This window comes from Ilumatobacter sp., assembly GCF_965215205.1.
Classification (GTDB): domain Bacteria; phylum Actinomycetota; class Acidimicrobiia; order Acidimicrobiales; family Ilumatobacteraceae; genus Ilumatobacter_A.
This window is the reverse complement of the sequence record NZ_OZ244049.1, coordinates 1663507-1719014: the sequence shown is the minus strand read 5'-3', so window position 1 is coordinate 1719014 and position 55508 is coordinate 1663507. Positions and strand designations below refer to the sequence as shown.

Annotated in this window: 56 protein-coding genes and 4 tRNA genes (2 of these 60 only partly in view); 22 read left to right on the top strand and 38 right to left on the bottom strand. The window is 72.1% G+C overall.

Annotation, left to right across the window (positions count from 1 at the left end; genetic code table 11):
* Positions 1-170 carry the beginning of a sigma-70 family RNA polymerase sigma factor gene (locus ACOOHC_RS08060; RefSeq protein WP_420453473.1) on the bottom strand. 307 nt of this gene lie to the left of the window's left edge, so 170 of the gene's 477 nt are visible here — the first part of the coding sequence; the start codon lies at positions 168-170; its stop codon lies off the left edge, out of view.
* Positions 171-301: 131 nt separating this feature from the next.
* A complete protein-coding gene (locus tag ACOOHC_RS08055) occupies positions 302-460 on the bottom strand; it encodes a hypothetical protein (protein WP_420453472.1) in 159 nt (52 codons plus the stop codon).
* Positions 461-615: 155 nt separating this feature from the next.
* On the opposite strand from ACOOHC_RS08055, the gene ACOOHC_RS08050 reads away from it, so the two are divergent.
* Complete coding sequence (locus ACOOHC_RS08050) at positions 616-930, top strand: hypothetical protein (protein ID WP_420453471.1); 315 nt, start codon at positions 616-618, stop codon at positions 928-930.
* 79 nt (positions 931-1009) lie between these two features.
* On the opposite strand, the gene ACOOHC_RS08045 is transcribed toward ACOOHC_RS08050, so the two are convergent.
* Positions 1010-1083, bottom strand: a tRNA-Val gene (locus ACOOHC_RS08045).
* 91 nt (positions 1084-1174) lie between these two features.
* Here ACOOHC_RS08045 and ACOOHC_RS08040 point away from each other — a divergent pair.
* On the top strand, positions 1175-2401 hold the full coding sequence (locus tag ACOOHC_RS08040) for an HNH endonuclease (RefSeq protein WP_420453470.1): 1227 nt from the start codon (positions 1175-1177) through the stop codon (positions 2399-2401).
* A 14-nt stretch (positions 2402-2415) separates the two neighbouring features.
* Here ACOOHC_RS08040 and ACOOHC_RS08035 read toward each other — a convergent pair whose 3' ends face one another.
* Complete coding sequence (locus ACOOHC_RS08035) at positions 2416-3342, bottom strand: inositol monophosphatase family protein (RefSeq protein ID WP_420453469.1); 927 nt, start codon at positions 3340-3342, stop codon at positions 2416-2418.
* A 27-nt stretch (positions 3343-3369) separates the two neighbouring features.
* Between ACOOHC_RS08035 and ACOOHC_RS08030 the strand changes: the two genes are divergently transcribed.
* Positions 3370-3939, top strand: coding sequence for a hypothetical protein (locus ACOOHC_RS08030; protein WP_420453468.1), 570 nt, complete (start codon positions 3370-3372; stop codon positions 3937-3939).
* Between the two features lie 32 nt (positions 3940-3971).
* Positions 3972-4232 carry a hypothetical protein gene (locus ACOOHC_RS08025; RefSeq protein ID WP_420453467.1) on the top strand — a complete coding sequence of 87 codons (261 nt, stop codon included), beginning with the start codon at positions 3972-3974 and terminating at the stop codon, positions 4230-4232.
* A 309-nt stretch (positions 4233-4541) separates the two neighbouring features.
* Here ACOOHC_RS08025 and ACOOHC_RS08020 read toward each other — a convergent pair whose 3' ends face one another.
* From ACOOHC_RS08020 to ACOOHC_RS08005, 4 genes are all read right to left on the bottom strand, one after another.
* Positions 4542-5705, bottom strand: coding sequence for a YeiH family protein (locus tag ACOOHC_RS08020; protein WP_420453466.1), 1164 nt, complete (start codon positions 5703-5705; stop codon positions 4542-4544).
* A gap of 200 nt (positions 5706-5905) precedes the next feature.
* Positions 5906-6985, bottom strand: coding sequence for an LLM class flavin-dependent oxidoreductase (locus ACOOHC_RS08015; RefSeq protein WP_420453465.1), 1080 nt, complete (start codon positions 6983-6985; stop codon positions 5906-5908).
* Positions 6982-7263 carry a hypothetical protein gene (locus ACOOHC_RS08010; RefSeq protein ID WP_420453464.1) on the bottom strand — a complete coding sequence of 94 codons (282 nt, stop codon included), beginning with the start codon at positions 7261-7263 and terminating at the stop codon, positions 6982-6984. The genes ACOOHC_RS08015 and ACOOHC_RS08010 overlap by 4 nt, the downstream gene beginning before the upstream one ends.
* Positions 7263-8441: a Gfo/Idh/MocA family protein gene (locus tag ACOOHC_RS08005; protein ID WP_420453463.1), complete on the bottom strand. Its 1179-nt coding sequence runs from the start codon at positions 8439-8441 to the stop codon at positions 7263-7265. Before ACOOHC_RS08005 ends, ACOOHC_RS08010 begins: the two co-directional genes overlap by 1 nt.
* A gap of 70 nt (positions 8442-8511) precedes the next feature.
* Between ACOOHC_RS08005 and ACOOHC_RS08000 the strand changes: the two genes are divergently transcribed.
* The gene (locus ACOOHC_RS08000; RefSeq protein WP_420453462.1) at positions 8512-9411 is read left to right on the top strand and encodes a LysR family transcriptional regulator; all 900 of its coding nucleotides are present in this window, start codon (positions 8512-8514) and stop codon (positions 9409-9411) included.
* Positions 9412-9482: 71 nt separating this feature from the next.
* Here the strand turns inward: ACOOHC_RS08000 and ACOOHC_RS07995 are convergent.
* From ACOOHC_RS07995 to dnaG, 4 genes are all read right to left on the bottom strand, one after another.
* A tRNA-Ile gene (locus ACOOHC_RS07995) sits at positions 9483-9556 on the bottom strand.
* A gap of 42 nt (positions 9557-9598) precedes the next feature.
* Positions 9599-9671 (bottom strand) — tRNA-Asn (locus tag ACOOHC_RS07990).
* An 86-nt stretch (positions 9672-9757) separates the two neighbouring features.
* On the bottom strand, positions 9758-11002 hold the full coding sequence (gene rpoD, locus ACOOHC_RS07985; RefSeq protein ID WP_420453461.1) for an RNA polymerase sigma factor RpoD: 1245 nt from the start codon (positions 11000-11002) through the stop codon (positions 9758-9760).
* Between the two features lie 64 nt (positions 11003-11066).
* Complete coding sequence (dnaG, locus tag ACOOHC_RS07980) at positions 11067-12845, bottom strand: DNA primase (RefSeq protein WP_420453460.1); 1779 nt, start codon at positions 12843-12845, stop codon at positions 11067-11069.
* A 322-nt stretch (positions 12846-13167) separates the two neighbouring features.
* Between dnaG and ACOOHC_RS07975 the strand changes: the two genes are divergently transcribed.
* Entirely contained in the window at positions 13168-14967 is a 1800-nt protein-coding gene (locus ACOOHC_RS07975) for a S8 family serine peptidase (protein ID WP_420453459.1), read from the top strand.
* 254 nt (positions 14968-15221) lie between these two features.
* Positions 15222-17753 carry an EAL domain-containing protein gene (locus ACOOHC_RS07970; RefSeq protein WP_420453458.1) on the top strand — a complete coding sequence of 844 codons (2532 nt, stop codon included), beginning with the start codon at positions 15222-15224 and terminating at the stop codon, positions 17751-17753.
* A 160-nt stretch (positions 17754-17913) separates the two neighbouring features.
* Here the strand turns inward: ACOOHC_RS07970 and ACOOHC_RS07965 are convergent, their stop codons facing one another.
* Together ACOOHC_RS07965 and ppdK are read right to left on the bottom strand one after the other, a co-directional pair.
* A complete protein-coding gene (locus ACOOHC_RS07965; RefSeq protein ID WP_420453457.1) occupies positions 17914-18981 on the bottom strand; it encodes a TerC family protein in 1068 nt (355 codons plus the stop codon).
* Between the two features lie 183 nt (positions 18982-19164).
* Positions 19165-21804, bottom strand: coding sequence for a pyruvate, phosphate dikinase (gene ppdK / locus ACOOHC_RS07960; RefSeq protein WP_420453456.1), 2640 nt, complete (start codon positions 21802-21804; stop codon positions 19165-19167).
* 72 nt (positions 21805-21876) lie between these two features.
* Between ppdK and ACOOHC_RS07955 the strand changes: the two genes are divergently transcribed.
* Positions 21877-22998: a site-2 protease family protein gene (locus ACOOHC_RS07955; RefSeq protein WP_420453455.1), complete on the top strand. Its 1122-nt coding sequence runs from the start codon at positions 21877-21879 to the stop codon at positions 22996-22998.
* A gap of 139 nt (positions 22999-23137) precedes the next feature.
* Here ACOOHC_RS07955 and ACOOHC_RS07950 read toward each other — a convergent pair whose 3' ends face one another.
* Positions 23138-23842: a YgfZ/GcvT domain-containing protein gene (locus ACOOHC_RS07950; protein ID WP_420453454.1), complete on the bottom strand. Its 705-nt coding sequence runs from the start codon at positions 23840-23842 to the stop codon at positions 23138-23140.
* A 33-nt stretch (positions 23843-23875) separates the two neighbouring features.
* Here ACOOHC_RS07950 and ACOOHC_RS07945 point away from each other — a divergent pair, with 33 nt between their 5' ends.
* Positions 23876-24592 (top strand): hypothetical protein, encoded by a 717-nt coding sequence (locus ACOOHC_RS07945; protein ID WP_420453453.1) that lies wholly within the window; start codon positions 23876-23878, stop codon positions 24590-24592.
* Position 24593: 1 nt separating this feature from the next.
* Here the strand turns inward: ACOOHC_RS07945 and trpE are convergent, their stop codons facing one another.
* The 5 genes from trpE to ACOOHC_RS07920 form a co-directional block, all read right to left on the bottom strand.
* A complete protein-coding gene (trpE, locus tag ACOOHC_RS07940) occupies positions 24594-26120 on the bottom strand; it encodes an anthranilate synthase component I (protein ID WP_420453452.1) in 1527 nt (508 codons plus the stop codon).
* A complete protein-coding gene (gene hisI, locus ACOOHC_RS07935) occupies positions 26117-26473 on the bottom strand; it encodes a phosphoribosyl-AMP cyclohydrolase (protein WP_420453451.1) in 357 nt (118 codons plus the stop codon). Before hisI ends, trpE begins: the two co-directional genes overlap by 4 nt.
* A 53-nt stretch (positions 26474-26526) precedes the next feature.
* The gene (locus ACOOHC_RS07930; RefSeq protein WP_420453450.1) at positions 26527-26811 is read right to left on the bottom strand and encodes an EthD family reductase; all 285 of its coding nucleotides are present in this window, start codon (positions 26809-26811) and stop codon (positions 26527-26529) included.
* 152 nt (positions 26812-26963) lie between these two features.
* Complete coding sequence (locus ACOOHC_RS07925; protein ID WP_420453449.1) at positions 26964-29330, bottom strand: beta-propeller domain-containing protein; 2367 nt, start codon at positions 29328-29330, stop codon at positions 26964-26966.
* A gap of 133 nt (positions 29331-29463) precedes the next feature.
* Positions 29464-29787 (bottom strand): GroES family chaperonin, encoded by a 324-nt coding sequence (locus ACOOHC_RS07920; protein ID WP_420453448.1) that lies wholly within the window; start codon positions 29785-29787, stop codon positions 29464-29466.
* A gap of 26 nt (positions 29788-29813) precedes the next feature.
* On the opposite strand from ACOOHC_RS07920, the gene ACOOHC_RS07915 reads away from it, so the two are divergent.
* Entirely contained in the window at positions 29814-30488 is a 675-nt protein-coding gene (locus tag ACOOHC_RS07915; protein ID WP_420453447.1) for an alpha/beta hydrolase, read from the top strand.
* Here the strand turns inward: ACOOHC_RS07915 and ACOOHC_RS07910 are convergent.
* The 7 genes from ACOOHC_RS07910 to hisC all read right to left on the bottom strand — a co-directional run bounded on the left by ACOOHC_RS07910 (position 30430) and on the right by hisC (position 36243).
* Entirely contained in the window at positions 30430-31395 is a 966-nt protein-coding gene (locus ACOOHC_RS07910) for a potassium channel beta subunit family protein (RefSeq protein WP_420453776.1), read from the bottom strand. The genes ACOOHC_RS07915 and ACOOHC_RS07910 overlap by 59 nt on opposite strands.
* An 84-nt stretch (positions 31396-31479) precedes the next feature.
* Complete coding sequence (locus ACOOHC_RS07905; RefSeq protein ID WP_420453446.1) at positions 31480-32196, bottom strand: crotonase/enoyl-CoA hydratase family protein; 717 nt, start codon at positions 32194-32196, stop codon at positions 31480-31482.
* An 85-nt stretch (positions 32197-32281) separates the two neighbouring features.
* Entirely contained in the window at positions 32282-33073 is a 792-nt protein-coding gene (gene hisF / locus ACOOHC_RS07900; RefSeq protein ID WP_420453445.1) for an imidazole glycerol phosphate synthase subunit HisF, read from the bottom strand.
* Positions 33070-33828, bottom strand: coding sequence for a HisA/HisF-related TIM barrel protein (locus tag ACOOHC_RS07895; RefSeq protein WP_420453444.1), 759 nt, complete (start codon positions 33826-33828; stop codon positions 33070-33072). Before ACOOHC_RS07895 ends, hisF begins: the two co-directional genes overlap by 4 nt.
* Complete coding sequence (gene hisH, locus ACOOHC_RS07890) at positions 33825-34487, bottom strand: imidazole glycerol phosphate synthase subunit HisH (RefSeq protein WP_420453443.1); 663 nt, start codon at positions 34485-34487, stop codon at positions 33825-33827. Before hisH ends, ACOOHC_RS07895 begins: the two co-directional genes overlap by 4 nt.
* Positions 34484-35077 (bottom strand): imidazoleglycerol-phosphate dehydratase HisB, encoded by a 594-nt coding sequence (gene hisB / locus ACOOHC_RS07885; RefSeq protein WP_420453442.1) that lies wholly within the window; start codon positions 35075-35077, stop codon positions 34484-34486. The genes hisH and hisB overlap by 4 nt, the downstream gene beginning before the upstream one ends.
* Positions 35074-36243 (bottom strand): histidinol-phosphate transaminase, encoded by a 1170-nt coding sequence (gene hisC / locus ACOOHC_RS07880; protein WP_420453441.1) that lies wholly within the window; start codon positions 36241-36243, stop codon positions 35074-35076. The genes hisB and hisC overlap by 4 nt, the downstream gene beginning before the upstream one ends.
* Positions 36244-36339: 96 nt before the next feature.
* Between hisC and ACOOHC_RS07875 the strand changes: the two genes are divergently transcribed.
* Together ACOOHC_RS07875 and mshD are read left to right on the top strand one after the other, a co-directional pair.
* Positions 36340-36543, top strand: coding sequence for a hypothetical protein (locus tag ACOOHC_RS07875; protein WP_420453440.1), 204 nt, complete (start codon positions 36340-36342; stop codon positions 36541-36543).
* Positions 36544-36798: 255 nt separating this feature from the next.
* Positions 36799-37815, top strand: coding sequence for a mycothiol synthase (gene mshD, locus ACOOHC_RS07870; protein ID WP_420453439.1), 1017 nt, complete (start codon positions 36799-36801; stop codon positions 37813-37815).
* A 157-nt stretch (positions 37816-37972) separates the two neighbouring features.
* On the opposite strand, the gene ACOOHC_RS07865 is transcribed toward mshD, so the two are convergent.
* Positions 37973-38401 (bottom strand): hypothetical protein, encoded by a 429-nt coding sequence (locus tag ACOOHC_RS07865; protein WP_420453438.1) that lies wholly within the window; start codon positions 38399-38401, stop codon positions 37973-37975.
* 475 nt (positions 38402-38876) lie between these two features.
* On the opposite strand from ACOOHC_RS07865, the gene ACOOHC_RS07860 reads away from it, so the two are divergent.
* Together ACOOHC_RS07860 and rlmN are read left to right on the top strand one after the other, a co-directional pair.
* Positions 38877-39746 carry a M3 family metallopeptidase gene (locus ACOOHC_RS07860; protein WP_420453437.1) on the top strand — a complete coding sequence of 290 codons (870 nt, stop codon included), beginning with the start codon at positions 38877-38879 and terminating at the stop codon, positions 39744-39746.
* A gap of 92 nt (positions 39747-39838) precedes the next feature.
* Complete coding sequence (rlmN, locus tag ACOOHC_RS07855) at positions 39839-40915, top strand: 23S rRNA (adenine(2503)-C(2))-methyltransferase RlmN (protein WP_420453436.1); 1077 nt, start codon at positions 39839-39841, stop codon at positions 40913-40915.
* A 90-nt stretch (positions 40916-41005) separates the two neighbouring features.
* On the opposite strand, the gene ACOOHC_RS07850 is transcribed toward rlmN, so the two are convergent.
* The 4 genes from ACOOHC_RS07850 to ACOOHC_RS07835 all read right to left on the bottom strand — a co-directional run bounded on the left by ACOOHC_RS07850 (position 41006) and on the right by ACOOHC_RS07835 (position 44331).
* Positions 41006-41350, bottom strand: a complete 345-nt coding sequence (locus ACOOHC_RS07850) for a DUF6285 domain-containing protein (RefSeq protein ID WP_420453435.1) — start codon at positions 41348-41350, stop codon at positions 41006-41008.
* The gene (locus ACOOHC_RS07845) at positions 41347-42288 is read right to left on the bottom strand and encodes a phosphotransferase family protein (RefSeq protein ID WP_420453434.1); all 942 of its coding nucleotides are present in this window, start codon (positions 42286-42288) and stop codon (positions 41347-41349) included. Before ACOOHC_RS07845 ends, ACOOHC_RS07850 begins: the two co-directional genes overlap by 4 nt.
* 117 nt (positions 42289-42405) lie before the next feature.
* On the bottom strand, positions 42406-43851 hold the full coding sequence (locus tag ACOOHC_RS07840; RefSeq protein ID WP_420453433.1) for a peptidoglycan DD-metalloendopeptidase family protein: 1446 nt from the start codon (positions 43849-43851) through the stop codon (positions 42406-42408).
* 189 nt (positions 43852-44040) lie between these two features.
* Positions 44041-44331, bottom strand: a complete 291-nt coding sequence (locus ACOOHC_RS07835; protein WP_420453432.1) for a hypothetical protein — start codon at positions 44329-44331, stop codon at positions 44041-44043.
* 274 nt (positions 44332-44605) lie between these two features.
* On the opposite strand from ACOOHC_RS07835, the gene ACOOHC_RS07830 reads away from it, so the two are divergent.
* Positions 44606-45436, top strand: coding sequence for an ABC transporter ATP-binding protein (locus ACOOHC_RS07830; RefSeq protein ID WP_420453431.1), 831 nt, complete (start codon positions 44606-44608; stop codon positions 45434-45436).
* A gap of 4 nt (positions 45437-45440) precedes the next feature.
* On the opposite strand, the gene ACOOHC_RS07825 is transcribed toward ACOOHC_RS07830, so the two are convergent.
* Positions 45441-45893: an SRPBCC family protein gene (locus ACOOHC_RS07825; RefSeq protein ID WP_420453430.1), complete on the bottom strand. Its 453-nt coding sequence runs from the start codon at positions 45891-45893 to the stop codon at positions 45441-45443.
* A gap of 7 nt (positions 45894-45900) precedes the next feature.
* Positions 45901-46581, bottom strand: coding sequence for a hypothetical protein (locus ACOOHC_RS07820; protein ID WP_420453429.1), 681 nt, complete (start codon positions 46579-46581; stop codon positions 45901-45903).
* A gap of 124 nt (positions 46582-46705) precedes the next feature.
* On the opposite strand from ACOOHC_RS07820, the gene ACOOHC_RS07815 reads away from it, so the two are divergent.
* Positions 46706-46779, top strand: a tRNA-Val gene (locus ACOOHC_RS07815).
* Between the two features lie 49 nt (positions 46780-46828).
* Positions 46829-47188 (top strand): bleomycin resistance protein, encoded by a 360-nt coding sequence (locus tag ACOOHC_RS07810; protein ID WP_420453428.1) that lies wholly within the window; start codon positions 46829-46831, stop codon positions 47186-47188.
* A gap of 31 nt (positions 47189-47219) precedes the next feature.
* On the opposite strand, the gene ACOOHC_RS07805 is transcribed toward ACOOHC_RS07810, so the two are convergent.
* Positions 47220-47858, bottom strand: coding sequence for a J domain-containing protein (locus ACOOHC_RS07805; RefSeq protein ID WP_420453427.1), 639 nt, complete (start codon positions 47856-47858; stop codon positions 47220-47222).
* A 155-nt stretch (positions 47859-48013) separates the two neighbouring features.
* Here ACOOHC_RS07805 and ald point away from each other — a divergent pair, with 155 nt between their 5' ends.
* Together ald and ACOOHC_RS07795 are read left to right on the top strand one after the other, a co-directional pair.
* Positions 48014-49147 carry an alanine dehydrogenase gene (ald, locus tag ACOOHC_RS07800; RefSeq protein ID WP_420453426.1) on the top strand — a complete coding sequence of 378 codons (1134 nt, stop codon included), beginning with the start codon at positions 48014-48016 and terminating at the stop codon, positions 49145-49147.
* 149 nt (positions 49148-49296) lie between these two features.
* The gene (locus ACOOHC_RS07795) at positions 49297-50550 is read left to right on the top strand and encodes a cytochrome P450 (protein WP_420453425.1); all 1254 of its coding nucleotides are present in this window, start codon (positions 49297-49299) and stop codon (positions 50548-50550) included.
* Between the two features lie 33 nt (positions 50551-50583).
* Here the strand turns inward: ACOOHC_RS07795 and arfB are convergent, their stop codons facing one another.
* Complete coding sequence (gene arfB, locus ACOOHC_RS07790; RefSeq protein WP_420453424.1) at positions 50584-51027, bottom strand: alternative ribosome rescue aminoacyl-tRNA hydrolase ArfB; 444 nt, start codon at positions 51025-51027, stop codon at positions 50584-50586.
* A 185-nt stretch (positions 51028-51212) separates the two neighbouring features.
* Here arfB and ACOOHC_RS07785 point away from each other — a divergent pair, with 185 nt between their 5' ends.
* On the top strand, positions 51213-52241 hold the full coding sequence (locus ACOOHC_RS07785; protein ID WP_420453775.1) for an LLM class F420-dependent oxidoreductase: 1029 nt from the start codon (positions 51213-51215) through the stop codon (positions 52239-52241).
* Between the two features lie 31 nt (positions 52242-52272).
* Here the strand turns inward: ACOOHC_RS07785 and ACOOHC_RS07780 are convergent, their stop codons facing one another.
* Complete coding sequence (locus ACOOHC_RS07780; protein WP_420453423.1) at positions 52273-52692, bottom strand: DUF971 domain-containing protein; 420 nt, start codon at positions 52690-52692, stop codon at positions 52273-52275.
* 78 nt (positions 52693-52770) lie between these two features.
* Here ACOOHC_RS07780 and ACOOHC_RS07775 point away from each other — a divergent pair, with 78 nt between their 5' ends.
* Both ACOOHC_RS07775 and ACOOHC_RS07770 read left to right on the top strand, forming a co-directional pair.
* Positions 52771-53604, top strand: coding sequence for a YqjF family protein (locus ACOOHC_RS07775; protein ID WP_420453422.1), 834 nt, complete (start codon positions 52771-52773; stop codon positions 53602-53604).
* Positions 53605-53879: 275 nt separating this feature from the next.
* Positions 53880-54689, top strand: a complete 810-nt coding sequence (locus ACOOHC_RS07770) for an SDR family NAD(P)-dependent oxidoreductase (protein ID WP_420453421.1) — start codon at positions 53880-53882, stop codon at positions 54687-54689.
* 62 nt (positions 54690-54751) lie between these two features.
* On the opposite strand, the gene ACOOHC_RS07765 is transcribed toward ACOOHC_RS07770, so the two are convergent.
* On the bottom strand, positions 54752-55508 hold the final stretch of the coding sequence (locus tag ACOOHC_RS07765; protein WP_420453420.1) for an acyclic terpene utilization AtuA family protein. 1046 nt of this gene lie beyond the right edge of the window; only the last 757 of its 1803 coding nucleotides appear in the window; the start codon falls outside the window, past its right edge; it ends in the stop codon at positions 54752-54754.

Below are 55508 nucleotides of genomic sequence, written 5' to 3'. Positions count from 1 at the left end.
GCCTCAGTGTTGCGCGCCGTCGACCATGCACCGTCGGGGTCGCTGAGGAGATCGGCGAACATGTCGGCCACGACGTCAGCGGCGGCCGATCTCGGGACGAGCAGGGTCGCGTAGTGGACGAGTTCGTCGGCGTACTTCGCATACGCCTCCTCGAGCGACACCTCGTTCACACCCTCACGTTGTCACCCGCCCGGAATCCGGGTGACAGAAGCCGAAGAAGCGTGACCGAGACCGTGCACTCGGGCGCCCGACCCACGTGCACGACCCCATCCCTCACGTTCTCACAGCGTTGCGTCCGTGGTCACGGACAGACGACGTCGGGGTTCCAGTTCCCGAACATCCCGGCCGGATTCGTCTTCCACACCCGGGCGCGCAGGATGTACCAGCCGAGCGCCGGATTGAGGATCCCCAACTCGTGTCCGAGAAGCGTGGGCGGTTCCACGATGCCGGCGGCTTCCATGCGCCCTTCGGAACGATCCATTCGACCGCGACCAGGTGCAGCTTCCCGTCGGGCATTGATTGGTAGACGAGTCCCTCTGGCCGTAGGGGGTCAAGCGTGATGTCCTTGATGGCGGCGTGGTCGAACCGGTGGTACCCCATCGCACCCTCCCGCAGATGCGCGATGCAGCCCGAGATCGGGAAAAGCTCCTTTCAGCCGAGCTGATGTCCGGCCCGTTCACCGATCCGAGCGACGAGCTCGACAGCTGCATCATCCGTCGCCAGGTCACCGCCCGGCGCCCGGAGAGCGTCGGCGAGACGGTCCAGTCGTTCGGACTCCTCTTCGAGAAACGGACGGGCGTTTCGCACGTCGCCGGCCCTCACGCTGTCGATCAGCTCGAGCGCACGGTCGCGAATCGGCAGGAAGTTGCCCAGGTCGAGCGCCAGGGCGCCGAAGGGGTGTTCGTGGTGTGTTCCTCTCGGTCGAGTTGACACGAACCGAAGTGGTACCGAACTGATACCGACCACACCGCCTGATCGCCCGCAGCCAGGAGAACTCCTGCCAGATCGGTGGGCGCAGAGGGACTCGAACCCCCGACATCTTCCTTGTAAGGGAAGCGCTCTGGCCAACTGAGCTATGCGCCCGGGATCGGCGAGTGTACCGGTCGGCTCGAACCCGGTCGGCCGAGACGGCGCCCACCGAACCCTGTCACACCCCCGTGCGCACCATGGGCACGTGGACGAAGCGACGGTGACCGAGCGGTTGGCACGCATCCGCGACGCGGTCGACGCCGCTAATCCGGCACGGGCGTCGATCGCAGATGCGCTCGTCGCCGCGCGCGAGGTGGAGGGGTGGCTCCAGGCCCAGGTCGCGGAGCTCGTGCGATCGCTGTCGAGCATCGACACCTTCCCCGAGGCGACCATCGCCGACGCCGCACGGTGCTCGGTCCACCGTGCCCACGCCACGAAGGAGCGATCCGACACCCTCGCCGGCGCTCCCCGTCTGGCCGCCGCCCTCGCCGACGGGTCGATCACGACCGCTCACGTCGACTCGGTCACCCGATCCACCAAGAAGGTCGACCCCGATCGACGTGACGAGCTGCTCGTGCGGGCCGATGGGCTCACCGCGGTCGCGGAGGCAGGCACGGTGGAGCAGTTCGGTCGGCGTGTCGAGATGGAGGTCCGGCGCATGCGGGCCGACGACGGCGAGAGCCGCCTCGAACGGCAGCGCCGCGACGTCCGGCTCTCGACGTGGACCGACGCCGACGGGATGTGGAACCTGCGCGGTCGGTTCGATCCCGTGATCGCGATCACCCTGTCGTCGCGGATCGACGCCGCGGTGGAGACGTCGTTCGCCGAGCGGGTGCCCGAGCACTGCCCGTCCGACCCCATCGAGAAGCAGCGATTCCTGGCCGCCCACGCGCTCGCCCGACTGATCGGGAGCGATGCGCGCGACGGCGGGCGTACCGGTCGACCTGAGTTCGTCGCGGTGATCGACGCCGGCGCTCCCCCACCGTCGCCCGGCTCCGGTCCGACGGTCGAGTGGTCGATCCCGGTCGAGGTCCCGGCACGGGTCCTCGCCGACCTGACCAGCACCGCGGAGACCGTCGGCGTCGTGGTCCGTGGCGGAGTGGTCCTGCACGCGCCGGGGCGGCTCGACCTCGGCCGCACCACTCGGCTCGCCAACCGGGCGCAGCGACGGGCGCTGCGGTCGCTGCACCGAGACTGCGCGATGCCTGGCTGCTCGGTGGCCTTCGACCGGTGCGCACTCCACCACGTCGTGTGGTGGCGACACGGAGGTTCGACCGATCTGTCGAACCTCGTCCCGTTGTGCGCCCGCCACCACACCAGCGTCCACCACGACGGGTGGACGATCGAGCTCGGCGACCGCCGGGAGCTGACCCTCACGCTCCCCGACGGCACCGTCCGCAACACCGGCCCACCGTCTCGGCGGGCGGCGTGACCGCCACCTCCCGATCAGCCGTGCGCCAGCAACTCGTCGAGCAGCCCGACGTGGGTGGCCGTCACCGGGCGTCGTCGCTGCCGGGGGTCGAGTGTGACGAGGTCGCGGCCCCGCGCGTCGGCGACCACGCCGCCGGCCTCGGTGACGATCAGCGTCCCGGCGAGGTAGTCCCACACCCCGATCCTGTCGTCGTCGAAGTCGATCGACCCGTCGAACCCGCCCGCCGCCACCGAGGCGATGTCGAGGGCGGTGGCCCCCATCGCCCGGAACTGCGCGGGTCGGAACCCGTCGGGGGGCCGGGCGTTGACGGCGATCACCGCGACCGACAACGGCATCGGAGGCGACACCCGGATGGGGTTCCCGTCGAGGCGGGCGCCCTGGGACCGCACCGCAGTGAACATCGCTCCCGTCCGCAGGTTCGCGACGGTCGCGACCTCGGGCACACCGTCGACGACGAGGCACAGCGACGTCGCGCACCACGGCAGCCCCAACGCCGCGTTCGTCGACCCGTCCAACGGATCGACCACGACGATCGCGCCCGAGCGTGGATCGCGAACCTCGTACCCGTCGCGATGCCGGGCGCCACCCGCTCCGGCGCCGCCTGCGTCAGGACCGCCGCCGCCCGCAACGAACTCGCCGACGCCACCGGCATCCCCGCCGACGACCACGTCGCCGACCACGTCTCGCTCCGTGACGCCGCTCTCCTCGGAGAGCACCCGCAACCCTGCGCCGTGGAGCATCTCCAGGCACGCATCATCGACCGTCAGGTCGACCGAGTACTGCCCGTCGCGCCGGCCCGACCCGTCCCAGTCGTCGTTCGCGGCGACGATCGCAGCGGTGCGAGCGCACACCCGGGCGAAGAGCTCGAGAACGGCCTCCGGGTCGCTCGGGTCGACATCGCCGGCGCCCTCCCGGGGCGACGAGGGGGTGAGCGGGTCCACGGCCGTGGACGGTAGTGTCCGGCACCGATGGCAGTCATCGACGTAGCCGGGTTCGTCGCGGACGTGAAGAGCCAGGCCATCGACCACGGGTTCCACGTCCACGACGAGCGCCACTTCGTCGAGACCTACTCGCTGCGCCAGCTCTGGGAGGTCGACCTCCACCCCGAGGAGGCCTGCTCGGGGCCGATCGACCTGCACCTGTCGCTCGACGTCGATCCCCGCGCGATGCTCGCCTTCGAGGACGAGGTGATCCGCCTCGAGGAGGCCGACGATCCCCCGCCGACCGGCTTCACGTTCGCGATGCTGTTCACCTGGACCCTGCCGCCGCTGCCCGAACCTCCCGACCTGCTCGTCCTCGCGACCGACCTGGCGGGGATCGGCGGCATCGACCTCCCCGTCGAGGTCTCGGCCATCGACTCGTTCCCGAGCGTCACCGATGCACCCGAGCGCAGCCTGTCGATCGTCGCCAAGATGACCGTCGACCTCGCCGACGTCTACCTCACCAACGACGATGCGATCGGGCTGGCGCTCGAGCGCTGCAAGCACGTGAGCCTGTACCTCCTCGACCGGGCCCCCGCCTGGCTCGACGACCTGTGAACCCCCCATCGACCGGCCCGGGAGGCCCCATCATGCGCGTGCACGAACTGATCGACATCCTGAGCGACCAGCCCCCGGACGCCGAGGTCGAGCTGGCGGTCATCGCCCCCGTCGACGGCGAGAGCGACGACATCACCGTCGATCGGTACTTCGTCGACGGCGTGCTGCCCTGGCAGGACTCCGAGGACGACGACGGCGCCGAGATCGCCGGAGAGCTGACGATCTGGCTGGTCGGGGGCGAGGAGGGCGACGTCAACGCCTTCCTCGACGCGATCGAGCAACCCGACGCCTGATCGCGACCGCGCCGCGATCCGGGTCGCGTCGCCACCGCGTCCAGAGCCACGACCGTCGAGCCACGACTGCGGGGTGACGACCACCGAGCGTCGATCGTCGGATCACGACGACCATCGAGCCACGACCGTCGAGCCACGACCGTGGGGCGACGACCATCGGGTGGCGGCGGTCATCGAGTGACGTCGACCAGCAGGTGACGGCGTCCACCGGAACCCATCGGGTGAGGACGATCATCGAGTGGCCGGGCCCGTCGGTCCACGACCACCCGTGCGATGCCCACCGGGCGATCGACGGGTGGATGCCGACCATCAGGTGACGATCGCGGTGCCGACGAACGCCGCGCCGGCGACGAGCACCCACGACATCAACCCGAGCAGCAGCGGCCTCCCGCCGAGGCGCCGCATCGATCGCACCTGCACCCCGAGACCGAGACCGGTCAGCGCGACGGTCAGCAGGACCTTCTCCACGTCCGACGCCACGTCGAGTGCGCCGTCGTCCAGCACCCCGCTCGACCGGACCAGGATCGCGATCAGGAACCCGACCACGAACAGGGGCAGCAGCGGAGGCCGAGCTGCCGTGGACCCCGAGGCGCCGGCACCGTCGTCGGCGCTGCCGTCGTCGGCGCTGCCGACGTCCGTGCTGCCGACGTCCGTGCTTCCGCCGTTCGTGATGCCGCCGTCCGTGCTGCCGTCCTCGGTCTGCGCCGAGGCGGCGGTCGGTGTCGTCGCCGCCGACCGTCGACGCAGCGCCACGAGCGCGACCAACGGCGCCAGCAGGACCACGCGGGTCAACTTGACCACGGTCGCGGCGGCGAGAGCAGCGCCACCGTCGTGGCTCGCCGTCGCCACCACCTGGCCGACGTCGTGGACCGCTCCCCCGACCCACGTCCCGTAGTCCGCGCCCTCGAGACCGACCGCGCTCGCGATGAGGGGCAGCACCACGATCGACAACGTCCCGCAGAGCGTGACCAGGGTGATCGCGTACGCGGTCTCCTCCTCGTCGGCGTCGATGATCCCGTCCATCGCGGCGATCGCGGACGCGCCGCAGATCGAGTACCCGGTGGCGACGAGCAGGCCGAGGTCGGGACCGATGCCGAGACGACTCGCCAACCAGCGCGTCCCGAAGAACGTGACCGCGACCACCCCGGCGACCACGAGCAGGCCGTCGGCGCCGAGCGACGCCAGATCGCCGAGCGACAGCCGCAGCCCCAGCACCACGATCCCGATCCGCAGGACCGTCCGCGCGCAGAAGGTGATCCCCGAAGCGAGAGACGCCGGGATGCTCACCACGTTGGCGACGGCGGCACCGAGCACGATCCCGACGACCAGGGGAGACACCGACGACGAGACCTGGGCCAGCAGCGTCGCGACGGCAGCGATCGCCACGACCGCACCGACGCCCGGTGCGATGCGCGAGAACCCGGCCGACGAGCCGCCCGCCGCCACGTGCTCGAACCGAGCCGAGCGATCCACCGGCTCCACTCGATCTGCTCGACCGTCACGATCCGATGGGTCCGCCGGACCCGCAGCACCCTCCCCGCCCGCGGGGTGCTCTCGACCCGCGTGCCGCTCTCCACCCGGGCGGCCTTGTCCGTCGTCCCCCCCGGCCCGTCCCGTCGGCGCGTCGTGGCGGTCGGGACCGTCGCGATCGGACGTCGAGGCCGCCGGTGGCGTCACGTGACGTCGACGGGGTGGGGATCGAACTCGAGGCGCCCGTGGTCGATGTGGGGCAGCACGTGCCGGGCGAACAGATCGCACTCGGCGGCGTGGGGGTACCCCGACAGGATGAACGACTCGATGCCCGCCTCGGTGAGCTCCCGGATCTTGCCGAGCACCTGGTCGGGATCGCCGACGATCGCGGCTCCGGCGCCCGAGCGGGCCCGGCCGACGCCGGTCCACAGGTGGCGCTCGACGTAGCCCTCCTGATCGGCCGACTCGCGCAGCGCCGCCTGGTTCGCGACCCCCGCCGACGACGAGTCCAGCGACTTCCTCCGGATCTCCTCGCCGGCCTCGACATCGAGCTTCGACAGCAGTCGGCTCGCCGCGGCGCGCGCCTCGTCCTCGGTCTCGCGGACCACGACGTGGGAGCGCCAGCCGTAGCGCAGCGAGCGCCCGTGCGCTTCGGCCCGGGCGTCCATGTCGGCCTTCACCTCCAGCACCGCGTCGGTCGTGTCGGGCCACATCAGGAACACGTCCGCGCCGGCGGCCGCGCACTCGCGAGCCGCCGGGGACAGACCGCCGAAGTAGAACAGCGGGCTCCGGCCGCTCACCGTCGAGATCCTGGGCGGCTCGACCTCCAGGTCGACGAAGTCGCCGTGGAACTCGACGCGACGCCCGTCGAGCAGCTCGCGCAGGCAGTGCATGACCTCGGTCGAGCGCCGGTACCGCGGGCCGCTGTCGAGCGATTCGCCCGGCATCTCGGACGAGATGATGTTGATCGTCAGCCGCCCGTCCATCATCTGGTCGAGGGTGGCGATCTGGCGAGCGAGCTGGGGGACGATGAGCTCCCCGCAGCGCACGGCGAGCAGCATCCGCATCGACGTCAGGGGCGCCATGCCGGCGGCGAACGCCGTGTTGTCGATGCCGAGCGCGTACCCCGACGGCAGCAGCACGTTGTCGAACCCGTACCGGTCGGCGGTGAGCACGATGTTGCGGCAGTGCTCCCACGAGCTCTTCAGCTCGTCATCGGGAACCCCCAGGAACTCGTAGTCGTCATCGCACAGGGCGCTGAACCAGGACATCTCCACGGTCATCGTGCTGCCTCCTCGTCGTTCGTGCCGACGGGCGGGTGCTCGTCGGTCGGCTGCTCGTCGTTCGTGCCGACGGGCGGGTGCTCGTCGGTCGGCTGCTCGTCGTTCGTGCCGGCACGCGGGTGCTCGTCGTTCGTGCCGGCGCGCGGGTGCTCGTCGGGCGGGTGCTCGAGGTCCCGGACCTCGTCTCGACGCTCCGGCTCGTGCTGCTCGCGGCGACGGTCGCGCACGTCGTGGACGCTCAGGCGCCGGGGCACCCCGCGCGAGTCGATCACCGGCATCACGCGCCGCCGACCTCGCTCGCGCGAGCGTCGCGACCGGCGTCCGGACCGACCTGGTCGAGCGTCGCCCGGGCGATGTCGGCGTCCATCAGCTCCGACAGCTCGACAGGTCGTCCGAGCTCGATGCTCCGGTGCGCCGCCGCCCCCGCCGCCACGGCCCAGTACCCGTCCGCGAGGGTCACCGTCGGCCGACCGCCGGTGCGGATGGCCTCGGTGAACTCGCTGTGCTCGAGGAAGCTCGAACCGTGGTGGTGCCCCTGGTACTCGATGCGGTCGTCGTCGGCGGTGTAGGTCTCGACGCGGCCGATCCAGTGATCGCCGCGCCGGCCGACGTGGACGGTGTTGGACGGCAGGCGCGCCTCGACCTTGCCCAGCTCCCCGGTGACCGCCATCTCCTCCTGCTCGTGGGTCGCGTCGGCGAACATGCACAGGTCCAGCAGCGCTCTCGCCCCGCTCGGGTAGTCGACGATGACGAACGCATTGTCGAGCACGTCGGGGACGCGACCGTCGTAGCTCTCGTCGAGGTGGTTCACGTCCTGGGCGCCCGACGCCATCACGCGGACCGGTCGCTCGCGCAGCACGAGGTTCATCAGGTCGAAGAAGTGGCACGTCTTCTCGACCAGGGTTCCGCCGGTGTTCTCGCTGAAGCGGTTCCAGTCGTCGACCTTCGCGAGGAAGGGGAACCGGTGCTCGCGGATCGCCACCATGCGCGGACGACCGACGACGCCACCGTGGACGTGCCGGATCAGCTCGGCGGCCGCCGGCATGTAGCGGTACTCCATCGCCATCCAGGTGATCCACCCGTCGGGCCGATCCGACGCGAGCTGGATGACCCGCTCGCAGTCGGCGACGGTCGTGCACAGCGGCTTCTCGATCATGACGTGCACCGGTGCGGCGAGTGCGTCCGGGAGGACGTCGACGTGGGTGAAGTTGGGGGTGGCGATCACCACGGCGTCGCACAGACCGCTGGCGAGCAGGTCGCGGTGGTCGACGAACGTGGCCACGGGCACGCCGTCGTCGCCGGCAGCGATCCGGGTGCCGTCGTCGAGCGACTCGGCGTTGGTGTCGGAGACGGCGGTCACGACGGCGTCGTCGAGAGCGTTGACGTTCTCGATGTGCTCGACGCCCATCATCCCGGTGCCGATCACCCCATAGCGGATCGGTCGCGGTTCGTCCATGGACATCACCCAACCACCCCCCGTCGTGGTGCGCTAGCCGATCTCGGCTCTGGGGTCATAGGATGGACCGATGGCCTCCATCGTCGACGTCGATGGCATGGACGTGAGCGCGCTCCGGCTGTACCTCGCTGCGACGGAGCTCGGGAGCGTGTCCAAGGCGGCCGCCAGGATGCGCATCTCGCAACCGTCGGCCACGGCGAAGCTGCACAAGCTGGAGCGATCGCTGGGGACCCGCCTGCTGGAACGGACCCCGGCGGGGTCCGTTCCGACCGAGTCGGGGATCCGGTTGGCCTCGGCGTGCGCGGAGGTGATCGCGTCCGCGACCGCGCTCGTGGACCGGGCCGAGTCGTTGCGCGCCGAGCGCGACGTGCTGTCGATCGCGACGACCCGCCACGTCGCCGACCACTTCCTCCCCGACTGGGTCGCGGGCGGCGCGACCGCCGGGACGGACGTCCGGGTCGCCGAGTCGGACACGCTGTCGACGGCGCAGGCGGTGCGCGACGGAGACGCCGAGCTCGGCTTCACCGAGGGGCCCGACACCCCCCTCGGCCTGCGGTCGCAGGTGGTGGCGAGCGAGCTCGTCGTCGCCGTGGTCGGGACCGGTCACGCCTGGTTCGAGCGGCGGCAGCCGCTGCGCGCCGAGTCGCTGCTCGCCTCGCGCCTCGTCCTCGGCCGCCGGGGTTCGGGGACGCGCGACGTCGTCGAGGCCGCCTTCGCGGAGCACGACTGGAGCCGCACGGGTGACCACGTGGAGGTCGACAACGCCAGCGCGGCCCGTCTCGCGGCCGTCAACGGCGAGGGCGTCGCGTTCCTGCCGCGGTGCTGGGTGGAGCACCAACTGACCACCGGAGCCCTCCACCGGGTGCCGATCCGCGATCTCGACGTGGTCCAGCCCGTCCGCGTGGTGTGGCGTGGCGCCCGTCCGACGAGCCGGAGCGCCGAGCGCTTCGTCGACCGCCTCGTCGGCTGAGACGCCTCGGACCCCGTCGATCCCCCGGGGCCCTCGGCCCCCGCATCTCGGCCCGACCCTGCCCGGGTCGGTGGGGCGTCCGGGGCTCGAACCCGGGACCGACGGATTATGAGTCCGCTGCTCTGACCAACTGAGCTAACGCCCCGAGAATGACGAAAGCCCACCGCGTGGACGGTGGGCCTCCGAGCTCCGGGAGCAGGGCTCGAACCTGCGACCCATTGATTAACAGTCAATTGCTCTGCCAGCTGAGCTATCCCGGATCGGTCGACCACGAGGGTCGGACGCCGAGGCTATCGCGATCTGCGGCGCCATCCCACGCGTCCGGTGCGCGCCGTGGCGCCCCGGCTCACTCGACCTCGAGGAACTCGCGCAACCGCTGGCTGCGCTGGGGATGGCGCAGCTTGGCCAGCGTCTTGGCTTCGATCTGGCGGATCCGCTCGCGGGTCACGCCGAACTCCTTGCCGACCTCTTCGAGCGTCTTGGCCCGTCCGCCGTCGAGCCCGAACCGCAACCGCACGATCTCCTGCTCGCGCTCGGAGAGCTCACCGAGGACCTCCCCGACCGCGTTCGTGAGCATCACCCGGGCAGCCGCGTCAGCCGGGCTGTCCGCGGACTCGTCCTGGATGAAGTCGCCCAGGTTCGACTCGTCCTCCTCGCCGACGGGCGAGTCGAGCGACAACGGGTCCTGGGAGATGCGCAGCAGCTCACGCACGCGATCGGGCTCGAGCTGGACCCGGTGCGCGAGCTCGTCGATCGTCGGTTCCCGCTCGAGCTCCTGGTGCATCGTGCGCTTCGCCCGGGTGACGCGGTTCATGTGCTCGACCATGTGCACCGGGATCCGGATGGTGCGCGCCTGATCGGCGATCGAGCGGGTGATCGCCTGACGGATCCACCAGGTGGCGTAGGTGGAGAACTTGAACCCCTTCGTGTAGTCGAACTTGTCGACCGCTCGCATCAGGCCGAGGTTCCCCTCCTGCACGAGGTCGAGGAGCTGCATCCCGCGACCCGAGTAGCGCTTGGCGATGCTCACCACGAGGCGCAGGTTCGCCTGGGTGAGCTCGGACTTCGCGCGCTCGCCGCGGTTCACCGAGCGCAGCGCTGCCCGGCCGTCGACGCCCTGCAGCGGCGCTCCCGCCTCCTCCGCCGCGTCGATGCGGGCGGCGGCCTCCTTGCCCTCCTCGATCAGCTGCGCCAGACGACGCTCGTCGTCGATCGTGAGCAGATCGACCTGGCCGATCTCGCGCAGGTACATCCGGACGGCGTCGGCTGATCCGCCCTCGGCGCGTGGCCCGCGCTTGCGGGTCCGTCGCTGCCGACGTCGACTGAGCAGTCGCTCGTCCGCGTCGTTGGCGGCCTGGGTCGCCTCGGCGCGCCGGCGCGCCTCGTCGTCACGGTGCGCGATGCCTGAGACGTGGGCATCGACGGCGTCGCTGTCGTCGTCGTGATCCACCGCGACGTCGATCGAGATGCCGGCTCCCGCCATCGCCTCGTGGACCTCGATCAGCACGGATTCGGTGAGCTCGACGTGTCGCAGCACGTGGCTGACCTGATCCGCGTGGACCTCACCGTTGGTGCGACCCCGCTCCAGCAAGCGCCCCCACTCGTCCTCGTCGACGCCGAGCGCCGGTGCGGGGGGGTCCGCAGCCTCGGGCGCGTCAACCGGGGGGTCCGTTCCCGCCGTCGTCGGCCGAGCGTTCCTCCGTGCGTCGATGGAGCCAACCTAGCAACGCCTCCGCGGCCGCGGAGGCCCGTTGGGGGTCGGCGTCGTCGAGGGCCATCACGTCGAGCTTGGCCGCCCGGTCCTCCTCGATGCTCGCGGCGTCGATCCGCTGCGTGCGCAGGGACAACTCACGTCGCGCCGCCGCACCGATGAGGGTGCGCGCCTCGACCGTGGCGTCGAGATCCAGGTCGGCGACCGCTGCGCGCTCGAGCACGTCGCGCGCCTCGGGCGGCGCGATCTCGAGCGCCCCGTCGAGGTCTCCCGCCCCGGCGAGCGCGAGGAACGCCATGCGGTTCGCGTCGTCGAAGAACAGCGGCTCGATCAGCCACTCGGCGATCGAGTCCCACTCCTGGACGAGGAGCACCAGCGCGGCGAACTCGGCGTTCTCCATCGGACGACCACGTCGCGGTGCGCGCACCTCGACCCGCGGCCGGCGCACCCCGCGCTCGGCGAGGCCGACGAGGTCCCCGACCGGGAGGCCGACGCGGGCCGCGACCTCCCCGGCGTAGAGCTTGCGGACGTTGGGGTTCGGGTGCTCGTTCACGACGGCCATGGCCTCCTCGGCCGAGCGCGCCCGCTGCTCGGGTGAGTCGAGCCGGCGGGTGCCCAGCGTGCGCTGCAGTCGGAAGCCGAGGAAGGGCACCGGCGAGTCGACCGCCGCGGCCAGCGCGGTCGGATCCGACAGCGCGAGGTCGCCCGGGTCCCGGCCGGCGGGGAGGCTGGCGACGGACACCTCGACCTGGTGCTTCTCCTCCCACTCGTAGAACCGCTCCGCGGCGCTCTGGCCGGCGGCGTCGGCGTCGAAGGACAGCACGACGCGCGTCGCGTACCGCTTCAGCAGCCGGACGTGGTCCTCCGTGAGCGCCGTCCCGCAGGTCGCGACGGCCCGGGCGACCCCGGCCTGGTGGAACCCGATGACGTCGGTGTACCCCTCGCAGACGACGACCTGGTCGACCTTCGACGCTTCCTGCTTCGCCCAGTTGAGCCCGTACAGCGTCCGCGACTTCGAGTAGATCGGGGTCTCCGAGCTGTTCTTGTACTTGGCCGGGTCGTCCGAACCCGGCAGCACCCGTCCGCCGAACGCCAGCGCCTCCCCCGACTCCGAGAAGATCGGGAACATGACGCGGGCGCGGAACGAGTCCTGCATCCGGTTCCGGCGGTTGCGGAAGGCGAGCCCGACCTCGCCGAGCAGATCGGCCGGGCGGCCCAGGTCGCGCGCCAGGCGGTCCCAGTCGTCGGGAGCCCAACCGAGCTGGAACCGACGGGCGACGTCGCCGTGGAGACCTCGGGCGCGCAGGTAGTCGCGCGCCGCGCGGGCGTCGGGGTGGTGGAGGAGGCGGTCGTGGTACCACTCGACGGCGTCGGCCATGACCTCCGTGAGCCGCTTGCGGCGCGCCCGCTCCTTCGACTGACCGGTGCTGGTGTAGGTGAGCGACATCCCGGCCTTGGCCGCGAGGTGCTCGACCGCGCCGGGGAAGTCGGTGTGCTCGATCTCCTGGACGAAGGTGAACACGTCGCCGCCCTTGTCGCACCCGAAGCACTTGTACCGCCCGGTCTCCTCCCGGACGTTGAAGGACGGGGACTTCTCGGCGTGGAACGGGCACAACCCCACCCAGTTGCGCCCGACGCGCTTGAGCGCGACGTAGTGCTGCACGGTGTCGACGATGGACACGACCGACCGCAGCTGGTCGATGTCGTCGTCCGCGATCCCCACCCCTCCACGCTAGTGCCGCCCCCGCCACCCCCCGAGCACGCCGAGGTCGATGCCGACCCGTGCGGCGGCTGCCCCGGTGAGGTGGTTCACGGCGACGCACGACGGGAACGCCCTCACCGATCGAGGGCATGATGGGGTGGGCGTCGCGCTACGGAGAGCGTTGGTTTCGTTACACACCGCGACTCGAATGCGGTAACCTGTCCGACTACTACGGACAACCGAACAATTCGATCGTCGTGGGCGACGGCGATCGTCTCATCAGCACTACGGGGGAGGGATCGACCGATCCCTCGTGCGGGCACGACGATTGGAGACCCAGATCGTGGAGACCGCAACCGTTCCCGGCCGTGAGTGGGACGACCTGTCCTTCGGCACCGACGAGGAGATCACGTTCCCGAGCCCCGAACGGAGCTCGCTCAGGACCGTGACCCCGCCGGCGAGGGTGACGCCCTCGCCGGACGGCGAGGCGCCGTCGCGCCGAGCCGGGACCGAACCCGGTCGCGGCGCGAACCGCTGGGCCGTCCTCGCCTCCGCCGCCGCGCTCGTCGGCGGTCTGCTCACCTTGTCCACCCCCGCCGCGCCCGCTCCCGTCGTCGGCGACGCGACCGGGCTCGTCGAGCGAATCGACGTCGCCGACGTCGGCGCCGGGTCGTTGTACCACGTGGTCGACCAGATCGGGGCCCGCACCCTGTGGCAGCAGGGGATCACCGGCGCCGGCGTCAACGTCGCCGTGATCGACACCGGCGTCGCCGACGTGGCGTCGCTCGGTGACGGCAAGATCGTCGCGGCGGTCGACCTCACCGCCGAAGCGGGCGACCCGTCCACACGCTTCGTCGACACCAACGGCCACGGCACCCACATGGCCGGGATCATCGCCGGCGCCCAGCCGGGCTCCGATCCGGCCACGTCCGCAGCGGATCCGAGCGCCTTCCTCGGTGTCGCTCCCGATGCCGGCATCGTCTCGGTGAAGGTCTCGACCCGCGACGGATCGACCGACCAGGCAGACGTGATCGCCGGCATCGACTGGGTCGTCGCGAACGCCGACCGCCTCGACATCCGCGTGCTCAACCTGTCGTTCAACAGCGGTTCGCCCCTCTCCTACCGATCCGATCCGGTGACGGCCGCGCTCGAGCGCGCCTGGAGCGCGGGGATCGCGGTCGTCGCGGTCGCCGGCAACGAGGGAGCCGACTCGAACGGCCTCGCCTCCCCCGGCGACGACCCCTACGTGATCGCCGTCGCCGGCGCCGACACGACCGACGGCGTCGCCCGCATCGCCGACTTCTCGAGCGCCGGAGACGGTGTGCGCGACCCCGACCTCGCAGCGCCCGGTGCCCACATCGAGAGCCTCCGCGCCCCGGGCTCCGACGCGGACGTGAACCACTCCGACACCGGGTACGTCGACGAGGTCCGGTTCAAGGGGACCGGGACATCGCAGTCCGCAGCCGTGGTCTCCGGCTCGCTCGCTCTCCTGCTGGAGCATCGCCCCGACCTCACCCCCGATCAGGCCAAGGCCCTGCTCACCTCGACCGCCGCCCCGCTCGACGGCGGTCGCCAGCTCGCCGGAGCCGGCCTCGTCCAGGTGGACGCCGCCGCGGCCGCGCCCACCCCGGACGTCGTCCAGACCTGGCCGAGCGCCCGCACCCACCTCCCGACCGATCTGCGCGGCGTGCTCGACTGCTCGAACGGCGCCTGCTGGGACGGCATGAGCTGGGACGGCATGAGCTGGGACGGCATGAGCTGGGACGGCATGTCCTGGGACGGCATGAGCTGGGACGGCATGAGCTGGGACGGCATGAGCTGGGACGGCATGAGCTGGGACGGCATGAGCTGGGACGGCATGTCCTGGGACGGCATGTCCTGGGACGGCATGAGCTGGGACGGCATGAGCTGGGACGGCATGAGCTGGGACGGCATGTCCTGGGACGGCATGAGCTGGGACGGCATGAGCTGGGACGGCATGAGCTGGGACGGCATGAGCTGGGACGGCATGTCCTGGGACGGCATGTCCTGGGACGGCATGTCCTGGGACGGCATGTCCTGGGACGGCATGTCCTGGGACGGCATGAGCTGGGACGGCATGAGCTGGGACGGCATGAGCTGGGACGGCATGTCCTGGGACTGACCCGGATCGCCTCGCGCCGCCCCCAGCCGGCGGCGCGAGGTCACGGACCGCCCGACGAGCGACCCCGTCGAGGTCTCGTCCACCACTGACGGTGGTCGGTCATTGCGTCCGGAATCTTCCGGGCCCGTGCGCGCACCCCCGGTAACTATGGTGGAGCGGGATCGGACGGGCTGGAGAGGGAATTGACGGACAACGAGACCCGAGGGGCTGACGAGCCGTCCGTCGTCGCGTCCCCGCGCAGCGGTCGTCGCCCCATGGCCGAGGTCATCGGCCTCTCGGCGGCGCTCGCGCTCTCCGCCGTGGCGCTGATGCTGCTGACCCCCGACCGGGCGGTCGCTCAGGTGCCCTCCGCGACGTGGACGACCGCGCTCATCCTCCTCGCGTTCGGTCTGTCGCTGCTCATCGTCATCCGGATCCAGTTCCGCCACGACGCGGTGCTCTTCTCGGCGTCGGAGATCCCGTTCCTCTTCGCACTGGTCTACCTCGCGCCGTTCGAGGCGCTCGCGGTCCGTCTGCTCGCCAGCGCGTTCGTCTACGTGACGATCAAGAGATCGCCGGCGCACAAGATCCTGTTCAACCTGGCGATGTTCGCATCGGAGTTGGCGATCGCCTACTTCGTGATGCGGTCGATCCTCCCGATCGACGAGATGTCCGACTCGGCCATCGTGCTCGTCGCCGCCGGCTCGGTCGCGATCGGCGAGGTGTGGGGATCGGTCGCCGTCTCGCTCGCCGTGTCGCTCTTCGTGGGCGACACCTTCCGCCACATCGTCGACGAGCTGAAGTCGGCGTGGGTGCTGCTCGTCAACGTCGCGCTCGCCGGCATCCTGCTGAGCACGTACATGATCGCCCCGTCGCTCGCGGCGTTCGCGATCGTCCCGGTCGGTGCCATGTGGTTCATGATGCGTCGCTACGGCGAGCTCGCGCAGCGACTCCGCGACCTGCGCGCGGTCCACGGCTTCGCCGGGCGCGTCGGGCGATCGCTCGAGATGGCCGACATCGGGACGGCGGCGGTGTCCGAGACGTCCCACCTGCTGCGCGCCCAGGTGTCGGTGCTGGCCGTGTTCGGCACCGATCAGCCGGCGCGCGTCTTCGCCACCGGGCCCCTCCCCGACACGATCGGCGGGCGCGTCGACGCTGAGTACTGGAAGCAGCTCCCCGACCCGTCGGAGGCGACGCTGGTGACCGGCGAGACGCTCGCGACGTGGGGGATCACCGACTTCGCCGCCCTCGGCGACGTCATCGTGGCTCCCGTCGACGACGAGATCGGCGGCATCGGCCTGCTCATCGCCGGGCGCCAGAGGTCCGCCCGACGGGCCTTCGACCAGGACGACGTCTCGCGGGTGCAGAACCTCGCCGACCAGCTCGCCTCGAGCCTGCGCAAGGGCATGCTCCACCGCCGCATCGAGTTCGAGGCCCGCCACGACGCCCTCACCGGGCTCCCCAACCGGGTCGCGTTCGAGCGTGAGCTCGAGGTCGTGTCGTCGGCGCACCAGGACGCCGATCGCCGCGCCTACCTGCTGATGATGGACCTCGACCGCTTCAAGGAGGTCAACGACACCCTCGGCCACCACGCCGGCGACGACCTGCTGATCGAGTTCTCGCGTCGCGTGGCCGACAGCATCGGGCCCGACGACTTCCTGTGCCGGCTCGCCGGTGACGAGTTCGCCGTCCTCGTCCACGCTCACGACCAGGCCGAGGTCTTCGAGCTGGCCCGATCCTGCATCGAGCACGCGGGACGACCGGTCGTGCTCGACGGGCTGTCGATCGTCATCACCGCCAGCGTCGGCGTGGCGGTCATCGAGCCCGGCAAGACCGACCCCCAGAAGGCGCTGCGCCACGCCGACATCGCGATGTACAACGCCAAGTCGCGCCACGTCGGCGTCGAGTTCTACCGGCCCGAGCTCGACCGTCGGACCCCGGCACGCCTGTCGATGCTGGGCGACCTGCGCGACGCGATCGAGAACGAGGAGCTGGGGATCGAGTACCAGCCCAAGCTCGACCTCGCCACGGGCCTGATCACCGGAGTCGAGGCGCTGGTCCGGTGGAGCCACATCGCACGTGGGGTGGTCCCTCCCGCCGAGTTCGTGCGGGTCGCCGAGGACACCGGGCTGATCAAGCGGCTCACCGACCTGATGCTGTCACGCGGGATCGTGGAGCTGGCCCGGTGGCACGAGCAGGGGCACCACCTCTCGCTCTCGGTCAACCTCTCGACCCACGACCTGCTCGACGCGAACCTCGCGACGCGGGTGCGCACCTACCTCGGCGACAGCGACGTCGACCCGGGCGCGCTCACGCTCGAGATCACCGAGTCGTCGCTGCTCATCGACGCCCCCCGCACCCAGGCCACGATCCACGACCTGAACCAGCTCGGGGTGCGGTTGTCGATCGACGACTTCGGGACCGGGTACTCCTCGCTCAGCTACCTGCGCCAGCTCCCGGTCCGCGAGCTCAAGGTCGATCAGAGCTTCATCGCGAACATGCTCGTCGACCAGCAGGACGAGGTCATCGTCCGCTCCACCATCGACCTCGGCCACAACCTCGGGCTCGAGGTCGTCGCCGAAGGGGTGGAGAGCGATCCCGTCCTCGAGAAGCTGCGCGAGTTCGGGTGCGACGTCGCCCAGGGGTTCTGCGTGTCACGTCCGCTCACCGCCGCTCGTCTGCAGACCTGGTTGAACACCACGCACCACCCGATCCGGAGGGTCAACCTCCTGCGCCCCGATTCGTGGGCACTCGACGTCGCCGGCGAGCTCGACGACGTCGACCCCGACGTCGCCGCCAACGGCTGACGGCCGCACCGGGCATCGCAGCGGTCGCCCGCCCGCGTCCCGGTGTCGACCCGGCGACATCACGTCGATCGCCCGCCGGCGGTCCCGGGTTCGACCGGCGGCGACGCTGGTCGCTCGGCCACCTCCCCGCCCGGGCCGATCGCCCGGGAGCGCAGGTCGCTCAGCCGTCCTGGCGGGGTGAGTCGACGGTGTCGAGCGACTCGGGTGCACCCGGCTGATCGGAGTGCTCGTGGAACGCCTCCTCGGCCAGCTCGGTCTCCGCGCTGCGGGCGGTGTAGCGCAGCGAGAGCCCGATCGAGGCGGCCAGCACGATGGCGATGACGGCGAGCGAGATCGCCGTGGGGATGTGGTACCACTCGGCGATGATCATCTTGACGCCGACGAAGGCGAGGATGATCGCGAGCCCCTGCTGCAGGAACGCGAAGCGGTTGTGCATGTCGGCGAGCAGGAAGTACAGCGCACGCAGACCGAGGATGGCGAAGGCGTTCGACGCGAACACGATGAACTGCTCGTTCGAGACGGCGAGCACGGCCGGGACCGAGTCGACTGCGAAGATCACGTCGGTGCCCTCGATCAGCACCAGCACCGCGAACAGCGGGGTGGCGACGCGCTTCGCGTTCTGCCTGGTGAACAGCTTCTGGCCGTCGTAGGTGTCGGTCGACGGCACGAACCGATTGACGACGGCGAGGAACTTCGACTCGCCCGGATCGACGTGCTCGTCGTCGGTGAAGATCAGCTTCGCCGCCGTGTACAGGAGGAACGCCCCGAACACGTACAGGACCCAGTCGAAGCGCTCGATGAGCGCCACCCCGGCGAAGATGAAGATCGCACGGAGGGCGAGCGCCCCGAAGATGCCCCAGAACAGCACCCGGTGCTGGTACTTCAACGGCACCTTGAAGTAGCCCATGATGAGCGCCCACACGAAGACGTTGTCGATGCTCAGCGACTTCTCGATCAGGAAGCCGGAGATGTACTCCCCGCTGGCGGCCGCCCCGAACCACCACGCGACGACGCCCGTGAACGCGAGGCCGCACCCGATCCAGACGACCGACTCGATGGCCGCCTCGCGCGTCTCGACCTCGTGCGCCTCCTTGTGGATGACCAGGAGGTCGATCAGCAGCATCGCCGCGATGACCGCGAGCAGGGTGATCCACTGCCACGCAGCCACGTCGATGTCGACGAAGTTGCTGCGGCCGTTCGATTCCGCCGCCAGAACGGAGCTCAACATCGGACCATCATGCCGGGAGAACGGCCGTCACGTGCGCCACCCACGGCCACGGGATCGAACCGGCGCACGGGCCGATCCGCTGCGGTGCGGCGAGCGCCGCGCAGGACCCGCCGCACCACGCGTCGAGCGACGGGTCCGACCCGTCGCTCGACCCGAGACACGATCGCGGGCGACGCCGTGGGGTCAGCGATTGGCGATGACGGCCTGCGCCGCCGAGAGGCGCGCGATCGGCACGCGGAAGGGGCTGCAGCTCACGTAGTCGAGACCGACCCGGTAGAACAGATCGATCGACTCGGGGTCGCCCCCGTGCTCGCCGCAGACGCCGAGCTTCAGCTTCTTCTTCGTCGCCCGGCCCCGCTCGGCGCCGAGCGCGACGAGGTCGCCGACGCCGGTCTGGTCGATGGTGTCGAACGGGTTCCGCTTCAGCAGGCCCTGCTCGAGGTAGGCGGGCATCATCCGGCTCTCGACGTCGTCGCGGCTGAAGCCGAACGTGAGCTGGGTGAGGTCGTTCGTCCCGAACGAGAAGAAGTCCGACACCTCCGCGATCTCGTCGGCGCGGATCGCGGCGCGCGGCGTCTCGATCATCGTGCCGATGGTGATCTCGGGTTTGTTGCGCATCCCCTTCAGCGCGACGTCGATCTCCTCCTGCACCCACGACCGGGCCAGAGCGAGCTCCTCACGGGTGACGGTCAGCGGGATCATGATCTCGACGATCGGGTTCTTCTTCCGCTTGCGCAGCGCGGCGGCGGCGTCGAGCAGGGCGCGCACCTGCATCGCGTACAGGCCCGGCTTGATCACCCCGAGGCGCACACCGCGGGTGCCGATCATCGGGTTGTGCTCGGCCCAGTTCTGGGCGGCGGTGAGCTCGGCGCGCTCGCGGTCGGAGAGCCCCTCGGTCGCCTCCTTGATCCGCAGCTCCTCCACCGACGGGAGGAACTCGTGCAGCGGCGGGTCGAGCAGCCGGATGGTGACCGGGAGGCCGTCCATCGCCTCGAGCACCTCCTCGAAGTCGGCCTGCTGCACGTCGCGCAGCTCGGCGAGCGCGGCCTCCTCCTCCTCGGCGGTGTCGGCGAGGATCATCCGGCGCACGACCGGGAGGCGGTCGGGGGCGAGGAACATGTGCTCGGTCCGGCACAGCCCGATGCCCTCGGCGCCGAGCTCGCGTGCGTTGGCGGCGTCCTCCCCGGAGTCGGCGTTGGCGCGCACCGCGAGCTTGCCCTTGCGGATCTTGTCGGCCCACTCGAGGATCGTGTGGAACTCGGCGGGCGGCTCGGCGCTCGCCATCGTCATCTCTCCGAGGACGACCTCACCGGAGGTGCCGTCGAGCGAGATGACGTCTCCCTCGGACACGGTCACGTCGCCGACGGTGAACTGCTTGCCGGAGATCTTGATCGCCTCCGCACCGACGATCGCCGGCGTGCCCCAGCCCCGGGCGACGACCGCGGCGTGGCTCACGAGCCCTCCCCGGGCCGTCAGGATCCCCTCGGCCACCATCATGCCGTGGACGTCCTCCGGGCTCGTCTCGTTGCGGACCAGCACGACCTTCTCCCCGGCGTCGGCCGCGTCGGCGGCGTCGTCGGCGGTGAAGTAGACCTTGCCGACCGCCGCGCCCGGCGACGCGCCGAGGCCCGTCGCGAGCACGTCACCGACGCTGTCGAACTGGGCGTGGAGGACGGCGTCGAGGTTGTCGGCGCTGACCCGGGTGACGGCGGTCTCGCGGCTGATCTTCCAGCGCTCCTTCCCCTTCCCGGTGCCCTTCGTCATGTCGACGGCCATCTTCAGCGCGGCGGCTCCGGTGCGCTTGCCGATGCGGGTCTGCAGCATCCACAGCTTGCCCTGCTCGATGGTGAACTCGGTGTCGCACATGTCCTCGTAGTGGCGCTCGAGGCGCACGAAGATCTCGAGCAGCTCGTCGTGGATCGACGGGAACACGTCGGCCATGTCCTCGAGGGTCTGCGTGTTGCGGATGCCGGCGACGACGTCCTCGCCCTGGGCGTTGACGAGGAAGTCGCCGTAGGGCTTGTTCTCCCCGGTCGCGGCGTCGCGCGTGAACCCGACGCCGGTGCCCGAGTCGTCGTCGCGGTTGCCGAACACCATCGCCTGCACGTTGACCGCCGTGCCCAGCCGGTGATCGATGCGCTCACGGACGCGGTAGGCGATCGCCCGGGGCCGGTCCCACGACGAGAACACGGCCTCGATGGCGCCGCGGAGCTGCTTCATCGGCTTCTGCGGGAACGGCTTGCCGGTCGTCTCCTTGACCAGCTCCTTGTACCGCTCGCAGAGGTCCTTCAGCGCGTCGGCGGGGATCTCGGCGTCGTTCCTCACCCCGGCGTCGTCTCGGGCGCGCTCGAGCATCTCCTCGAACGGCTCGCCCTCCGCGCCCATCACGATGCGGGCGTACATCGAGATGAACCGGCGGTAGCTGTCGTAGGCGAAGCGCTCGTTGTCGGTCGACGCCGCCAGCCCCTTGACCGAGCGGTCGTTGAGCCCGAGGTTGAGCACGGTGTCCATCATCCCCGGCATCGAGAACTTGGCCCCGGAGCGGACCGACACCAGCAACGGGTCCTTCGGGTCGCCGAGCGAGCGGCCCATGTCCCGCTCGAGCTTGGCGACCTGCTCGGCGATCTCCGCGTCCAGCTCCTTCGGCCACCCCGACTCCATGTGGGCCCGGCACGCGTCCGTCGACACGGTGAACCCGGCCGGCACCGGGAGCTCGAGCACGCTGGTCATCTCCGCGAGGTTCGCCCCCTTGCCCCCCAACAGGTCCTTGTACTCCATGGGCGAGCGGCGGTGCTTGTGATCGAAGCTGTAGACGTAAGGCATACGGCGGCACAGCATAGATCGCGGCCTCGAGCGCGCCCGGTGTCCGTCCGGCGGGCTCGTACACTGGAGGAGGTGTTCAGGCTGCTGGGTTTCGACGTGCGGGTGCAGTCGGGGTTCGTGGTGTTCATGGGCCTGATCGTCGTGCTCTACGGCGACTCGTTCGGGCTGTGGTTGGCCGGGTCGATCGCCGTGCTCACCCTCGTCCACGAGCTGGGTCACGCCCTCGCCGCCCGACGCACCGGGGCCGAGGCGGAGATCTCGCTCGGCTTCCTCGCCGGCTACGCGTCCTACCGGCCCAGCCGCCACCTGTCGCGCGCCGAGCAGGCGTGGATCTCCTTCGCGGGGCCGCTGACCCACATCGTGGTCGCGGTGGCGGTGCTGATCGCGATGGGCGTCAACCCCCTGGTGCGGTCGTCGTTCGCGTCGAGCGAGGCGTCGCTGGCGATCTGGTGGGCCGGGCCGGCGATCGGGCTGCTCAACCTCGTGCCGGTGCTCCCCCTCGACGGGGGCAGCATCGTGGCGCAGGGCGTCGACCGGATCGTCCCCGGGCGCGCCCACGGGTACGTGCTGCGCTTCTCGATCGCCGCGACCCTCGCGGGGGCGGCGTGGATGTTCGCGTCCGGCCGCCAGGGGTTCGGCATCTTCGTCGCGTTCCTGCTGATCAGCCAGTTCCAGATGCTCCAGGCGTCGCGTCCGGCCCCGACGCCGCTCACGGCGTGGCAGTCGGCCGCTGCGTCGCTCGACGCCGGCAAGCACGCGCGGGCGCGCCGGACGCTGATCGCCGCGCTGAGCCACCCCCAGCCACGGTCGGGGCCGCTCGAGGCCGGGATCCCCCTCGACCGGGCCGACGAGGTGATCGAGCTGCTCGGCGATCCCCTCCCCCACGGTGACCCGGCGAACGAGTACGTCCTGGCGGACCTGCTGCTGCGCACCGGCGGTCACGAGCGCGCCGCCCACTACGCGGCGGAGTCCTACCGGCGACAGCCGAACACCCTCAGCGCCCTGATCGTGGCGCGCGCCGCGGGGGCCCTGGGCGACGACGAGACCGCGATCGGGTGGCTGCGCACCGCGGCCTCGGTGGGCACGTCGCCGGCGGCGCTCGCGACGACGATCGATCGAGCCCGGGAGCTGGCGGAGCTGCGCGATCACCCTGCGGTCACCGAGATCCGGCGGTCGCTCTCGCCGACCGGCTGACGGCGCGCACCCCGCTCGCCGCCGGTGGCGCCGCCACGACCGCTCCGTGCGGTGGCGGCTCGGCGTCGCGCCAGCCCGGTGACGAACCGGCACGTGCGCCGCCGGGGTCACCGGGCGCCCGGCGGGAGGGGTCGGCGGCTCAGGTCGCGACGTGGTCGGGGAGGCGACCGACCTCGGCGCCACGGCGGACGAGGGCGAGGCCGACCCCGCCCTCCCCGGCGACGCTGGTGATCGTCCCGACCTCGGTGCCGTCGGCGTCGTGGACCGGGTCACCGACGGCCTGGCTGCGATCGGGGTTCGAGTCGAGGTCGACGATGCGCAGCGACCGGGGAGCGTCCGCGCCGCGCGAATCCATCCGCTCGACGAGCTCCTGGCCGGGGTAGCACCCCTTCGCCCGGTCGACGGCGAGGTGGACGATGCCGGTCGAGGCGGGGATCGTCGACCCCGGCTCGATCTCGTGCCCCATCCGCGGCCACCCGGCGGAGATGCGCGCGAGCTCGTGGCCGAGCGACGGCGCGGCGTCGGCCTCGTCGAGCGTGGTCTCGGCGTCGACGCGGATCTTGAACCGGTCGAGGCGGGCGAGCAGGGTGGCGCCGAACCCGGCGTCGGTGTCGAGCACGAACACGTCGTCGGCCGTTCGCTGCACCCTGGCCAGCGCATCGATCTTGCCCGACGGGTCGAGCACGAACGTCCAGCGCGCCGCGCCGAGCTCGAGGTCGCGGATCTCCTGGGAGATCTGCGACTGGAGGTAGCTGCAGGCGTCGGCGCCCGCGACCGTCACCCGGTCGCGCGCCCCCTGGTCGATGAGGTTCTCGGTCGCTGCGACGGCGTCGGCGGTGTCCACCACCCCAGTCTGGCGTGCCACACTGCCGACACCATGCCCGCCGACCGAGAACCCCCGTCCGACGATCGTGCCCGGGGTCTCCCCGACGACGGCCCCGACGGCGCCGGCCGAGGCGACCCGACGTCCCACGGCGCCACGTCCCACGGGGAGGCGATCCGGCCGGACGACGTGATCCCCGGCGACCGGGCCGCACCGGGTGCGCCGGCGAGCGCCTCGCTGGACGACCTCGCGCGTCGTGCGGTCGAGGTGGTCGGCGACCTCCTCGGCCGGGCCAACCGCCTGGCCGGGCGCGTCCTGCTGCTCGCCGGGGGCGCGTGCCTCCTCGGGTACGTCCTCGGCATCGCCGCGCTCGACGGGGGGCTGCGCACGTTCTGGATCGTCGTCGGCGGGCTCGCCGCCGCCTGGGCGATCGGCTCGGTGCTCGTCGCGATGTGGCGGGTGCGGGCGATCCGGCGCGGCAGCGCTGCCCTCGCCGACGACGTGCGCTCGCTGATCGGGCGCGACGGCGAATCGCACCGGACGGTGATCGACACCGTCGAGTCGACGAGCGGGCGCCCCGGCGTGGTCGGGACCTCGCGCCGGTTCTTCTCGCTGCGCGACCTCACGGGCGACCAGACGGGGGACCTCACCGAGCTGAGCGTCGCCGTGGCGACGATCAGCCGGTTCCCGGCGACGGTGGCGCTCGCCGCGCTGATCGGGTTCGTGTTCGCGCTGCTGTCGCTCGTGTTCGCGCTGGTGCTCGCCGTCTGAGTCAGGCCGAGGTCCCGCTCACCCGGCGCGCCTCGGTCATGCGTCGTGCGGCCGGGATCGCGGCCAGCAGCGCGGCGGCCTTGTTCCGGCACTCGAGGTCCTCGTCGTCGGGGACCGAGTCGGCGACGATCCCGGCACCCGCCTGCAGGCTCGCCGTGCGGCCGTCGGCGGAGATGAACATCGTGCGGATCGCGATCGCCGTGTCGAGGTTGCCGCTCCAGTCGATGTAGCCGACGACCCCGCCGTACGGCCCGCGCTTGACCGGTTCGAGGTCGTCGATGATCTCCATCGCACGGACCTTCGGAGCCCCCGACAGCGTCCCCGCCGGAAGCGTCGCCCGCAGCACGTCGACCGGGCCGAGCCCGTCGAGGAGGCGACCCGACACCTGCGAGGTGAGGTGCATCACGTGGCTGTACAGCTCGAGCGTCATCAGCTCCTCGACGGTCACCGACCCGAACTCGGCGACGCGGCCGACGTCGTTGCGCGCCAGGTCGACGAGCATCACGTGCTCGGCGCGCTCCTTGGGGTGCTCGGCGAGCTCGGCGGCCATCCGGCGGTCGTCGGCGTCGGTTCGGCCCCGACGGCGGGTCCCGGCGATCGGGCGCGACACGACGCGCCGGTCGAGGAGCTGCACCATCGGCTCCGGTGACGAGCCGACGATGGTGAGCTCGCGGTGCCGGACGAAGTACATGTACGGCGACGGGTTGACCTGGCGCAGCACCCGGTACACGTCGAACGGATCGGCGTCGAGCTCGAGGTCGTAGCGCTGGGAGAGGACGACCTGGAACACGTCACCGGCGACGACGTGCTCCTTCGCGACCTCGACCGCCCGCTGGTAGCTCCCACCGCCCATCGTCGAGGAGAGGTCGGGGAGCTCGTCGTCACCCGCCGGCGGCGCGGTCGGGGTGTAGGCGAGCGGGCGGGCGAGGTCCTCGACGGAGCGCTCGACGCGCGCCACCGCGTCGTCGTAGGCCGCATCGACGTCGTCCGCGGCGAGTCCCCCGGTCGCGACGCTCTCGATCAGGTAGACCCGCTGTCGCCAGTGATCGAACGCCGCCAGCGAGCCGATCACCGACATCACGGCGTCGGGGAAGCCACGGTCGTCGACGGGGGCGTCGGGGAGGTGCTCGACCTCGCGGATCACGTCGTAGCCGAGGAAGCCCACGATGCCCCCGTGCAACGGCGGCAGGTCGTCGAAGGCGGGGCTGCTCGAGGCGTCGAGCAGCGCCTCCAGCGCGGCGAGGATCCCCTCGTCGGTCGGGATGCCCGGCGGGAGCGACCCGTCCAGCTCGACGACCCCGTCGCGCGCGACGAGCGTCGCCGACGGGTCTCGCCCGACGAAGGAGAAGCGCGCCCACCGCTCGGCTCCCTCCACCGATTCGAGCAGGAACCCCGCTCCGTCGCCGACCAGCTTGGAGAACGCCGCGACGGGCGTCTCGAGGTCGGCGAGCAGCTCGGTCCAGACGGGGACGATCGTGTGCTCGGCGGCGAGCTGTGCGAACTCGTCGCGCGAGGGCGAGAACCTCACCGACCGAAGGCGCGGTGGAAGCAGGACCGCTCACCGGTGTGGCAGGCCCCGGCGCCCTCCTGCTCGACCTTGAACAGCAGCGCGTCGGCGTCGCAGTCGAAGTACGCCTCGCGCACGAACTGGCGGTCCCCGCTCGTGTCGCCCTTGCGCCACAGCTCCTGGCGGCTCCGCGACCAGTAGACCATCCGCCCCTCGGCGAGGGTCATCTCCAGCGACTCGGCGTTCATCCAGGCGAGCATGAGCACCTCGCCGGTGTCGGCGTCCTGGGCGATCGCCGTGATCAACCCGCGGTCGTCCCAGCGCAGCGCGTCGAGCTGGTCCCGGGTCGGTTCGATCGTGGTCGCCTCGGCCATCCTCGCAGCCTACGGACGACGACCGGGGCGCACGCAGCCCGTTCGGGCGGCGCTCAGTCGACGAGGCGCGACACCTGCATCGTGGGAGTGGCGTTGGTGAAGTTCGGCAGGTCGGCCAGCGCCTCCTCGCCGTTGGCCATCGACGCCTCCATCGCCTCGAGCGAGTCGAAGTAGAGGTTGCCGATCGCGGTGTACGGGCCGTCGACGCCGATCTCGACGTCCCAGCGGGCCGGCTTGATCGTCCGGGCGACGATGTCGGCGAAGTGGGTCTGCCGGTAGTAGTCGACGTCGAAGGTGACGTCGTCACCGGCGGGGTACAGGACACTGACCTTGATCATCTCGATCTCCTCGTCGTGGCGGAGCCGGCCGATCCCGCCCCGGCGGTCACCGTAGGCCCCCCGGCTCGCGCCGTCGGACCCGGAGCCCGTCGGCCGGGGAGCGTGGTGGTTCCCGTCCCGAGCGGTCTACGCCGCCTCGTGGACGACGACGGTCACCTCAGCTCGACGTCCGCGATGGGCGCCAGCGTGGCGAGCTCGTCGGCTCGGAGCTTCGCGGTCGACAGCGTCCACAGCTCGCCGTCGATCACCATCGATCGTCGGATCACGATGCGGTCGTCGATCCCGCCGCCCGGCCAGCACATCTCGACCCGGTCGATCCCATCGAGGTCGATCACCGTCGAGATCTGATCCGGATCCACGTAGTTCGGGATGTCCTCCACCGCGATGCGCTCGCAGGAGTGCCCCTCGGCTCCACCCCGCTGATCGGACGTGCAGAGGTTGATCTGGCCCTCCTGGGCGTAGGAGAAGAGCGCTCCGTCGGCCTCGGTGAGACCGCTCTCGTCGAGCACCCGGCAGTCGGTCGCACCGAACTCGCCCGTCGTCGAGTCGGCGTGGGTGATCCTGCCCCGCTCGACGATCCCGTCACGTGTCACGTCGACCACGACCGCGCCGCTGAACCCATCCGACCAGGAGGTGAGCGGGACCACCGCGGTGTCGCTGTCCGCCCACCACAGGAAGGCCCGGTGGTCGAACTCGACGTCGCTCGACGCTCCCGGCGCCGTCCACACGTCGAGCTCGATCGGGTTCGCCGGGTCGGCGACGTCGAAGAGCGACATCTTCGATCCGGTGACGCGGCCGTCGTCGGTGGCGTCGCGGCCCACCCCGAGCACGAGCGAGTCGCCGAGCGGGTGGAGGTAGTTGGACACACCGGGGATCTTCAGCTCCCCGGTGACCGCCATCGCGGTCGGGTCGGACAGGTCGACGACGTAGAACGGGTCGGTCTGGCGGAACGTGACGACGTACGCGACGTCATCGACGTAGCGCACCGAGAAGATCTGCTCACCCCGACCGAGCTCCCCGACCGATCCGATCTCGGTGAGCACCTCACCGCTGCGCGCCAGCGCGACGACCCGGCTCTCCGACGACCTGCCGGACCAGGGGTCGCCCTCGGTCAGCGCGGCGAAGAACGTCTCCCCGTCGTCGTGCATCGAGAACTGGTTCAGCAGGCGGCCCGAGACCGACCCCGACGCCTCGTACTCGGCGGGCTGCCCCGCCCCGAGCCCGAAGCGGTGGATCTCGGTCGTGGTGTCCCCGCCCTCGGCGACGATGCGCCCGTCCGCCTCCGGGGCCGGGGGCTGCCATCGCTGCGTCGCCACGTACATCCGGTCGCGCGACGCGTAGACCGTGTCGCCGGAGGCGAGGACCGCGGTGGTCGAACCCGGTGCGGCCAGCGGTGCGTCGAGAGGGATCGTGACGACGGACAGCACGTCGAACCCGGCGAACTCGGCGGGGGCGTGGACGCGATCGCACTCGACCAGCTCACCCTCGCTGCGCCGGTCGTCGGGACCGATCAGCGACCATCCCGGGATCCAGTCGTCGATCGTGGTCTCGGCGACCAGGCGGCGGTTCGCCTCGGCGGCGAACTCCTCCGCCTCGGGGCCCGAGGGGTAGACGAACGGGAGCGGCGCGGGTGGGGCCGTGACGGCCAGGCGCATCGTGCCGTCCACGGCCCGAGCGCTCAGGTAGCGGCCCTCGATCTCGAGCGTCGCGACGACCGTCGGCGAGGCGGGGTCGCTGAGGTCGACCTCGGTCACGGTCGTGCTCGGTCGTGACGGGACCGGCATCGACGACGCGCTGTCGGCCTCGATCGGCATCGGCTCGATGAACCCGCCCTCGCCGTGGGACACGACGACGGCGCGATCGGGCGCGAGGAACATCTCCCGACGCCGGACCCACCTCGACTCCCCCTCGCCGAGACCCACCGACCCGAGCTCGGTGCGCCCGGCGACGTCGACCACGTGCAGCCGATCGTCGGCGAGCGCGACGATCAGCTCGCCGTCGGTCTTGACGATGTCGGCCTCGTCCACGCCCTCGACCTGGATGTTCGTCCCCGACGCGCCGCCGGACCCCTCTGCTGCCGGGGCATCCATCGCGTCGGCCGACTCCGCCATCGCGTCGTCCGCAGCCCGCCCGCCGACGGTGCTGTCCGCCATCGCGTCGGTGCCGACGGTCGTGCGCCCGTACCAGCCGCCGTCGCCGAACCCGTAGGCGCCGACCCGTTCGGCCGCTTCGTGGTGGAGGTGATCGAGCACGGCGTCGCAGCGATCGAAGCGACGCAGGGCGATCCCGGCGAAGCCCGCCGGTCGATCTCCGCTCCCGGAGACGGCGGTCGCCGTCGGCGTCCGGCGGTCGGTCGGATCCCGGTCGGTCGATCCCCCGCCGCTCGACGTCACGACTCCGGTCCCCGGGGCGCCGCCGGCGTCCCCGCCGTCGGGGGCGGTCGCGGAGCAGGCCGCCACCGCGAGCGTGGCGGCCACCGTCGCGATGGCGATCGTGGTGCGTGGACGGGTGGGGATCATGTCGAACTCCTCGGGTGAGCGGCGATGGGGTTCTGACGTCTCCAGGCCCCCGTCCGGTTCCCGAGTCCACGGACGGGATCGCTCGACCGACCCACGGCTGCGCGTCGCGCCGCGCCGGGCCCGGCGCGCACGCTCAGAGGTAGAGACCGGTCGAGGCCTCGATCCGCTCGGCGGCGACCGCGTGGAGCTCGCGCTCGCGCAGCATGATGTAGTCGTCGCCCTGGACCTCGACCTCGTAGCGGTCATCGGGGCTGAAGAGCACCTTGTCGCCGATCTCGCACGTGCGGACGTTCTGGCCGTGGGCGACCACCGTGGCCCACACGAGCCGCTTCGCCATCTGCGCGGTCGCCGGGATCAGGATCCCACCCGACGACGTCCGCTCGCCGTCGTCGGTCGTGCTGACCAGCACCCGGTCGTTGAGCATCTTGATGGGCAGCTTGTCGTCACGGCCGGGCATGCGCCCTCACGGTACCGTCGGCGAGCGTGACGATCGACGTGACGACGGTGGGGTTCACGACGACGGACGGGGTGGCGTCGCACGGCGATCTGGCGGTCCCCACCGAACCGCGCGCGGTGGCGATCGTCTGCCACCCCCACCCGCTCCACGGCGGCGACCGGTTCCACCCCGTGGTGACCGCCCTGCACGAGGTGCTGCCGACGATCGGCGTCGCCTCGCTGCGCTTCGACTTCCGTGCCGACTTCGACGGCGGTGCCGGCGAACGCCTCAACGCACGGGCCGCGCTCGACGAGGTGACGCGCCGCGTCGGACGCATGGCGACGTTCGCGCTCGGCTACTCCTTCGGCGCGATGGTCGTGCTCGGCCTCGACCACCACGACCTCGAGGGGATCGTGCTGGTCGCTCCCCCGTTGGGTCGCGCCGAGCTTCCCGACTCGTCGCCCGCGGGCACCGGGGCGCTCGTCGTCGTGGCGGAGCACGACCGGTTCGCCCCGCCCGACGTCGTCGCCCCGATCACCTCGACGTGGCCCGACACGACCGTCGAGGTCGTGGAATCGGCCGACCACTTCCTCACCGGACGCGGCGCGGAGGTGGCGAGCCGAACCGCCGAGTGGGTGGCGGGGCGACTGCCGCCGGCCGGCCTCAGCGGCCGAGGGCCTCGTCGATCTCGCCCATCACGTCGTCGTCGAGCTTCGGGATGACGTCGAGAGCGGCGAAGTTCTGCTCCACCTGCTCGACCTTCGACGCACCGGTGATCACCGACGACACCATCGGGTGCTTGGTCGCCCAGGCGAGGGAGAGCTGCGCCATCGAGCAGTCGAGCCGCTCGGAGATCGGGCGCAACCGCTCGACCCGCTCGATCACGTCCTGGTCGGACAGGCGATCCTGCAACCACTCGTAGCCCTCGAGCGCGCCACGGGAGTCCTCCGGGATGCCGTCGGCGTACTTGCCGGTGAGCAGCCCCGATGCGAGCGGGCTCCAGATTGTGTTGCCGTAGCCGAAGTCGTCCGTGATGCGTGCGAACTCCTTCTCGACCTTGCGGCGCTCGAGCAGGTTGTACTGGCTCTGCTCGGTGACCGGCTTGTGCCAGCCGTGTCGATCCGCGATGTCGATCGCCGAGCGGACCTCGTCGGCGGTCCACTCGCTGGTCCCCCAGTAGTGGGCCTTCTTGTGCTCGATGATCTCGGTGAAGGTCTGGACGATCTCCTCCATCGGCGTGTCGGGATCGCAGCGGTGGCAGTAGACGACGTCGACGAAGTCGTCGCCGAGGCGCTCGAGCGACCCGTCGATGGCGTGCATCAGGTACTTGCGGTTCAGCGTGTTGCGCATGTTCGGCACGTCGCCGTGGATGCCCCAGAACAGCTTGGTGGTCAGCACGTACGACCAGCGCGGCCAGCCGAGCTCCCGGAACGCGCGGCCCATGATCTCCTCGCTCTTGCCGCCGGCGTAGGCCTCGGCGTTGTCGAAGAAGTTGCACCCCGCGTCACCTGCGGCACCGATGCACTTCACCGCGAGCTCGTCGTCGACCTGGGTGTCGAAGGTGACCCAGCTCCCGAGGCTCAGGATGCTGACCTTGAGACCGGAGCGACCGAGTCGGCGGTACTCCATCTTGTCGTTCACTGCGGGTTGTGCCATGGGCGGGGGCCTACCCGTGCCCCACGCTGGGGAAACGACCGGGGGCGGCCGGCGCGCTCAGCCGGTGGGGACGGCTCCGGAGGCTCGGTCGCGGGCGATCCCGTCGTCCATCTGCTCCAGCACGCGCCCGCGCAGGGAGCGGACGGTCCTCGCGTACGCGCGGCCGTCGAGGGCGGCGAGCCCGGCCGCTCGCTCGAGGGCGACGTCGAGCACGTCGTCGGCCGCGACGACCTCGTCCAGGAAGCCGACGTCGACCGCGTCGACCGCCGACGTGACGTGCGCCGTCGCCACCGAGCGCTGGAGGTGGCGCGGCGAGAGCCGATCGACGGAGATGGCGAGGGCCCAGTCGGGCAGCGTCATCCCGATCGCGACCTCGTTCAACCCGATCTTGCAGTCGACGTCGGCCCCGACGCGCACATCGCACCCGAGCAGGACGAGCGCACCGGCGGCGAGCGCGTGGCCGGTGCAGGCCGCGACCACGGGGACCGATGAGCCGTACAGCGCGCGCACGAGGTCGCCGCCGTCGGACACGAGGGCCGACATCGCAGCGCCGTCGCCCGAGCGCATCACCGTCAGGTCGAAGCCGGCGCAGAACCGTCCGTCGCGCCCGTGGATCACCAGCGAGGTGACCTCGTCGTCGGACTCGGCCTCGGCGAGGGCGCTGCGCACCGCTGCGATCATCTCGCCGGACAGGGCGTTCGCCTTCCCGTCGTCGAGGTGGCACACGAGGACTCCCCCGTCGCGCCGCTCCGTCGTGACCGGATCCGTGCTCATCTGCGCGACCGTACGCGCTGCGACCCCACCACGCCCATCCGGTGTCGTGCGCCGGTGGGGGCGGGGTGCTCCGCCGGCGGAGGGTTCAGGCGCCGGCGGGGCGCACGGTCACGCCGGCGGCGGCGAGCACCGCCTTGGCCTCGGCGACGGTGTGCTCGCGGAAGTGGAAGATCGAGGCGGCGAGGACACCGTCGGCGTCTCCGTCGGTGACGCCGCGCACGAGGTCGTCGAGGGTGCCGACGCCCCCGCTCGCGATGATCGGCACGCCGACGGCGGACGACATCGTCCGGGTGAGCTCGAGATCGAACCCGGCGCGGGTCCCGTCGCGGTCCATCGAGGTGACGAGCAGCTCGCCCGCCCCCAGCGCGACGGCGCGGCGCGCCCAGTCGACCGCGTCGATGCCCGTCGGCGTGCGACCGCCGTGGAGGAACACCTCCCACCCCGTCTCGACGGTCCATCGCGCGCCGTCGCTCGGTCGGCGCTTCGCGTCGATCGCGCACACGACGCACTGGTCGCCGAACACCGTGGCGATCTCGGAGACGAGCTCCGGGCGCTGCACGGCGGCGGTGTTCACCGACACCTTGTCCGCCCCGGCCCGCAGCATGGTGCGGGCGTCCTCGAGGGTGCGGATCCCTCCACCGACGGTGAACGGGATGTAGACCTGCTCGGCGACCGAGCGCACCATGTCGACCGTGGTCGAGCGGTCGTCGCTCGATGCCGTGATGTCGAGGAAGATCAGCTCGTCCGCGCCCTCGAGGTCGTAGCGGGCGGCGAGCTCGACGGGATCGCCGGCGTCGCGCAGGTCGACGAAGTTGGTGCCCTTGACGACGCGACCACCGGTGACGTCGAGGCACGGGATGACCCGCGCGACCCTCATCGCGTCGCCCCCGTGGCCCGCTCGGCGCCCGGCTCGCCCGAGAGCGCACCGAGCGCCGCGCGCAGGTCGAGGCGACCCTCGTAGAGCGCCTTGCCGGTGATGATCCCGGCGAGCCCCTCGATCGCCGCGAGCGCGCGGACGTCGTCGAGGTCGGCCACACCCCCGCTCGCGACCACGGGCACGTCGGTCGACGCGACCGAGAGCGCGAGGCCCTCGACGTCGGGGCCGGCGAGCATCCCGTCGCGACCGATGTCCGTGATCACGAACGCCGCGGCCGACGCGAAGCGGGCGTACGCCTCGTCGAGGCGCATGCCGCTGCCCTCGGTCCAACCGTGGACCGCCAGCTCACCGCCGCGGTGGTCGAGCCCGACCGCGACCGCGACGACCTCGCTCGCCCGCTCGACGAGGCCCGGGTCGGCGACGGCGGCCGACCCCATCACGACGCGCGCGACCCCCGAGCGAGCGAGCTCGGTCGCGTCCTCGACGGAGCGCACGCCGCCTCCCGTCTGGATCCGGGCTCCCGCCCCCTCCACCGCGGCGGCGATCGCCGCGACGACCGGACGGTTGACGGGGTCTCCCGAACGGGCCGCGTCGAGGTCGACGACGTGGACCCACGGCGAGCCGGCCTCGGCGAACCCACGGGCCACCTCGACGGGGTCGTCGCCGTACACCGTCTCGTCGTCGTAGTCACCCTGCCGCAGGCGCACGACGCGCCCGGCGCGCAGGTCGATCGCGGGGTACAGCTCCGCGCTCATCGGCGCGTCCCGGCGGCGGTCGTCGACGCCGAGCGGCCCGCGCACACCTCGACGAAGTTGCCCAGCAGCGCGAGCCCCGGTCGGCTCGACTTCTCCGGGTGGAACTGGACGGCGAACACCTCGCCCAGGCGGAACGCGACGTTGAGCGTGGAGCCGTACTCGACGGTCGCCGCGACGACGTCGGCGTCGTCGGGCACGCCGTGCAGGGAGTGGACGAAGTAGAGCCACGCGTCGTCCCCGAGCCCGGCGAGCATCGGGTCGTCGGTCGCGACGACATCGAGCCGGTTCCACTGCATCTGGGGGACCTTGGGACCCGGCGGGATGCGCTCGACGGTGCCGGCGATCACGTCGAGGCCCGCCACGTCGGGGTCCTCCTGCGAGCGCGAGAACAGCATCTGCATCCCGACGCAGATGCCGAGGAAGGGGCGGCCCGATGTCGCAGCGTCCAGCGTGGCGCGCTCCAGCCCCGCGTCGCGCAGCGCCCCCATGCACGCCCCGAACGCGCCGACACCGGGCAGGACGACCCCGTCGGCGGCGGCGATCTCGGCGGGATCGGAGGTCAGGCGGGCGTCGGCGCCGCACCGGGTGAGCGCCTTCTGGGCGGAGTGCAGGTTGCCGATGCCGTAGTCGACCACCGCGATCGACGGCGCCTCGCTCACAGCACGCCCTTCGTCGAGGGGACGCCCGCGGCGCCGTCGACGCGCACCGCGTCGCGCAGGGTGCGGGCGAGGCCCTTGAACGTCGCCTCGATGACGTGGTGGGTGTTGCGACCGCGGACCAGCTCGACGTGGAGGGTGATGCCGGCGGCGGTCGCGAACGAGGTGACGACGTGCTCGGCGAGCTGGGGGTCGAACGCCGGGTTCCCGAGGGGGAGCCCCGGGGGCATCTCGACGTGCCACTCGACGTGGGGACGGCCCGACAGGTCGAGCGCGACGTCGACGAGGGTCTCGTCGAGCGGGTAGCGCCCGCTCGCGAAGCGCCGCACCCCGGCCTTGTCGCCGAGGGCGTCGGCGAACACCTCGCCGAGGGTGATCGCGACGTCCTCCACCGTGTGGTGGGTGTCGACGTCGAGGTCGCCGTCGGCCGCGACCGACAGGTCGAAGCCACCGTGGCGGCCGATCTGGTCGAGCATGTGGTCGTAGAACGGGATCCCCGTCGAGACATCGGTCTCGCCGGTCCCGTCGAGGTCGATCGACACCTCGATGGTGGTCTCCTTGGTGGTGCGCGAGCGCGAGGCGGTGCGGTTCATGTGATCGCTTTCATCGAGGGGGAGGTCGGATCCGTCGCGGTGCTCGACGCCGTGGTCGACGATCGGCCGTCACCGGAGGTCGTCGGCGCCTCGGGCGACGTCGGGTTCGACGGGTCGAGGACGGCGCGCAGGGCGTCGAGGAAGCGGTCGTTCTCGGTGGGCGTCCCGACGGTCACGCGCAGGCAGCCGGCGAGGCGTGGCCACCCCGAGCAGTCGCGCACGAGCACGCTGCGGTCGACGAGGCCCTGCCACACCGCCCGCCCGCCGAGGGTCGAGGGCCGGAACAGCACGAAGTTTGCTCCCGAGTCGAACACGTCGAGCGGCATCGCGCCCAGGGCCGTCGTGAGTCGCTCGCGCTCGGCGACGAGCACGTCGACCCGGTCGTTCATCTCGGCGGTGAAGCGCAGCGCGACGCGCCCGGCGAGCTGCTTGAGCGAGTCGAGGTGGTACGGCAGCACCACCTTGTCGAGCTCGCGCACCAGCCAGGTCGGTCCGATCAGGTAGCCGAGCCGCGCTCCCGCCATCGACCACGTCTTGGAGAACGTGCGCGTGACGACGAGGGGTGAACCCTCGTCGACGAGGTCGAGCGCCGACCAGTCGGCGAACTGCGCGTAGGCCTCGTCGACGACGACGAGGCCAGGAGCCGTCGCGAGGAGCTGCTCGACGCGCTCGATCGGCTCGACGAGGCCGGTCGGGTTGTTCGGCGAGGTGAGGAACACGACGTGGGGGCGGTGCTCGGCGAGCACCCGATCGACCTCGGCGGGATCGAGGGTGAAGTCGGTGCCGCGCTCACCCTCGACGACCGTCGCACCGGTGACCCTCGCGATCTGGGCGTGCATCTGGTACGTGGGCTCGAAGGTCCCCACGACGCGCCCGGGCCCCGCGTAGGCGAGCAGCAGGCACTGGAGCACCTCGTTCGAGCCGTTCGCCACGAAGACCTGCGCGGGGTCGACCCCGTGCAGCGCCGCGATGTCGCGTCGCAGGTCGGTCGCGGCCCGGTCGGGGTAGCGATGCCAGTCGATGCGGCCCGCCTCGGCCGCCAGGGCGTCGCGGAAGCCGTCGGGCGGGGGGAACGGCGATTCGTTCGTGTTCAACCGCACCTCGACGTCGACCTGGGCGGAGTGGTACCCGTCGAGAGCGCGCAGGTCGTCGCGGACGTGGATCACGACCGGCGATGCTACCGATGGGGGCGGCACGCACCCGGCCGCGCTCGGCCGCCGCCCCCGACGGGCTCGGGCCCCGACACCGGTACCGTCGTCGACATGGCCGGTTCGACCGCTTCCACCGCCACCGAGCTCGCGACGATCGCGGACAACGTCGCGCAGTACCGCCGGCGCGTCGCCGCGCTCGCCGACCGCCACGTCGGCGCCGATCGCGACGACTTCGTCTCGGCGATCCACGAGGCCGAGCGGCAGCTCCGCGTCGCCGAGCGCGGGTTGATCCGGGCGCAGAAGATCGCCGGCTGAACGCGCGGCGACGCCGCGAGCGGCGGGTGCCTGCGCGCGGCGACGGCCCCTCGCAGAGCGAAGGGCCGTCGCACGGGCGACGCCGGGCGGCGGATCCCAGCTGTCGCGCATACCAGGTGGCGGGAACCTGGTGGTGCAAACCTATACCGAGCGCGATCCCCCTGCAACAACCCTTCGCTCAACTCGCCCGGGAATCTCGACCGCCCGTCGACGCGCAGCTCTCGGCGTCCGGCGGTCGCGGGGTACGGTGCCCCCGTGCGGCGCCTCGAGATCAAGCACGAGATGGATCGTGGCGACATCGCCCACGTCACAGAGCTGCTCGACGCCGCCGCGCGCGCCGACGGTCGCCGCCCCCTCTCCGACCACCTGTACCTCGACCTGGTCACCGGTGGCCACGACGGCTTCGTCGGCCTCGTCGCGTGGGAGCCGGGCCACGAGCACCCGATCGGCTACGCCCAGGTGTCGCGTGGCAACGCCTCCCACGTGTTCGAGCTCGTCGTCCACCCCCACCACCGCTACGAGATGGCCACGATCGGCCCGGAGATGCTGGACGCCGCGCTCGGTGTCGTGCACGACGAGGGCGGGGGCGACGTCAACTGGTGGGTGTACGAGCCGACGTCCGCCCACCGGACCCTGGCGGACTCGGCCGGGATGGTCCAGACGCGGACGCTGCTGCAGATGCGCCGCGGCCTGCCGGCCGAGCGCCACGCCACGATCGAGACCCGCTCGTTCGTCCCCGACACGGACGACGAAGCCTGGCTGCGGGTCAACAACCGCGCCTTCGCGGACCACGCCGAGCAGGGCGGGTGGACGGCCGAGACGTTCGCGCAGCGGCGCGAGGAGGACTGGTTCGACCCCGACGGGTTCCGGATGCACGAGGTCGATGGTCGCCTGGCCGGGTTCTGCTGGACGAAGGTGCACGAGGGCTCCGACCTCGACGCCGATCCCGACGTCGACGAGCGGCTCGGCGAGATCTACGTGATCGCCGTCGACCCCGACTTCCACGGGCGCGGCCTCGGATCCGAGCTGACCTCGGCCGGCCTGGATCACCTCGAGGCGCTCGGGATCACGACCGCGCTGCTGTACGTCGACGCGGCGAACTCCGGGGCGGTCGCGATGTACGAACGGCTGGGGTTCTCCGTCCACTCGCGCAACGCGGCGTTCGCGACCACGATCGACGCCCCGCGTCACGCCACGGCCGACGCCGCCCCGGCCGGTCACCTCCCCGACGACGTCGGCTCCGAACGAACCCCGGCCGACGACCGGGTCTGAGCGATCGGCGCCGAGGCACCGCGGTCCCCGCCGCGGTGCGGCCCGGCGACCACGGCGCCACACTGTGGCGATGGACAACGCACAGCCCCCGTCCGGCGCGATCGTCGCCGACGACCTCCCGCGGTGGAGCGTCGCCGACGTCCACGAGAGCCTGGAGTCACGATCGTTCCGTGACGCCCACGAGCGCGCCGGGGCAGACGTGGACCGGTTGATCTCGCTGTTCGACGAGCACGGCGTGCGCCGCGGCGAGGCCCGTCGGGCGGACGAGAGCGACGGGGAGGTCGCCGACGCCGTGATCACCGAGTTCAACCGCGTCTCGGCCGACCTCGACATCCTCGGCGCGTACGTCCACGCGTCCGTCTCGACCGACTCGCGCGACGCGGCCGCCCAGGCGGCGATGAGCGAGCTGGAGCCGATCGAGTCGAAGCTGCGACCGCTGCTCGCCCGCCTCGCCGACTGGGTCAGCTCGTTCGACGTGGACGAGCTGGCGGCGGTGAGCGAGGTGGCCGCCGACCACGTCGGGCCGCTCGCACGCCTGGCCGAGCGCGCCCAGCACCAGATGTCGGAACCCGAGGAGAACCTCCACGCCGAGCTGTCCACGACCGGTTCGGGTGCGTGGGGCCGCCTCCAGCGCGAGGTCACCTCGCAGCTGCGCGCCGACGTCGAGCTCCCCGGCGGCGCGCGCTCGCTGCCGATGACCTCGGTGCGCGGCCTCGCGACCGACCCCGACCCCGCGGTGCGCCGCGCCGCGTTCGACGCCGAGCTGCGGGCGTGGCCGACGATCGAGGTCCCGGTCGCCGCCGCGATGAACGCGATCAAGGGCGAGGCGAACACCGTCAACCGTCGGCGCGACTGGGGGTCGCCCCTCGACGCCTCGCTGTTCGCGAACTCCGTCAGCCGGACGACGTTCGACGCGATGCAGGCGGCCGTCTCGGCGGCTCTGCCCGACTTCCGCCGCTGGATGCGGGCGAAGGCCGCTCTCCACGCAGGCGACGGCGCGGGCGGACGGCGCTCTCGCGTGGTGGGACCTGATCGCGCCCGCGCCGGTCGCGTCGGGTTCGATGTCGTGGGAGGAGGGCATCGAGGTGGTGCGCGACGCGTTCGGCGGGTTCGGCGCGAACCTCGGTGGCCTCGTCGACCGCGCGCTCGACGAGCGGTGGATCGACGCCTCGCCGCGCGACGGCAAGACGGGCGGGGCCTTCTGCATGCCGTTCGTGGGCGACCGCTCCCTCGTGCTGCTCAACTGGTCGGGATCGGCCGAGTCGGCCCAGACCACCGCCCACGAGCTGGGCCACGCGTACCACAACACGACGTTGGCCGATCGCACGGCGCTGCAGACCCGGCTCCCGATGGCGCTGGCCGAGACCGCGTCGATCTTCTGCGAGACCCTCGTCGTCGAGGCGGGCCTCGAGCGGCTCCAGGGCGGCGGGCACGACGCCGAGCGCCTGGCGCTGCTCGATGTCGACCTCCAGGGCGCGAACCAGGTCGTGGTCGACATCCGCTCCCGGTTCACCTTCGAGACCGAGGTGTTCACCCGCCGCCAGCGCCGCACCCTCGCCGCTTCCGAGCTGTGCGAGATGATGACCGAGGCGCAGGCCGAAGCCTACGGCGACGGGCTGGACCGGTCGACGGCGCACCCGTACATGTGGCTGCTCAAGCCGCACTACTACGGGTCGCACTTCTACAACTGGCCCTACACCTACGGCCTGCTCTTCGGGCTCGGGCTGTTCGCGAAGTACCGGGAGGACCCCGAGCGGTTCCGCAGCGGCTACGACACCCTGCTGTCGCGCGCCGGGATGGACACCGCCGAGGAGCTCGGCGGATCGTTCGGCCTCGACGTGACCGACGAGGCCTTCTGGACGGCGTCGCTCGACGTGCTGCGCGGCCGGATCGACGAGTACGTCGGCCTCGCCGGTCGCGTCGGGCCCTGAGCGTCGGCGCCTGAGCGACGCCGCCGACCGCACCGCTCGATCGACGGGCCGACCCGGGCGGGGGCCTCCGGTCGGCCGGTAGCGTCGCGGGCGTGACGGCTGCGGATCGGACCACCCGGTACGAGCTGACCCGCGAGGGGCTGGGCGAGCTGCTCGACGGCGAACCTCGCTACCGGCTCGACCAGGTGTGGGCCGGGCTCTACGAGCGGCTCGCGGACCCTGCCGAGGTCACCAACCTTCCCAAGGCCCTGCGCGCCCGCCTCGCGTACGAGCTCCCGCTCGCGCTCGAGCTCGTCGACGAATCGGTCTCCGATGCGGGTGACACCGTGAAGTTCCTGTGGGAGCTCGACGGCGGCAGCCGTGTCGAGACCGTGCTGATGCTCTACCGCGACCGAGCGACGGTGTGCGTGAGCAGCCAGGCGGGGTGCGCGATGGCCTGCGGGTTCTGCGCGACGGGCCAGGCCGGGTTCACGCGCCACCTGTCCACCGGGGAGATCGTCGAGCAGGTCGTGCGCGCCGCCCGGCGCGCCGCCGCGTCGGATCGACGGGTGAGCAACGTCGTGTTCATGGGGATGGGCGAGCCGATGGCGAACCTGGACCGGGTGTGGGCGGCGACCGAGCGGATCCACGGCGACATCGGTCTGTCCGCGCGCCACATCACGATCTCGACGGTCGGCATCGTCCCCGGCATCCGTCGGATGCGCGACCTCCCGCTCCCGGTGAACCTGGCCGTGTCGCTGCACGCGGCGAACGACGAGCTGCGCGACTCGCTCGTCCCGATCAACGTCCGCTACCCGATCGACGACCTCGTCGAGGCGTGCGCCGACTACCTCGAGGTGAAGAACCGGCGGGTCAGCTTCGAGTGGGCGATGATCGACGGGGTGAACGACCGGCCCTGCGATGCCGAGGAGCTGGCCGAGCTGTGCCGTCGGCTGCGACCGAGCGCGCACGTCAACCTCATCCCGCTGAACCCCACGCCCGGCTACCCGACCCGCGGCACCCCGCTGGCCGACGTGAACCGCTTCCGGGACCGGCTCGAGGAGCTCGGTGCGAACGCCACGGTGCGCCGCAACCGCGGCACCGACATCGACGCCGCCTGCGGGCAGCTCGCCGCCGGCCGCGAGGTCACCCTCTCGCCGACCCGCCGTCGCAGCATCACCGCCCGCTGACCCCCGCCGTCACGTGACGGGTCGGACCCGGGCCGCGTTCGTGGTGCGCCGGGTCGGACCCGGAGCGCGACGGAGCCGACATCGCGACGGTCAGCGATCGCGGTAGCGGGGGTTCGCCACGTCGAGCTTGTCGTCGACGGCGGCGCGCAGCACCGAGAGGACGTCGGCGAGATCGGCGGGGAGGTCGTCACGACGGATCGCGGCGGCGAGATCCGCGTCATCGGCCACCCCGATCGATGCGAGCCGCGTGCGGTGCCGCTCGGCCTGCTCGGGTCCGAGCTCGAGCTCTCGCTCGACGATCGCGAGGACGTTGACGGCGACGCGGGCGTGGAACCGGAGCCGACCCTCCGTCGCCTCCATCACGTCGCGCTCCAACCACTCGCGGACCGCCTCGACCAGCTCGCCGATGTCGGGTGCGTCGTGCGGCTCGGTCACCAGCGGTCCTCCAGCATCACCAGCAGGTCGTGCTCGTTCTCGCACACCCGGCGCCCGATCGCCGCCAGCTCGTGGCTGCGCGAGGTCCCGCTGAGGTGGGCGTCGGCCTGGCCGATGCACATGATCGCCCACTTCCACGTCCCGATGACCTCCCACCAGAACACCACGTCGGGCTCGATCGCCCGGCCGCTCGCCCGCTCGTACGCCTCGAACAGCTGATCGCGCTCACCGAGGCCGGCGACCGGCGGGGGCTGCCCGAACCGCCACGCCTTCACGCACAGCCACCCGAGGTCCTCCATCGGGTCCGCCAGGTGGGCGAGCTCCCAGTCGATCACCGCGTTCAGTCCGTCGTGGCCGATGATCATGTTGCCGAGACGGAAGTCGCCGTGGACGATGGCGGGGTCGTGCGCCGCGGGGCGGTGGTCGATCAGCCACCGGCGGACGAGCTCGAGCACCGGGTGCGGCTGGCCGAGCTCGTCGAGCCGCTCGGTGTAGGCCGCGACCGGATCGGCGGTCTCGAGGCCGTCGACCGCGTCGGCGGGCATCGCGTGGATGCGGGCGAGCGCCTCGCCGAACTGAGCGACCACGACGTCGCGTGCCACCTCGAACTCTGGGTCGCGCTGGATCTTGCGGGCGATGGTCTCACCCTCGATGGCCTCGAGCACCATGAACGAGGTGCCGTCGTCGAGGCGCTCGGCCGTCAGCAGCTGCGGGACGCGGACCCCGGCCTCCCCGGCCGCCCCGACCACGGCGGCCTCGACCATCATGTCGCGCTCGTCGCCGGCACGCTGGCGCTGCACGACGAGGTCCCGTCCGTCGGCGCGGAAGCGCCACGTCTCGCGCGACGCTCCGCCCGACAGGCGTCGCAGATCGGTGATGCGGTCGGCTCCCAGCGCCGACGCCAGGGCACCGGTGAGCTCGTCCTCTGCGTGATCCATCGCTCCGAGACTGCCAGATCGAGGCCCCCCGCCACGAACGTCGGGGCGCTCATCCTCCGAGGCGGTCGATCGCGGACGGGACGGGGGTGGTCCGGTCGAGGTCGGTGCGTGCGGGGATCAGCAGCCGGCGGCGCGCACCGACGGGTACGGGTTGACCGCCCGTCCACCGCCGGGGTGGATCTCGAAGTGCAGGTGCGGGGTGCTGGCGCGGGCGTTGCCGGTGTCGCCGTTGTACCCGATCAACTCACCCTGGGCGACGCGCCGACTCGACCCGGCGTAGCGATCGAGGTGGGCGTAGTAGTAGCGGTGGCCGTTGTCGCCGACGAGCGACACGGCGTTGCCCCCCAGCCGGTTCTGCTTGAAGGTCGCGACTCCGTTCACGACGGCGAAGATCGGGATGCCGCGCGGGGCGATCATGTCGACGCCCTCGTGGCGGCGGCCGCCCGAGCGCGCCGCGCCCCACGTGTCCCCGTAGGCGGAGCCCGGCATCGGGCAGACGATCCCGTCGACGTACCCGCTCCCGGCCGGCGGTGCCGTCGGGTTGTTGCCTCCCCCGCCGCCTCCGGTCCGACCGCCGCTGGTCCCGCCCGAGGCCCCGTTGCTCTCCGGGATGGTCGTCTCGGGGGGGTCGGTGACGGGCGGCGACGTCGAGGGCGGGGCCGTCGAGGGAGCCGCGGTCGGAGCGGGTGCGGACGACCCGGACGGGTCGGGGGCGACGGAGCCGACTGTCGTCGCCGCGTCACCGTCGTCGGGTCCGGACGGCGTGGTCTGCGCCGCGGTCGCCGGGGCCGGCGCGACGGTGGTGGCCGGCGGCTCGGTGGAGGGCGGGACGACGAGGCCGGGGTTCGGTCGGGCGCGCGCGGCGGCTTCGGCGTCGATGCGCGCCTGCTCCTCGAGGCGGGCGCGCTCGGCGGCGAGCTGGGCCTCGAGCGCCTTCTGCACGGCTTCGTCCTCGAGCCGCTCGTCCTCGATCGCCCGCAGGCGGTCGACCTCGGCGAGAGCCACCTCCTCGAGCTCGGCGAAGCGCTCCCGCTCCGCCTCGATCTCGTCCTGGCGGGCGGCGATCTCGCGCTGGTTCGCCGCGAGCTCCATCTCGGCGGACTCGTATCGATCGAGCACGTCGGCGCCGGAGTTGGTCAGCACGTCGACGTAGACGTCGGCCTGGATCTGGTCCTGGGGGTCGCCGACGTCGGTGAGCAGGGGGATGCCCTCGGTCCCGCTCTCGACGTACCGGGCGAGCGCGACCACCTCGACCTCGGATCGGAGCTGATCGACCGCACGCTGGAGCTGCTCCTCCTGCCGGCGCAGCGACAGCAGGTCCTCCTCCAGCTCGTCGAGGGTCGACTCGGTCTCGAAGTAGGCGTCGGCCGCCGCGTTGGCCTGGTCCCGTGCCGCCTGGATCTCCCGAGCGGCACGCTCGGCCGGGGTCTCCGATTGGGCTGCGACCGTCCCGGGAGCGAGGCACAGCGCCAACGTCGTCGCCAGCGCCACCCGCAGCACGGCGCGCACGGGCGCGCACCGGATGCGGCGGCGTCGGGCGCGAGGCGACCGGGGGGCGGACATCGGCGGGATGGTAGCTGTCATTGCGATCTCGTGACGGTCAGCCATCGGCAGATCCCGTCGCCGACTCAAGCGCGTCGCCGCGACTCGTGCCGGGCGTGTCCGCACGACGCCGTGCGGTGGCCGACCGAGCCGGTCGACGACGTGAACGTCGGCAGCATGCGCTGGTCGGTCTCGACCCGCACGACCCCGTCACGACGGGCGAGGCGCCGCATGGCGGCGTCCAGCGCCGCCTGGCTGCGGACCCCGGCAGCGAGCGTGCCCCGGCGCCGCCGCGTCGACCGCCCGGGCGCCGAGCCGACGACCGGGTCGGTCGAGGGTGACGATGATCTGGTCGGTCGCGGGCTGGTCCGCCGATGCCGGGACGGCGTCGCCGGGAGGGGCGGCACCGGCTCCGGGCGCGCCGACGACCGCGGTCAGCGCGGTCAGCGAGACCGCGGCGGCAGCAGCAGCGCGCAGCAGGGTGGTGGCGGGTGTCGGCACGTGGGCTCCTCGGACGTCGGGGGTCGGCGGGCAGCGTCCGCCGGCAGGAGACACTCCCGCCGATCGTGACGCTGTGTGGCTACATCCTCACCCGAAGCGAGGCAAGCGAGTACCGTTCCCGTCAGACGCCAGGAGTACTCGAGTACCGTTCGCGTCAGACGCCAGGAGTACTCGAGTACCGTTCGCGTCAGACGCCAGGAGTACTCGAGTACCGTTCGCGTCAGACGCCAGGAGTACGTGCGTCCGGCTCACGAGGACTCGGTACCGTCGCTGCGTGCCCGGTCCCCTTCCCGCTCTCGAGGTCCGCGACATCGTGGTCCGGCGAGACGGCACCGTCCTGCTCGACTCGGTGTCCCTGCGTGTCGGCGGTGACGAGCGGTGGATCGTCCTCGGGCCCAACGGATCCGGCAAATCCACCCTCACGCGGGTGATGGCGATGTACGACCACCCCACCTCGGGGACGGTCGAGGTGCTCGGCGAGCGTCTCGGGAGCACCGACGTGCGCGAGCTGCGACGCCGGATCGGCTACGCATCCGCTGCGCTCGCCGACCAGCTCCGAGGCGACCTCGTCGCCCACGACGTCGTCCGAACCGCCCGCCACGGCGCGCTGGAGCCGTGGTGGCACCGCTACGACGACGACGACGACCGCCGTGCGACGGAGTGCCTCGAGCGCCTCGGCGTGAGGCACCACTCAGGTCGGCGCTTCGGCACCCTCTCCTCCGGCGAGCAGCAGCGAGTCCTGCTGGCACGCACGCTGATGAACGACCCGGCGGTGATCCTGCTCGATGAACCGACGGCCCGACTCGATCTCGGTGGGCGCGAGGAGCTCGTCGCGACGCTGAGCGCACTCGCCCTCGATCCCACGTCGCCGCCGTTCGTCATGGTCACCCACCACGTCGAGGAGATCCCTCCCGGGACGACGCACGTCGCGATGATGGGCGGTGGCCGCATCACGGCGTCGGGCCCGATCGACGTGACGCTGACCGCGGAGTCGCTCGGAGCCTGCTTCGGTCTCGAGCTGACCCTCGAGCGGCGTGACGACGGCCGTCTGGCGGCGTGGAGCACCTCGCCCCGCTCGACGACGGCGATGCGCTCCGACCGCTGAGGGGTCAGGTCGCCGAGACGATCGCCAGCAGGGCGGCGCTCCCCCGACGCACCTGATCGTCGAGGATGCGGTGCAGCGCCGCGCCCGCCCACAGCGATCCACCGTAGGTGAGTCGCATCGTCAGATCGGTCCCGTCGGGATGCGGGGCGAGCTCGGCGCGCAGGATCCACGGGGCGTGGTCGCGGCCGTCGCGCTCGGCGCGCTCGAACACGGCCAGGCGGTCCGCGACGCGCTCGGTCCGCTCCATCCGGAGCCGTTTCGACCGGGCGAGCGGACCGACCCGTGCGCGCAGCTCGACCGACCAGGCGGGAAGCGCGATGCCGTCGTGGTCATCCGGCGCATGGCGCTCGACGGCGTGGATGAGGGGCATCCACGCCGTGTACGCGTCGAGGTCGTCGACGTGGCGGAACAGCGCCGGCGCATCGGCCGGGGTCTGCAGGTGCCGGACGATCTCCACGTTCGGATCAGGTGGGGCGCTCGGTGCCACGGAACGCACGCGACAGCAACGGGCCCCGAGCGGCGAGCAGCCCGTCGAGGTCGTCGTCGGCGTCGAACGCCGGCGACCACGGCGCCACCTGGTCGGTCCGGGCATCGGCGGGTTCGGTCACCTCGTCGACCTGCGATGGCGGCGCATCCGGGCGCCGAGGGTTCACGAGCGTCGCGGCACCCGGCGCCGCGTCGGGCGACACGTCCTGCGGCGACACGACGTCGGGCGGCACGGTGCCGGGCGGCACGGTGCCGGGCGGCACGGTGCCGGGCGACACGGCATCGTCGGGCGTTCCGGCATCGCGGGGTGCGGCATCGGCGGCGGCCACGTGGGTGGTGGCGACCGCCGGTCGCTCGACGAGCTCGAGCTGCTCGGCGTCGGTCGGCCTCCGGGGCGGTCGGCGCGCCCGCACCGCCGGAGCGGTCGGAGGTCGGGCGGGCGGCCGGAACAGGTGCAGGTCGGGGTCGCGCCGATCGTCGAGGGTCCACCCGCGCGGGACGACCATCGAGTCTCCGTGGCGTCGGCACAGCACGCCCCCGGCCTCGCCGTCGGCCTCGACGATGACGTCGAGCCAGAACACCAGGTCCTCGGTGCGCATCCCGTAGGCCACGTCCGCGAGCTCGGAGCACCCCGGTCGCTCGCACAGCCGTCGTCCCATCGCCCCCCGAGGCTACCCCTCGCGCCGATCCCGCTCGGGGACGGCGGCGGAGGGGACGGGGTCCGACGGAGAACGACGATCGCAGGTAGAGTCTCGTCGCCCGCAGCGGTGCTGCTCGCATCACGGGCGCATAGCTCAGTTGGTTAGAGCGCTGCCTTCACACGGCAGAGGTCAGGGGTTCGAATCCCTTTGCGCCCACTCGCCTCATCCAGGCGGGCATCGGTCCGGCCCGGCTACGGTCCCCGACGTGGCCGACCTCCCGAGCTCGCGCGTCGTCACCAAGATCGTGCTCCCGGTCGCGGACATGGACGAGGCGGTCGCCTTCTACCGACGCCTCGGCTTCTCCGTCGAGTCGTTCGATCCGGGCTACGCCTGGGTGACCCACTCCGGCGACGAGATCCTGCACCTGCGCCTCGTCGAGGGGCTCGACCCGGTCGCGAACGAAGCCGTCGGCTACCTCCACGTGCGCGACGTCGCTCCGTGGCACGCGGCCTGGGTGGCCGCCGGCGTCGAGGTCGGCGACGTCGAGGACCTCCCGTGGTCGATGCGCGAGTTCGTCGTCGACGACCCGTCCGGGAACCGCCTGCGGGTCGGCGCGAACCTCTGACGCACGATCGGATCGCACCGCTCGATGCCGATCAGCCGGTGGAGGTGCCGCTCGACTCCTCGGCCACGCAGGCGTAGCCCATCCCCTGGCGGTCGCGGTAGCGGGTGTACCCCGTCGAGCACGTCGCGTCGGGGGTGATGAACTGGCGCACCACGAGATCGTCCGTGCCGGTGCAGGCGATCTCGCGCGCGTCGTTGTTGGCCATGATCTCGACGCAGTCGCCGTTGCGCAGGATCCCGTCGGGGCCCGACGGCTCGCCGGGTTCGGTGAACTGGGCAAGCACCACGATCGCGACGATCGCGAGGGCGCTCGCGAACAGCAGGCCCCTCCACGGCACGCGAGCCGGACCGTCCGGGAAGCCGTACGCGAACGACGGGTCCCGGTCGCCCTCGTCGGCGTCGGCGTCGGCGCGCATGCGCCTCGGGGCCGCGGGGCCCGGCCGGGGGCGTGCCTCGGCTCGTCGGTCGGCGTCGTACACCGCACGACGGGCCGGGTCGGACAGCACCCGGTACGCCTCGTTGATGCTCGGCATCCGCTCGGCGCCGACCGCCGAGCCGTGCGTGCGGTCGGGGTGGAACTCCCGCGCCAGGCGCCGGTACGCCTCGCGCACCGCTTCGGGAGTGGCGGACGGCGACACCCCGAGGACGTCGTAGTGCGATCGGCCGTTCACCCCGTCCCACGCTACGCGTCGATCCGGCGCCCTCCTCGGTTCGCGACGAGGGCCACGAGATCGACGCGTCGCGCCCGCCCGACCGCACGGCTCGACGCCGACGCCCGACGTCGCTGTCGTCGGCGGTGCCGCGTCCCACGGTCCATGATGGGGCGATGAGCGACGCCCCGACCCGTCCCGCGATCGGCACCGTCGGCGTGCCGCGAGAGGTCAAGAACGAGGAGCACCGGGTGGCGATGACCCCCGACGGGGTGCGCGAGATGGAGCGGGCCGGGATCCGGGTCGTCGTGGAGCAGGGCGCCGGCGAGGGCGCCTCGATCCTCGACGAGGACTACGTCGCGGCCGGCGCCACGATCGTCACGACCGCGGCGGCGGCGTGGGAGCAGGAGATGGTCGTCAAGGTCAAGGAGCCCAAGCCCTCCGAGTTCCGCCACCTGCGCGACGACCTGACCCTGTTCACCTACCTGCACCTCGCCGCCTACCCCGAGGTGGCCGATGCCCTCCTCGACTCGGGCACGACGAGCGTGGCCTACGAGACCGTCCAGCTCGACGACGGCTCGCTCCCCCTCCTCGCCCCGATGAGCGAGGTCGCCGGTCGCCTCGCACCCCAGATGGGCGCCCACTTCCTCGAGCGCCACACCGGGGGCCGGGGCGTGCTGATGGGCGGGGTCCCCGGGGTCAGCCCGGCGAAGGTGGTCGTGATCGGGGCCGGCAACGTCGGCTGGAGCTCGGCGGTGATCGCGGCGGGGATGGAGGCCGAGGTGACCGTCCTCGACATGGACCTCGACCGGTTGCGCTACGTCGACCAGATCCACAAGGGGCGCATCTCGACGCTCGCCTCCAACCGGGGCTCGATCGAGCGGTCGGTGACCCAGGCGGACCTCGTCATCGGGGCCGTCCTCGTCGCGGGCGGGCGCGCCCCCGTCGTGGTCGGCGAGGACCTCGTGCGCGCGATGCGGCCCCGGTCGGTCATCGTCGACGTCGCCGTCGACCAGGGCGGCTGCATCGAGACGACCCGCGAGACCACCCACGACGACCCGGTGTACGTCGAGCACGGCGTTCTCCACTACGCGGTCGGCAACATGCCCGGTGCCGTCCCGCACACCAGCACCTACGCGCTGACCAACGCGACGCTGCCGTACCAGTTCCAGGTCGCGCTCCACGGGGCGCTGGGCGCGGCGCGGCGCGACCCCTCGATCGCGCACGGGCTGAACACGGTGGGCGGCTCGTTCGCCAACGAGGTCGTCGCGGCCTCCCTCGGCGCCTCCGCGGTCGATCCTCTCTCCTGAGCGTCCCCGTCGACCCTCCGGTCCCGACCCCGCTGACGCCGACCCTCGTGACCCGCCGGCCCGAACCGACCCTCGTGACCCGCCCCTCGGTGCGCGCGCGGCGGCCGTGGCGCCGGAGGCCGGACCGCAACCGGACGTAGGATCGGGAGATGGCAGCGGACGTGGGCACCGACATCATCGACATCGCCGATCTGGACGTCCCCGACCTGGGTGCGGACATCGCCCAGCTCGACCACGTCGCCGCCGCCGCCCGCCACCGCGAGCTCGCCGACGAGCACTGGATCGTGCGCGGCACCTTCGGCCACGCGGTGCTGCGATACGACGACGTCACCGCGATCCTGCGCGACAAGCGCTGGCACAACGTGGTCGCGAAGATCCCCGAGATGCTCGGGATCACCGACCCCGAGGTGCTGAGCCGACCGCCGTCCATCCTCGCCGCGGAGGGCGACGTCCACGTGCGCCTCCGGCGCCTCGTGTCGAAGGCGTTCTCGCCGCGCAGCGCCGACCGGCTGCGCCCGTTCATGCGCGAGGTGATGGACGAGCTCGTCGACGCGGTCGCCGACGCGGGGCGGGCCGACGTCTCGACCGACATCTGCGAGCCCTACCCGATCCCGATCATCTGCGAGCTGCTCGGAGCCCCGCGCGAGGACTGGAGGTCGTTCTCGCGCTGGGCCGAGGACGTGCTGCGCATCTTCAACGGCACGGCGCTCGCCGAGCTCGACGTGATCGACCAGGCGCAGCGCGAGCTGAACGACTACGTCGCCGAGCTCATCGCCGCGCGGCGCCACGACCCGCGCGACGACCTGATCACCGATCTCATCGCCGCGGAGGAGGAAGGCGACCGCCTCTCGACCCCCGAGCTGGTCAGCATGGTCAACGCGGTGATCGTCGGAGGCACCGACACCACGCGCAACCAGCTCGCGTGCGCTCTCAGCGTGTTCGCCGCCCACCCCGACCAATGGGCGATGCTCGCCGATCGGCCCGAGCTCGCGGCGACCGCCGTCGAGGAGTGCATGCGCTACTTCGGCGCCGTTCGTGCGACGGGTCGCTTCGCCAGCGAGGACATCGTCCACCGCGGCGTGCGGTTCCCGGCCGGTTCGATGGTCTTCCCCTCGCTCGTCGCGGCCAACGGCGACGACGGCGTGATCGCCGGCGCCACCGACCGCTTCGACATCACCCGCGAACCGGTGCGCGGCCGCCCCCACATGACGTTCGGGTCGGGGATCCACTACTGCCTCGGCGCCTCGCTCGCACGTGCCGAGCTGCAGGAGGCGCTGCCGATCCTCGCCCGGCGCATGCCCGAGCTCGCTGTCGACGGGCGGATCGAGTGGAAGCCCCAGGGCACCGCGATCTTCGGTCCCGCGCACTTCCCCGTGACGTTCACCCCGGCCGGCGTCGCCTGAGCGGACGGGCCGCCCACGACCCGCGACGACGGCTCACTCGTCGAGGCGGGGCCGTCGACGCTGCGCCTTGAGCTCGCTGCGTCGGTTCTTCGCCGCCAACCTCCGACGCTGCGACCCGCGGGTGGGCTTCGTCGCCCGCCGGCGCGCCCTCACCTGCACCGCCGCTCGCAGCTTGCCTGCGAGGCGCTCGCGGGCCAGGTCGCGGTTGCGAGCCTGGGAACGCTCGTCGTCCGCGACCACCCGCACCACCGGACCCAGCCGCTCGACGACGCGCCGGCGCTGGGCCTCGTGGCGGAACGCGGACGACGTCTCGACGTCGAAGGTCAGCTCGACGCGCGTCGCCGCCTTGTTCGCGTGCTGCCCGCCGGGTCCGCCGGAGGCGGAGAACGACTCGCGCAGCTCGAAGCGCGGGATCCGGACCGCATCGGTCACCACGAGGCGGTCGTCGTGCGCCTCGCCGTCCGCTCGTCGTCCCATCCCACCACGCTACGAGCGGTCGCCACCGCGCACCTGCGTCGTGACGACACCACGGCGAGCCACGGGGCCCTCGCAGGACGCCGCGCGACCGGGCGCGGGTTCGGGTCGGCGGCGCGGACGGCGACGAGCGATGCGCGGACTGAAGTCGGCGACGCCCCGGCGAATACGGTGCGTCCATGGCAGAGCTGAAGCTCGGGTACAACACCGGATACTGGTCGCAGGGTCCGCCCGACGGCGCGCTCGAGGCGATCCAGAGGGCCGAGGAGCTGGGGTTCAACTCGATCTGGTCGGCCGAGGCCTACGGCTCGGACGCGCTCACCCCGCTCGCGTGGTGGGGTGCGAACACCCAGACGGTGAAGCTCGGCACCGGCATCCTCCAGATGGCCGCGCGCACCCCCGCCGCGACCGCGATGGCCGCGCTCACCCTCGACCACCTGTCGGGTGGGCGCTTCATCTGCGGGCTCGGCGCCTCGGGTCCCCAGGTCGTCGAGGGGTGGTACGGCGAGGAGTACCCCCGACCCCTCGCGCGGACGCGCGAGTACATCGAGATCCTCCGTCGCATCTGGGCCCGTGACAACAAGGTCGAGTTCCACGGCGACTTCTTCGACATGCCGGTCGAGGGCGGCGCGGGCCTCGGCAAGCCGCTGAAGTCGACCGTCCACCCGTTGCGGACCGACATCCCGATCTACCTCGCGGCCGAGGGGCCGAAGAACGTGGCCCTGTCCGCCGAGATCGCGGACGGGTGGCTGCCGCTCTTCTTCTCGCCGAAGGAGGACGGCTGGTACCGCGAGCAGCTCGACTCGGGGTTCGAGGCGTCGGGCGACCCGTCGAAGAAGGACGGCTTCGAGGTGTCCGCCACGATCATGGTGGTGCCGGGCGACGACGCGCAGAGGTGCGCCGACAGGGTCCGCCCGATGCTGGCCCTGTACGCCGGCGGGATGGGGGCGAAGGGCGCCAACTTCCACTACGAGGTGTTCGAGCGGATGGGCTACGGCGACGTCGCCGACAAGGTGCAGAACCTCTACCTCGACGGCAGGAAGGACGAAGCGGCCGCCTCGATCCCCCTCGAGATGGTCGAGGACGTCGCCCTCGTCGGCCCGGTGGACAAGATCCGAGGCGAGCTCGATCGCTGGCGCGAGACCTGCATCACCGAGTTCCTGCTCTCGGGCCCGGCGGGTGCGCTCGAGGTCTACGCCGACATCATCCTCGGCTGAGCCGAGCCGGCGTCCCCGGCGGGACGCAGCGTCAGCCGAGGTGCGGTCCGCCGCGGGTGCCGCTGCCGACGTCGAAGTCGGTCTCGGAGTCGGTCTCGGCATCGTTCCCGGCGCCGTCCGGGCGGACGACGTGGGCGGCGACGGCGCGGTCGTCGACCCAGCGCCGCATCCGCTCGAAGGCGTAGATCCCGGTGGAGTGGCCGTCGCTCCAGTCGAGGTTCAGCCCCCACGCGCCGGCCATCGCCGCCTGGGTGATCCTGATGTCGTCGGGCGCGGTCTCGGCGGCGATCGACACCGAGCGCCCGCCCTGGCGTCGCGAGTTGCACTCGGCGCACGGGCACGCGAGGCGCAGCGCCGCGAGCTCGAACGTCGCCGTCACCCCGTCGGCGAACTCGACGCGCACGTGGCGCGCCCGGTCGACCTCGATCGCTTCGATGTCGTGCGCTGCCACGACCCGACCCTACCGAGCGCCGTCGCGCGCTCTGCGGCGGCCGGCTCGGGCGCAGCGCGGCGGGTACCGTCTCGAGAGATGGAGCCCGAGGTCGTCCCCGTCCGGCCGGAGGTGGCGCCGGTGGACCGCGCACCGCGGCGAAGCGGGCCCGCCCCGTCCGAGCGCGAGCGCGCACCCGGGCCGCGTCCGCGCCCGATCAGCGCGTCGCGGGCCGATCCGATCGGACGAGCCTGGCTGCGCAACCGGTGGGAGGAGCTGGCCTTCGTCCACTGGGAGTACGACCCCGCCGAGATCCAGCGGCTGCTCCCCGACGGGTTGCGCGTCGACGTGATCGACGGGAGCGCGTGGGTGTCGCTGATCCCGTTCCGCATGGCGGACGCCGCACCGAACCCCTTCCCCGCGGTGCCGTGGCTGTCGCGCTTCGCCGAGACGAACGTGCGCACCTACGTCGTCGACTCCGACGGCGATCGCGCGATCTGGTTCTTCTCCCTCGAGGCCGACCGGCTGGCGGTGGTCGCCCTCGCCCGCGCCGCGCTGGGGTTCCCCTACGTGTGGAGCTCGATGGAGCTCGAAGTCGACGGCGCCCGTCGTCGCTACGCGACCCATCGACGCCGCTGGCCCCGGTCCCCGCCGGCGACGACCACGGTCGAGCTCGAGGTCGGGGTTCGCATCGCGGAGCCGACCGAGCGCGACGTCTTCCTCAGCGCACGCTGGGGCACGGTCGCGCGATGGCGGGGCCGACTCAGGTTCCACCCGGTCGATCACGACGAGTGGCACCTCCACCAGGCGACGCTGCTGCGCCTCGACACCGGCGCGCTCGTCGCGGCCGGGCTCTCGGAGCCCGCAGCGGAGCCGCTCGTGAGGTGGGCGGAGCCGGTCGACGCCCGCTTCGGCGTCCCGCGCCGGGTCTGACCGAGCGGCGGCCGTGGGCGGACCGCGACCGCTCCCCGCTGCGGTGCGGCCGCTGCGCCTCACCGACCGGACGACCTCGGCGGCGCTCCGACGCGGGCATCCCGTGGGCTGGGTGATCGCGGCGCGAGCGTGACGGTCTACGTTCTGCACCACGTCTCGGGCCGCCCGCCGCGGCCGTCCCACCGACGACGGACCGCTGGAGGCGGCACCATGGACACGACGACCCCGCTCCGAACGCCGACGCTCGCCGATGCCGACGGCCCCGCGGACGCACGATGAGCTTCCCGTCACCCTCCCCCACCACGGCGGCGCTGGTCACCGGTTCGTCGTCCGGCCTCGGCGTGGAGATCGCTCGCTGCCTCGCCCGGCGCGGGCACAACCTCATCCTGGTGGCGCGCCGCCTCGAGCGGCTCGACCGGCTGGCCGAGGAGCTGTCCGCCGAGCACGGGATCCGCGCGGAGACGATCGGTGCCGACCTCGCGGACCCCTCGGCGCGCGCCGCCCTGGTCGACCTCGTCACCGACGCCGAGCTGACGGTCGACGTGCTGGTGAACAACGCGGGCCTCGGCTCCGACGGCCCGTTCCACGAGCAGGACGTCGACCGCCACAACCTGATCGTGTCCGTCAACGTCGACGCCGTCGTCGACCTGTGCGCCCGCTTCGTCCCGCCGATGGTCGAGCGCGGCACCGGAGCGGTGATGAACGTCGGCTCGGTGCTCGGGTTCCAACCGGTCCCCTCCACGGTCACCTACGCGGCGACGAAGGCGTTCGTGCTCTCCTTCACCGAGGGTCTCCACACCGAGCTGACGGGCACGGGGGTCCACGCGACGGCGCTGTGCCCCGGGCCGGTCAAGACCGAGATCTGGGACGAGGCCGGCGCCGACGCGCTGCTCGACCTCGCTCCGTCGTTCGTCGTCGTCGACGCCGACCGGGTCGCCGAGGAGGGGGTGGCCGGTCTCGAGAGGAACCGGCGAGTGGTCGTGCCGGGCATCGCCAACCGGATCGGAGCGTTCAACGGCCAGTACACCCCCCGCTCGATCCTGCTCCCGGTCGCCGACGCGCTGAGCAAGCTGGTCCGCCGCTGACCGATCGCCCAGCCGTGCGGTTCGAGGTCGGCGCCGGTCCGCCGAGCTGGGCGCCGTGAGCGTCAGGCGTCGTCGAGCAACGACGTCGGCACGTCGACGACGCGGGCGCGCAGCCACTCCCCGACCGCCTTGGCCTGACCGTCCTGGCGGGTCGAGGCGGCGACCCCCTCCTGGAGGAGGTCGTGGACGACGAAGTTCAGCGCCCGCAGCTTCGGGAACCGGTGGCGGTCGATCGCCGTGGTCGCCGTCTCGGGGAGCAGCTCGGCGAGGCGCTCGACCGTCAGGAACGCGTCGATCCACTCGAACGCGTCGTCGGAGCGGGTGAAGACGCCGATGTTCGCGTCGCCGCCCTTGTCGCCCGATCTGGTCCCGATCACCGATCCGAGCGGTGAGCTCGTCGTCGGCGCGTCGCGCCACCGGCCCGACGCCTCGGCGGGGACACCGTCGTCGACGTCCACCGGGGGCACCTCCACGCCGTCGAGGGGGGCGCGCGATTCGATCCGGGTGATGTCGCCCCCGAGCACGGTGACGTTCTGGGGGACGAGCGAGGCGTCGATCCTCGCCGGTCGGTAGACGCCGAACGGGCTGGCCGCCGAGGGGCCGCCACCGAGTCCGTAGAGGCCGGGGATCCCCGACAGCGCGGTGTGCACCTGCGCGTCGGAGAACGCGCGGCCGACCTTGCGCTCGTCGGCGTCCTTCACCGTGACGCGCCACACCGCCGTCGCCTCCTCCTGGGTGGCGGGGTCGTCCTTGTCGGTGCGGATGACGCGGCTGTCGATCGACTCGAAGTCGTCGGGTCCGCACGCGCACGCGTCCCAG

Excerpts from the sequence above, each read along its gene's own strand:
- ACOOHC_RS07895 (WP_420453444.1), bottom strand. The coding sequence starts at position 33,828 with ATGAGCGCGGAGCTGTACCCCGCGATCGACCTGCGCGCCGGGCGCGTC.
- ACOOHC_RS08010 (WP_420453464.1), bottom strand. The coding sequence starts at position 7,263 with ATGCCGGTGATCGACTCGCGCGGGGTGCCCCGGCGCCTGAGCGTCCAC.
- ACOOHC_RS07820 (WP_420453429.1), bottom strand. The coding sequence starts at position 46,581 with ATGGGACGACGGCTGTGCGAGCGACCGGGGTGCTCCGAGCTCGCGGAC.
- ACOOHC_RS07925 (WP_420453449.1), bottom strand. The coding sequence starts at position 29,330 with ATGATCCCCACCCGTCCACGCACCACGATCGCCATCGCGACGGTGGCC.
- ACOOHC_RS07875 (WP_420453440.1), top strand. The coding sequence starts at position 36,340 with ATGGCCGGTTCGACCGCTTCCACCGCCACCGAGCTCGCGACGATCGCG.
- ACOOHC_RS07845 (WP_420453434.1), bottom strand. The coding sequence starts at position 42,288 with ATGGATCACGCAGAGGACGAGCTCACCGGTGCCCTGGCGTCGGCGCTG.
- hisB (WP_420453442.1), bottom strand. The coding sequence starts at position 35,077 with ATGAACCGCACCGCCTCGCGCTCGCGCACCACCAAGGAGACCACCATC.
- ACOOHC_RS07930 (WP_420453450.1), bottom strand. The coding sequence starts at position 26,811 with ATGATCAAGGTCAGTGTCCTGTACCCCGCCGGTGACGACGTCACCTTC.
- ACOOHC_RS07775 (WP_420453422.1), top strand. The coding sequence starts at position 52,771 with ATGGAGCCCGAGGTCGTCCCCGTCCGGCCGGAGGTGGCGCCGGTGGAC.
- ACOOHC_RS07910 (WP_420453776.1), bottom strand. The coding sequence starts at position 31,395 with ATGGAGTACCGCCGACTCGGTCGCTCCGGTCTCAAGGTCAGCATCCTG.
- ACOOHC_RS07920 (WP_420453448.1), bottom strand. The coding sequence starts at position 29,787 with ATGCCCGGCCGTGACGACAAGCTGCCCATCAAGATGCTCAACGACCGG.
- ACOOHC_RS08000 (WP_420453462.1), top strand. The coding sequence starts at position 8,512 with ATGGCCTCCATCGTCGACGTCGATGGCATGGACGTGAGCGCGCTCCGG.
- ald (WP_420453426.1), top strand. The coding sequence starts at position 48,014 with ATGAGCGACGCCCCGACCCGTCCCGCGATCGGCACCGTCGGCGTGCCG.
- ACOOHC_RS07770 (WP_420453421.1), top strand. The coding sequence starts at position 53,880 with ATGAGCTTCCCGTCACCCTCCCCCACCACGGCGGCGCTGGTCACCGGT.
- ACOOHC_RS08015 (WP_420453465.1), bottom strand. The coding sequence starts at position 6,985 with ATGACCGTGGAGATGTCCTGGTTCAGCGCCCTGTGCGATGACGACTAC.
- ACOOHC_RS07795 (WP_420453425.1), top strand. The coding sequence starts at position 49,297 with ATGGCAGCGGACGTGGGCACCGACATCATCGACATCGCCGATCTGGAC.
- ACOOHC_RS08025 (WP_420453467.1), top strand. The coding sequence starts at position 3,972 with ATGCGCGTGCACGAACTGATCGACATCCTGAGCGACCAGCCCCCGGAC.
- hisF (WP_420453445.1), bottom strand. The coding sequence starts at position 33,073 with ATGAGGGTCGCGCGGGTCATCCCGTGCCTCGACGTCACCGGTGGTCGC.
- ppdK (WP_420453456.1), bottom strand. The coding sequence starts at position 21,804 with ATGCCTTACGTCTACAGCTTCGATCACAAGCACCGCCGCTCGCCCATG.
- ACOOHC_RS07840 (WP_420453433.1), bottom strand. The coding sequence starts at position 43,851 with ATGTCCGCCCCCCGGTCGCCTCGCGCCCGACGCCGCCGCATCCGGTGC.
- ACOOHC_RS07905 (WP_420453446.1), bottom strand. The coding sequence starts at position 32,196 with ATGAGCACGGATCCGGTCACGACGGAGCGGCGCGACGGGGGAGTCCTC.
- ACOOHC_RS08030 (WP_420453468.1), top strand. The coding sequence starts at position 3,370 with ATGGCAGTCATCGACGTAGCCGGGTTCGTCGCGGACGTGAAGAGCCAG.
- ACOOHC_RS08005 (WP_420453463.1), bottom strand. The coding sequence starts at position 8,441 with ATGGACGAACCGCGACCGATCCGCTATGGGGTGATCGGCACCGGGATG.
- ACOOHC_RS08055 (WP_420453472.1), bottom strand. The coding sequence starts at position 460 with ATGGAAGCCGCCGGCATCGTGGAACCGCCCACGCTTCTCGGACACGAG.
- ACOOHC_RS07965 (WP_420453457.1), bottom strand. The coding sequence starts at position 18,981 with ATGTTGAGCTCCGTTCTGGCGGCGGAATCGAACGGCCGCAGCAACTTC.
- arfB (WP_420453424.1), bottom strand. The coding sequence starts at position 51,027 with ATGGGACGACGAGCGGACGGCGAGGCGCACGACGACCGCCTCGTGGTG.
- hisI (WP_420453451.1), bottom strand. The coding sequence starts at position 26,473 with ATGGCCGAGGCGACCACGATCGAACCGACCCGGGACCAGCTCGACGCG.
- ACOOHC_RS07970 (WP_420453458.1), top strand. The coding sequence starts at position 15,222 with ATGGCCGAGGTCATCGGCCTCTCGGCGGCGCTCGCGCTCTCCGCCGTG.
- ACOOHC_RS07945 (WP_420453453.1), top strand. The coding sequence starts at position 23,876 with ATGCCCGCCGACCGAGAACCCCCGTCCGACGATCGTGCCCGGGGTCTC.
- ACOOHC_RS07860 (WP_420453437.1), top strand. The coding sequence starts at position 38,877 with ATGTCGTGGGAGGAGGGCATCGAGGTGGTGCGCGACGCGTTCGGCGGG.
- ACOOHC_RS08050 (WP_420453471.1), top strand. The coding sequence starts at position 616 with ATGCGCGATGCAGCCCGAGATCGGGAAAAGCTCCTTTCAGCCGAGCTG.